Genomic DNA, 57671 nt, shown 5'->3' with positions numbered 1-57671 from the left:
ACACCAGTTACTCAGTCGGTGCCAACTATCAAATCAATCCTAGCCGAGCCGTGTTTGCTCGTATCAGTGAAGGGGCTCGTGCCAATGCGGACCGCCTACTATTTGGTAAAGTTGCCACAGATGGCAGCGTTGCAAAAGAAGATGCTATTGATGAGGTCACGCAAATTGAATTAGGCCTTAAGCAACGCTTTGAACACGGTAGTGTGTTTGCCACCGCCTTTTACGCACAAACTGAAGAACAAAATTTTGAGGCCACTAGCCAACGATTTTTTGACCGACAATACGAGGCACAAGGAATTGAGCTAGAAGGGGTCTATTTTGTCGGCTCATTTGACTTTAGAGGCAACCTAACTTGGACCGATGCTGAGATTGCCAAAAATGCCTTATCACCTGATCTGATAGGCCATACACCGCGTCGTCAGGCTGACTTTATTTACTCGCTCATGGGCCGTTACAACATGGAACAAGGAGCAATTGGAATGAGCTTAATCGGCACCAGCGATGCCTATGCGCAAGACAATAATGATTTAAAGCTAGATGGATACACGCAAGTTAATGCTTTTGCCAGTTATGATGTAACACCAAATCTTTCAGTGTCTTTGAATGTTAACAACCTATTCAATACCGTTGGCATCACAGAAGCTGAAGAAGGCAGCATACCAAGCAACGGGATTATTCGTGCCCGCAGTATCAATGGCCGAACAACGTCATTTACACTCAAGTATCAATTCTAGAGGGCTCTACATGTCACACTGTGCTGCGATGAAATTAACCTGCTTTGGCGAGGCATTAATAGATTTACTGCCTAACCAAGAAGGGGCGCTATTGCCCATTGTTGGGGGAGCACCAGCCAATGCTGCCGTGGGCTTTGCGAAGCTCGGTGGTACAGCCGAGTTTTTAGGCGGGCTAGCAAGCGATGCTTTTGGGCAAAAGATCCGCAGCACATTAGAATATTATGGCGTAACAACAAACTACTGCCCTACTTTCGATAATACCAACACGGCGCTCGCAGTCGTTGTACTGGATGAACATAACGAGCGTCAGTTTAGTTTTTATCGTAATCAAACCGCCGACCTACTGGTGAGCGAGGCGAACTTTGCCAAGTTTCGTTGGCCTGAAATAGGCGCGTTTCATTTTTGCTCTAATACGCTCACCACGAGTCACATTAGCAACACCCATATGGCGCTGCTTAAGCAAGCTGCTGCGCATCAACAACTTATTTGTTTTGATGTAAATCTTAGACTCAATTTATGGCATGACCTATCGCAACTCAGTAATCGAATTGAAGCCTGTTATGCTTACTGCGACATACTCAAATTTAGTCTAGAGGAGCTGGAATACTTGAGCCAAGCAGCTAATTCAACTACCCAGCAATATTGTCATTGGTTATTTTCTTTAGGTGTTAAAGTTGTACTGCTATCCGATGGTAAGCACCCAGTAAAACTCATTACCCAATCGCAATGTATTGAGGTGACTACTCCTGGTATTCAGGTAGTTGATACCACTGGCGCAGGCGACAGCCTGATCAGCGGTTTTTTATTCTATCTCGCACAATTAGGTGTACACAAAGCAAATTTAGCTAATGCGACTCATAAGCTAGAATTAGCCGCTCAGTTTGCGGTTAAATGCGGTGCGCATACCTGCGCCCAACTTGGCGTAATGCAGGCGTTACCAACGCTTGAGCAAATATCTTAATATCCCTTTGCACAATTAAAAAAGCTGGCCTAGTGCCAGCTTATTTTTTGCTATTATTTACATCAATGTTATCAAATTGGTGAGCCCGGAGGCATTTTCACTGCTTTAAATCCTTCAGGCCATTTCCCTGTTTCTAGGAAGACATTAACTTGTCTTGCCAATTCGTGACGATAGGCTGTTTCTTCGCTCACATTACTGAACAATGATTGCTGATCAAACTGTTTTGCAACACGCATCAGCTGGAATCTAAGCTGTGCTTGTACTTCGGGTTCGACTTTATCAGAGCTGGCAAGCTGCGCCATGCGTGCTGCGGTTAAATACTGTACACGCTGACTCAATTTTAATGCCATTGCACCACTTGTTTGCGCGTCAAATACTTTTCTATACACCGCATTTAGCATTTGCACTAAACCAAAATGTTTGGCATCACGGGCATGGTGCTGTGACAAACGGTTTAAACGCTCGGCATTGAACAGCAGATTTAAGCTATGATTCGCAGCCACTTCAGGTAGCGCCATGGCATCAAGTACTAAACCTGTTCTGCCATAAATGCTTTCACGCGTTTTACTCTCACCATAGGCTTTGGGCGGAATGAGCGCTAATACTCGCTCAGGGATACGTAACTGCTCTGCATCTAGGGTTTTTAATATTGCTTGTAACGCTTTTCTTTGCTGCGCATTATCAACAATTTTGGCACCTTTAACCGCTTGAGCACTGCGTACTTCATAGCTGTAATCTACGCCACCTATGAGTTTTACCGCAGACTCCACTTGATAACGATGGAATAAGTAAAGTGGCACCAGCTTTTCTTCTAACTGAGACAGCGCTACGCCTGCCTTGATATTGTTGATACCAAAGCTACTTAAGGCCTGCTTGCGTACTTCGAGCACACGCTGCAACTCAACAACAGGATCATTACCGTTGTCCCACAAGTGTGCAGTCGGGTGCGCGCCACCTTGCGCTCTTGCATCACTATCAGAGATAAACTCTAAACCTAACTCACGGTTTTCATCCAAAATGGTTTGTAGTTCTGCTGCTTCGTCTGAATTGCTGAAATCACTGTAGCCATATTTAATCACCTGTGTATCCCAAGTGCCCATGCCTTTAGCATAACCCTGACTGATATCTAACTTGCCATTTTTATCAAAGCCAACCAGAGGGTGGGGATAGTCCATCACTGACGCCCTATCTTTGATAGAAGCAGAAAAGTTGTGGGCGATCCCTAACGTGTGTCCAATTTCATGGGCGCTGAGCTGGCGAATTCTGTCCAGTGCCATATCATGCAAACGGCTCACCACTTCATCGCCTTTGACAAAAGGTGCTGCTAGCGCTTCAGCAATTAGAATATCTTGGCGAACACGTAATGAGCCTAGCGTAACATGGCCTTTGATGATTTCACCTGTGCGAGGGTCTATCACCGATGCACCATAAGACCAACCGCGTGTTGCACGATGTACCCATTGGATAACGTTATAGCGAATATCCATTGGATCGGCACTATCAGGCAAGATTTTTATTTGAAAGGCGTTTTTGTAGCCCGCTGCCGCAAATGCACTATCCCACCATTTGGCCCCGTCTAGCAACGCAGTTTTTACAGGCTCCGGTACACCAGGGTCAAGATAATAAATGATTGGTTCAACAGGTTCGCTCACTTTAGCTGTAGGGTCTTTTTTCGCTAAGCGATGGCGTGGAATGTAACGCACCAGCATAGATTCGCCCAACGGCGCTGAGTAATCTTTGTGCTCTATGCTCCAATAACCCGATTGAGGGTGGAATGTACGAGGTTGGTAATTATCGTCTGGCAACTTAACCAATGAGTGATGTTGGTGCACAGTAATCGCATATGGGTCGGCGACCGCTTGGCGAACAAATTCGCCTGGCTTGGAGCCCGTAAATGTGAGCACTGCTTCTAGTTCAGTATTCTCAACAAACGCTTTACTGCGCTCCATAAATACGGCGCTGCGGCTTTTATCTAAATTGAAGTTGCCTTGCTCACGTTGCGCTAAAGTGCGGCTTACAGCGTGCACGTCTGACAGCAAATAAGGCGTATAATCAATTAATACGCTATCGGAATCTTCTGCAACAACGTTAAACCCTTGCAAGATACTGGATGCAAACGCTTCGTTGACACTTTGCTGCTCAGCAGGATTTGTGGAGCTTGCGCGATAGTAGCTGTTCAACGCGCGCAACATCACTTTATCGCCAAACCGTTCAAATTGAACAAGGTAAGTACCGCCTAACTGCCCTCTATCTAAGCCGATGTCATTGGAACCAACCCCATAAGGTAGGCTATGCTGTAATAAAAATGGCTGCTTGAGCTTGTCGACATCCAGATAAATTTTGCCGCTGGAAGTGTCTGCATAAAAGGAATAATATCCCGGAAAACGATTTAACTTGTCAGTAAACTCGTCAATAGACTTAATTGCTGCGACAGCTTGAGTTATCATAGCGCCTAGCAAAGTACAGAATATGACGGATAGCTTGGCTATTTTTCGCATGATCTTACCTTGTTATTAGTGGTTTTAATGGCTGATTCAAACCCAGTATATAAAATTGTATACAAAGTTCAGCTATTTTAAGACGAAATTAATTGCGGCCTGAGCTCTCCTCTCACATTTTATAGACTCAAGCCACAACGTTATCAGGATCAAAAACTATGCGTAGACTCCCTCCAGTGCTTATCGATGATGGTTGCTCAAGAGAGTTATTATCTCTTATCCGTACCATTCTAGCGGCTTGTAAAGAGATTTCATTCCGCGTTGGTCAAGGCGCGCTTTCTGGCGTACTAGGCTCAACCCTTGATGAAAACATTCAAGGTGAAACCCAGAAAAAGCTAGACGTTTTATCTAACCAACTTTTAAAAGACATCCTACTTGAGTCTGGCTACGTTAAAGCCATTGCATCTGAAGAAGAAGACTACACTGTAGCAGGCAACCCTGATGCTGAATATATCGTGGCCTTCGACCCACTAGATGGTTCATCAAACACAGATATTAACTCACTTGTAGGTACTATCTTTTCAATTATGAAAGCGCCGCATGGTTCAGACCCTGCTGACCAAACTATTTTCATGCAACCTGGCCACCAGCAAGTTGCTGCAGGTTATGTGCTTTATGGCCCATGTACCACATTAGCACTGACCATTGGTAAAGGCACACGTATTTTCACCTTGGATAAAACTCACGGCAGCTTTATGCTCACTGAAGAGTTTGCAAAAATTCCTGAAGACACCAAAGAGTTTGCTATCAATGCCTCTAACCAGCGCCACTGGCAACCAGCGATGCAAAACTACGTAAATGACCTTTTAGCAGGTGACACAGGCCCACGTGGTAAAAACTTCAACATGCGTTGGATTGCGGCCATGGTGGGTGATGTACACCGCGTACTGTGCCGCGGTGGTTTATTTACCTACCCTGCAGACACCAAAGATCCTAACAAGCCATTTAAGCTACGTTTACTCTACGAAGCCAACCCAATGGCGATGTTAGTTGAACAAGCTGGCGGTATTGCCCATACGGGTGAGCAACGTATTTTGGATATCGATCCACAAGAGATCCACCAGCGCGTACCAGTGATCTTAGGCTCAAAAAACGAAGTTGAGGCGTGCTTGGGGTATCATAAATAGACTAAATATAAAGTGAAAGGCGAGCATCAGCTCGCTTTTTTCATATTTTGCCACTGTGCCAGTGGTATTTCTCGCGCCACTAAGGCTGGGTTGTCAAATCCCCATTTGTCTTTAAGCCATGTCAGCATGCGCTCTTTAAGCACAGCTTCTAACGCTATTAAAGACTCATCAAGCCAGTAGTGTAGCTCGCAGTCGTAGCCGTCGACTTCACTGGCATCGATGTACACTGTACCGATACATTCTTTGTTATCTGCATCAAAAACACAAAATCCGTAGGCTATATTTTCGTTAAACTCTCGTAAGTGGTGTTCCATAGCAGCGGTGTTATCTGCCACTGTCATATCAGGCTTTGGCCACTCGGTTTGACCTGCAAATAACTGACGCAGCCTTACTTGATTACGCATCACTAGCTCATAGTCTATTTCACTAAATTTTGGATGCATAACGTGTAGGGTAAAATTGGCATCTTGATAATATTGGTGGATTGCCTTTGGCGTAAGCGGCATTAATAGATTCCTTTGTTATTTTAATAGGATCATGATTTGACTAATTTTATCGAAGGTTAATTCACCCATTTGTTCTGGGTTAGATAGCGCATAGAGCACTCCCTCAACTTGGCTGTGATCGATGTCCCCGCGCATTTCTAATAAACTTGCCCACATTTCTACATCATCCATATCCACATGCCCTTGCAGTACTTGTTCCAAAGCGGCGCATATATCTAGGTTACTAACAATGTAGCAGACTTGATCCTGTGGGTAATTTATCAGGCGCGCGTATACATTCTGATATCCTGACGCAAAACGTACCAGAGTTGCTAAATCTTGGTAGTGGGCTGTGGTATTATCCATGTTGTTATTCATTTATGTTGAAAATTCATGTCATGTTCTAATTGTGGAATTCAAATAAAATGCAGCGCCAACCATCAATGCTGGTGTACCGAATTACCTAACATTTTACCTTTATCAGATGCCAATGGCTGTCTATGCCGAGCGTGTCTGATAACCAAGCTACGCACGTATATTGACAGTCTAAATGAAATGCCCATAGCAGAACAACTAGCATTGGCACGCCCGTTCAAGCATTCTGCAGCCATTGAAGGACTAGACTACAGTATTGAAGATGGCTTATTCGTTATGAGCCGCTGGGCTCACCTAAAACGCGGTAACTGCTGTGGCAATGGCTGTAAGCATTGCCCTTTTAGCTAAGCGCCGGTTGCCACGGGTAAGTTACTCGGTTGTCCCCACTCACTCCAAGAACCATCATATACTGCCAATTTGGTATAACCACATTCATCAGCTGCCATTGCTAAAATACAGGCTGTCACGCCCGAGCCACAACTAAATTGCAAGGCTTGATCGGTCACGCCTAACTGCACAAACAGCGCTTTTAGCTCACTCGTAGACTTTACCAGACCTTGTTCATTAAGTATTTGCTGATACGGCAGGCTTTTACTATTTGGAATATGCCCGCTTCGCATGTTATCTCGCGGCTCGGGGTCTTCGCCAGTAAAGCGCTTGGCACTTCGTGCATCGAGTAACAAAACCGATTCATCCTCGATAGCATTAAGCACCTGCTGGCTATCGATAAAGTAATTGGCTTGCGGTTTTGCAACAAAATCGCCCACGGCTTGGCAAATCACATACGCTTGCGCGCAGGGTAAACCTAACTCTAACCAGCGCGGCAACCCACCATCAAGCACATACACCTGCTCAAAGCCCATACTTTTAAACATCCACCATGCTCGGGCGGCACTGAACAACCCCATGTCGTCATACACAATCACAGTGTCATGCTGATTTATGCCCAGTTGACGCATACTGGCTTGAAACTGTGCTTTATCACACATCGTGTTCGGCAAACTCGCCGTTGGATCTGACAAGGCACCACTGATATCAAAACGCTTTGCGCCGTATATGATTGCACTCGGTACATAGGGGTTATTGACTCCAGGTTTCACAATTCCCGCATCCAATACATGTACCTTTTCTAGTTGCTCAGCAAGCCACTCACAACTTTTTAAATTCTTCATTTCTTCTCCTTTGTACACTGTAACAGATGAAGTTTTGCTAATTATCACGTTATACTAGCGTTATATTAAGGTGCAACACAGCTACAATATTATTTTGAAACCACTGCAAACTACCCAAGTTACAGGCGCAATTCTGGTCGTATTACCTAAGTTTATTGGCGATGCTATTAATACCTTACCTGCAATCGATATGCTGCGCGAACTCTATCCTAACAATGATATCTATTTGTTAGCGCGTCCATTTATGTGTGAAATTTTTGCAAGAAACACAAGTGAAAAACTACATGTGATTGCAGATAAACGATACGAAAGCGGTAATACACACTCGGTGTTTGCAAAAGCGAAGTATCTCAAGCAATACCAATTCGCTATGGCGATACTGTTTCGGGGGTCATTAAGCGAAGCGCTATTATGCACATTTGCAGGCATTAAATATATTTTAGGTTATCGCCAAAATGGCCGTACACCGCTGCTTAGCCATGGCTTAAAGCTAAACCCCAACCACCATTATATTCACCGCTATTGCCAACTAGTAAATGATTGTCATGGTCAGCCATTCAAGCGCTACTCATTGCCTAAACTCAGCTATCAAACGACAGACATGATAGTAAAGCATGAAACGCATACCCCTGTAGCTGTTTACTTTGGAGGCAAAAACAAAGGGCCTCGCCATTACCCTAACGAACTTGCCTTACAAACTTTGCAACGCCTTGCCAAACAAAAAGAAGTACATTTTTATTTGCTTGGCGACCCTTCTGAAAAGGAAGAAAGCCAGCAACTTGCTAGTCAATTAGCTGCTGATGATATTTCCGCTACAGTACTCACGGGTACCACTAGCCTATCGGAATTAGTGGATTGTATTGCAGCATGTCAATTGATGATCAGTATCGATTCAGGTCCTATGCATATGGCAGTAGCAGTTAATACTCCCTGTGTCGCAATTGTCGGTTTTGGCACCTCTGCGTGGTCGGTTGTCGCACCAAAAAACAAGCAATTTACTGCGCTTATAAGCCAAAGCTGTAGTCTTAATGAATATGAAATTATAACGGCAATTAGCCCACAACAAATTACTCAAGCGGCGCTTGAGTTGCTTGCGCCTGATTAAATTTTAATGATCTGCGCACGCAATGGAGCCAAACGCGCTAAAATTTTGTTCTGCAAGCTGTGGCTCAATCTAACTTCATTCATTGCAGCAATTAAGAGGTCCACTGTGTGATTAAAATCATGTTCATTGATTTTCATTCCGGTGTGGATCTGCACCATATTGTCACCTTCATACGTACAAGGGCCATCCAGTACATCACACATATGCGTAATAAATCCGGCGCGAAAATGGCTCACATTAGTTTGCTTAAAGTACGGAAAAACCACTTCATCTTGACCAATTTGCTTGATAAAAGCATCCACTAGCCGCTCTAGTCCTGCTTGTTCGCCGACTTGCTGATACAAGGTGGTTGGTGTACTTTGACATGCCGATAGCGCAACCATCATAGTAATTGCAAGCAATAATCTCTTGTAGCTGTTACTCAGACTCATTAAAAATACCCCGTGATTGACACGTACCAACCTGTTTGCTGATCAACACCAGCAATGGAGCCCAAATCCAACCAAGCAGCGGTGACATTCAATGATTTATTGGGAAACCAAGCAATAAAGATATCTCGCCAATGACTCTCCCCTAATCCCAAATTGTTTGGCTTTTCGCGAAATTCAACACCAAGTGCAACCTCTCTAGATAAAAACACTGCGCTGCTGGCTTCTAATAACCAACTTTTATCTGCATGTTTGGCACCAAATCCTAACAAGCCCGTTTGATTTGCCTCACTGTATCTGGCCGTTATATTCCAAAACCAGTTATATCCATTGAGTGCGCCTAAGTGCAACTTACTTGCCGCTAAATAAATATCGTCACCACGGGTACTACCCGCGCCAAGCAACTTGGCAACTTTGCCATCTTTTAACGATTTATGCTGTATACCCACGCTGAGCTGGGGCCAATCACTATACACAATATCGCCATATAATCGGACTTTTACACCACTTACTTTTTGCTCTATACGGGTGTTAAGTGCAGGAACTTCAAACTCTTGCTCAGCATAGCTAAGCTCTATGCGATTAAATAAATTACCTTGAACGCCACAGACATCTAACCGATAGTTTTTAACATTGCCACGACTACAAAAAGCCCCGATAGACCATTCATCTTCGCTTGCGTACCCTGCTAGCTGCGCCCAAGGCACAATACCACCACCCGCGCTGCCTTCGATTTGTGACACACCAGGTGTTGCTAACAGTTTGCCACCTGCAAGTGCAGTGTTGCAAAACAGTAATGTTGCTAAAAAACTAACCCACTTCATTGTAATTACCTAGCCAATTAAGAAATTCGTGCGCTGGCAGAGGGCGACTTAAGTGATAACCTTGTGCGTAATCACACCGCATTTGCTTGAGTAAATTTAAAGACTCTAGATTCTCAACCCCTTCAGAGACTACCGAAAAACCAAGTTGATGCCCCAAAGAAATGGTCGACTGCACAATACACTGATCTTGGTGAGATTCATTGAGTTTTAAAATAAATACTTTATCCAGTTTTAACTCATCGATTGGCAACATTTTTAACCTACCTAACGACGTTTGACCAACCCCATAGTCATCTAGAGAAATCATAACCCCCAGTGACTTGAGCGCCTTGAGTGTGTTTATGCCCTGCTCCTCATTTTCGATCATGTCACGCTCTGTCAACTCAATGGTAATGAGCTTTGCTGGCACTGAATACTTGGTGAGTTGACTGTCTAAATGAGCAAGGAAATCTCCATGTGCAATATCTTGCGCTGAAACATTAATGGCCGCCTTCATAGTCAGCCCTTCTTTAAGCCAGCTGCCAACTTGCGCTACCACAGTGCATACCACCCATTGGGTGAGCTCTACAATCAAGCCTGATTGTTCAGCCAAATCAATAAACAACTCGGGAGACACCCACTCACCGTTACTGCGCTGCCAACGTATTAGCGCCTCTACCTTGTCTATTTGCCCACTGTTAATATTAAGTTTGGGCTGATATGCCATAAACAATTGACCGTCATCGTTTTGCAATGCTTGTTTGAGCTCGTCAATGATCTGCAAACGCTCCAAATGTGCCTCATCTTCACCATTTTGGTAAAAGTAAACTTCATGCCTATCTTGGGCTGCGGTATCAACCGCAATCAAAGCGCGACGAATCATATCTTCTGGAGTTTGCGCTTGTTCTGGATATTGCACAACACCAATACTAAAACGTAGCGTGATCTCTAAATTCTGAATCTCATAGTGTTTATTGAGTGCCTCTTGTAACTGAGTAACGCATTGCTGCTTTGATATATGAGGAGCTGCTTCTACCACACTTAAAAATTCATCCCCCCCCAACCGAGCGTTAAAGCCAATAGCACCTTGTGTAGACTCTTTGATGCGTTGCGCTACGGCTTGGATACAACTATCTCCGACCCTTGGACCAAGCTTGTCATTGATATGCCGAAGACCTTTAATATCTAGCGCTATCAAATAACACGCACTTTCCTTTTCAGTATGTTGAGATAAAAGGTCAAGTGCAGCAGTGCGGTTGTAAAACCCAGTTAATGAGTCATGACGAGCCTGAAACCGTATTTGTTTCTCACGTGTTTGAATGTCTTCACCCATTTCCTGAAAAGCATCGACCAGTTCACACACCTCTTTGCTAGGGCGAGACTCAGAGATTTTTGCCCGATAATTACCCTGAGCAAACTGTTTTGCCATGACCGTAAGCTGCTGCAGTGGCGTTGCTAAATTACTCGCTAAAATCCCGCTAGTAATAAAGCCTAAAATAATGGTACCAAATGATAATAAAATCACGGTGAGAACTAACTTATCAAACTCTTGGTAGTGCTCACTCAAATCTGCACTGAGCACAACACGTATCGGGTTATCTTCAAGTCCTGGCAGTTGCAATTTAGCACTGAGGTACACTGGGTCTTCGCTAAACCAGCGCTCTACAATTTGGCTATCTATATACTCAAGTAATGTAAGGTGTGACGGATGCCCAACCAATGTTGTGGCTTTGAGCCCGGTGTGTGTGGCAACAAAGCTTATTTCCATCCCCGTTAATTCTTTTAGCTCTTTGGCCACACTGGTATCGATTACAAACCCAACCATGCTGTAAGCAATCGTTCTAGGTGCTTTAACTGGTAAAACGATAACTTGGTACAATGCTTCGTTAATCACCATAAATGTAGAGCTATTACCTTGTGCAAGCAACTGCTTGAGTAGTGTTGAAGTATCAGCTGGCAGCGCAATATCGCGTTTGTCTGCTGATATCAACTTTCCTTGCGTGTCAAATAACAACATCAAGTCAGCGTCAATGCGTTGGCTATGGTTATAAAGTACACTGCTAATGGTATCCGCATCACGTGTGGCAACAGCTTGCTTAAAACCAAAGTCTGCAGTTAGCACCGTTGCAGCGGTAACCAGCAAACGTTCTTTTGCTTTTAGATATTGCTGATACACATTTTTTGCAACTTGCATATCTTGCTGCACTTGGCTTTCGTTAAAGTGACTTGTTGACCACCAAAAGCTAACCAAGCTCGACACAGCGGTCAGTAACACTAGGCCAACACATAACATGATAATGCGATGTTTTAAGCTAGTTCCCATGATGTTCCTTAAACATTTCACCAAATGTATTACGCGGCTCTGGCTTTGTCAGTTTAATTTCGACTTTACTATTACTGTGTCCTGCTGGCCAATCATGTTCAGTACGCTCTATGATCTCTTGTGCTTGTTCTGGATGCCATAACCAATAAGAGGTTGTTGTATCTGGTAGAGTCACGTTCCCTTGCTCATCAGAAACAAAATGGGCGCTTGATTGGGCAATATAAATATAGCCAACCATCGAGTCGTGAATATTGCACCCCAGCACCACCACCCCAGGTTGTTCAAATGTAATTGGCGCTTTTGGCGTTCCCGCATACAGCTTTAGCTCAAAAGGCTTTGCAGGTGAAAATGAATACACATGATGGCGTATATCATCACTATTTGGAAAAGACACTTGCTGCCCTTTTACAATCGTCAGCAGCTTAGGTGCAAATTGCTTTTGCACCTGATCCATAATTGCAGGCGTTTTTGTGACCGGCTGCTGCGCTGTGGATTGCAATAACTCAACCACGGCATGCTCTACAGGATTACCAAATTGATCCACTATGGTGAGTGTTTTTGCCTTTAGAGCAATGCTAACACAGCTCAATACCGACAAACTCAGTATCATGCCGACGCGTTTTTTTAGAGTGTAACGAGGCATAGCTTGCCTTTATTTGCTCAACATAACTGTAAGTAAAATTGACAAGGCAAACAATTGCAAGGCATTTGAGAGATAAGCGCCAATAAACCCCCTAAACAGGTGTTTATTGGCTAAGTCTTTGGCTGGTTAGCTATTTTCTATTAAGCCATATTGGCTATCTAAAATCGCTATTACTTCGGCGCGAGGGTCAGCTGGAATATCCAAAGTCTTACCAACAATCTTGCTGGCAATACCCACGTAAGTTTCTGAAACTGACATCATAACATCAACAGGTAATTGATAGTTCTGTGCCAAGGCTTCACGTTCAGCCATGCGATCTTTATTTAATAACACATCTGAATCAGGCACATTATTGATCAACAGTTGGCGGAAGCCTTCTTTTGAGTTTTCAATAATTTTACCATCGCGATATGCAGGACCATCCCAAATACGTGACGAATCTGGAGTGCCCACTTCGTCAATGTAAATCAGCTTCTCTTGTCCATCTGTATCTTGGATGTAGCCAAATTCAAACTTGGTATCAACAAATATTTGATCCAACTTTGCAAGCTCAGCACTGATCAACTCAAAACCTTGCGCTAGTAGCTGTTCATACTTGGCAACGTCATCTTCTGATTTAAAGTTAAACGCCTCCAAATTATCCGTGATATTTTTTCTGCTGATGTTTACATCATCAACTGCAGGTACATCATCAAGGCCAGTAATAATTCCCTTGGTTGAAGGAGTAATTAACAGCTCTGGTAACTTTTGATTCGCTTGCAGACCTTCAGGTAGTTCTATTGCGCAGAAGTTACGAATACCTTTAGCGTAGTCACGCCACATACTGCCCGTAATATACTGACGAGCAATTGCTTCGACTCTGACTGTACTTGCTTTGCGTACAATCCATACATATGGATGAGGAATATCAACTATATGGTTGCCAGCAAGACCTGCTTCATCAAACAGCGTAAACCAATGTGCCGCCACACTGTTAAGAGCGATACCTTTACCTGGTACACCATTGAGGCCATTTTCACCTTGCCAGATACAGTCAAACGCTGAGATGCGGTCAGAAATAACCATAATTGCCAGCTCAGTACCTGCTGGTACGTTATATCCCTTTTCAGCTATTAGGCGGGCACTGTCTTCATCGGTGAGCCAGTAAACTGAACGAACTTTACCGCTGTGAACCGCACCTTTAGTGCGAATTGGTAGATCGTCATTGACGTCTAAAACTTTGTAGCTACTCATTATTTCTCCAAGGCCGGATGCACCTTGCTAAAGGGTGCAAAAAAATGAGGGGGTTAGGAGGCGTTATAATAATCGTTCAGCAGCAAAATCACAATCAACAACGTGGTTTGCCGCACAAAGTTTAAGTTTTAACGACACAAGGTTCAGTCGAGCGTTAATCTGATATACCATCTTCAGCTCAATAGCATTGGTAGCGTATAAATGATTGAAATAAACGATTTGCTCTACGCATGGCAAAAAAAGGCTCCACCCACTTTGGCGATAAAACACCTGCGAATAAACCAAGGAGAGAGAGTGTTTTTACATGGGCCAAGTGGCAGTGGTAAATCCACATTGCTGGGATTACTTGCTGGTATAAATCCTGTACAACAGGGCGATATTGTTACTCTTGGACAATCTCTTGCCAAGCTGTCTCATGCAAAAAAAGACCGCTTTAGAGCCGATCACATTGGGACTATTTTCCAAAACTTTAATTTATTACCCTATTTAAGTCCGCTTGAAAATGTCATTCTTGGGTGTGAATTTTCACCTGCTCGCGCTAAAAAAGCCCAGCAAGATGGCGGTAGTATTCCAGATCAGGCGAGCAATTTACTCACCGCACTTGGCATAGAAACGCATCAATTACACTGTAATGTAGCCACGCTCAGTATTGGTCAGCAGCAACGCGTTGCTGCTGCCAGAGCTTTTATCGGTCGACCTGAAATCATTATTGCCGATGAGCCTACCTCTGCACTTGACGCAGATACCCGAGAAGCCTTTATTACCACGCTTTTTTCACAAGCTAAAAAGTATCAAGCGACTATTATCTTTGTAAGTCACGACAATAATTTAGCAAAGTTATTTGACCGAGAAATTAGTTTACCCAGTATTAATGGAGCAAGCCAATGACACTGTTAAAATTGGCTTTAAAGAGCTGTTACAACCGCCGTGCTAGCGTCATACTCACCCTATTCACCATTGCAATAAGTGTCATGCTATTGTTAAGTATTGAGCGTGTACGCATAGACGCGAAAAGTAGTTTCAGTAACACGATTTCAAGTACAGATTTAATTGTCGGCGCTCGCACGGGCGACATTCAGTTACTACTGGTAAGCGTGTTTCGCATTGGCCATAGCAATAATGCCGTAAGCTGGCAAAGCTACCAAGACATCAAACAGCGCCGCGGCGTTGCTTGGACCATTCCTATTAGCTTGGGCGACAGCCATAAGGGCTACTCGGTATTAGGCACTGATAGTCATTACTTTACCCACTACCGTTTTGGAAAAAAGCAGCCATTAAAATTTAGCGCCGGGCGAGCATTTCACAATGCACAAGAAGTTGTACTTGGTAGTGAGGTGGCTAAAAAACTACATTATCACTTAGGCCAAAAAATTGTGATTTCACATGGCATGGGTAATACCAGCTTCCATCATCATGATGATAACCCGATGACCATTGTTGGTATTTTAGAGCCAACGGGAACACCTGTAGATAAAACAGTACATGTGCCATTAATTGCCATTGAGACCATACATAGCAGTACCAGTACGCCACGCTCTATAAAGCAAAAAAGCCGAGATGTTGACACTCAGACTACGCATAGTGATGAGCATGAGCATGGTCCATTAGAAAGCGAACCAGGTGATTTAATTGGCACACCTAAACAAATAACAGCTTTTCTAATGGGGTTTGATTCACCTTTATATACATTACAAGTACGCCGTAATATCAATCAGTATAAAGCGGAGCCTTTGTTGGCAATCATGCCTACAGTGACATTAAAAGAACTGTGGGAAATGCTAGATATTGTTGAGAAAATTCTATTGCTTTTTTCTATGGTGGTAGTCGTTATTAGTCTGCTAGGTATGCTAACAACATTATTGGCTACCTTGAATCAACGGCGCAGAGAGCTAGCAATTTTGCGCTCGGTCGGGGCTAGGCCTTGGCATATTTTTAGCCTAATGAGTTTTGAAGCAATTCTTATAACCCTAACAGGCTGTGTGTTTGGTACGCTTGGGTTCTATGGTGCGCTGTTTACAATTGAGCCGCTGTTGCAAAGTCAATTTGGTATCAGCTTAAGTATTAACACATTATCTTCCTATGAACTGACCTTGTTAAGCGTTATCATGGTCGCAGGCACCGTGATGGGTCTTATTCCTGCTGCTCGCGCCTATTTTTATTCGTTGAATGATGGCATGAGTATCAAAATTTAAGAGAGTATTTATATGCGATTTATTTCCCTATTTTTAATAGGTTTGCTCAGCTATGCAGTGCAAGCTACTCCACCTAAAGAAATTTTTTGGGAGGATCTCATCCCAAAAGGTCATGTGCAAATAAATAATCAAGATGCTGCCAGCCATGAAGGTTCAGACCAAAACTGGGTGCAGCCTAATTTAGATGCACCTGTGGTAAAAAGCCTAGATGGCCAATCAGTGAGCTTACCAGGCTTTGTGGTACCGCTTGAAGGTGATAACCAGTTGATCAGTGAGTTTTTATTGGTGCCCTATTTTGGTGCCTGTATTCATGTACCACCACCACCTCCCAATCAAATTGTTCACGTAAAAATTAAAGGTGGCGTACCCATCGAAAGTTTATATGATGCCATCACTGTAACAGGCGTTATTAAAGTTGAAACTTGGCAAGGGGAATTGGCACAAACTGGTTATACCATGCAAGCTGTGGGTGTTTCACCATTTGAGCTATAGCCCAAAACTCACAATGTGAATGTGCCACTTCCTTGCACATTCACAAACAATACCTTCCACTTCATTTATACATTCGTTTACATATTCTAAATAAAACAAAGTGTTATTTATAGACAATAAAAAATTGCCTCAGCTATAGTGTTCCTAAAATAACAACCAAAAAATAGAACCTATGAAAAACGAACTGCTTAAGTTATCCATACTAAGTGTGGCATTAACCCACCTCAGTGGCTGTGACCTTTTTGACAATAAAAATAACAATGTCGAACCCTACATTAGCGCAGATCTTGCAAAAAATATTGATGAACGCAGCCAAGTAACGGGTTACTTACATATCATTGATCGAGATGGTCGTATTAAGACAAGAAATGTACTACAAACCGATGGGCCAGAAGTTATTGACCTTAAAATAACCGACAACCAAATTAGCTTTATCGCCCCTGAAGTCGTTGCGGATACAGATATCAAATTTACGATTGAAGCGACTGACGATGACGGAGCCTATAGCGAACTCGTATTAACTAGCACCATAAAACAGGTCAATCAAGCCCCACAAGCTATCCCGCAAACAATTTCTGTGCAATTCAATGACAGTGTCGATTTTAGCCTCGCAGCACAAGATCCTGATAATGATTTACTCTTTTTCTCATTGCAATCCCCTGAAGTTGGAGAATTGCAACTGGTGAATGAAGAAAAGCAAACTTACCGTTATACCCCAAGCAAAAACGCGATCATAGATCAAGTAATAACCCTTGAGGTCAGTGATGGAGAATTATCTGATACAGCCGCGATTACCTTAGACATTGTCGATACCAGTACGCCACTATTGCTTGAAAGCTATCCAAAACATCAAACCCCTATTTTCAAAGTAGATGCCCCCATTCAACTGGCGTTTTCAGATAATATGAGTGCCACTTGGCTTACAGTCCAGTCAGGCTCGCAATGCAATGGCCCAATCCAACTAAGTGCCAATGATTTTAGTACTTGCTTGGCATATGACCTTTCTGCCGAGCCGCAAGATGAACAGTTTTTAGTAACCGTCAAACCTACTAGCACCTTGGAAAATGAAGCTGTTTATCAGTTAAAAATCACAGATCAAGTGACTAATTTTCATGGTACGCCATTTGAACAAGAGCAAATCATTGTTTTTAGAACAGGCTCAAAAGGATTACTAATTAGTGAAGTGTCAGCGTCACAGTATCCAGAAGATAACCGCTGGATAGAAATATACAACGGCACCGCCAATACTGTGGATTTAGGGCAGTACAGTATCGTTGCCAACAGCCTGAAATTAGATGATTACTCAGAGCAAGGTGAACGTACTTTCCCACTGCGCCCTCATACGCTCGGATCTGGTGAATTTATTGTGGTGCAAAGTCAGGCTGGCCCGCAAATTTGGCAAAATGGAACAACCAATTCAGCTCAACTGATGCTTATTGGCGATGGTGAATATGCACCAGCTTGGAATAGTTCTGGCTTTGTTGAGCTTAAAAGTAATGACACCACCGTAGATTTTGTGCGGTTTGGAAAGTCAACTAAAGAACCAAGCTCGGCAGAGCAGTGGCACGACACAACACGCCTCGAGTCACCATCCATAGCGTTAGGACAAAGCATAGTGCGCTCTCAATTACTCACAGATACAAATTCAGCAGCTGATTGGCAAGTAGCAACCTTCATGACTCCTGCTGGGCCTAATGACATTAACTGTAGTGATGATAAAGATTTAGATGGTATTCCTGATTGTGCTGAGCAACCAAATTCAACTTTTGCAGGCCTACCATTGTATGACTGGGGTGCCAGAGTAGAGCAACGAGACATATTTATTGAAGTAGACTATATGCAAAGCGAAGACGCTGGCGTCAGGCCACATAAAGCATCATTAGATAAAGTCAAAGCAGCATTTGCTCAGCAAAGTGTCGCTGTACATTTTGACGCAGGTTCACTTTTTCACCCTGATGAGGGCACCTCACCTGAGCTGCATGACCTCAGTGGTGGTAACGAAGTGGCATTTTCAGCTAGCACTTCATTTGCGACGCAACAAGATGCACCGAGTATTTTAGACTATAAGGCAAAACACTTTGATTTACGTCGCCGTCCTATATTTCATTATATGCTGATGGCCAATAGCCAACAACCCGATGGCAGCCCAGGCTCTTCGGGCGTTGCTGAGTTATACGGTAACGATCTAATCATCTCAATGGGCGGCTGGGGGTTAACTACCGCCACACCAGCAATGGAAAATTTAACCTATAACCTGCAAGCAGGTACCATCATGCATGAGCTAGGTCATAACCTTGGCTTGCTCCATGGTGGTAACGACAACGCAAACTTTAAACCAAATCATGTCAGCGTAATGAATTACATGTATCAACTAGATGGCTTACCAACAATCGGTAATAATGAAGGTGATCGATACTTCAGAAGATTTTATCAAGGTAATGCTAACTGCTTCCCTGAAGGGTCTGAGATTCTAAATGGTCCATTTGGCCCTGTAGAAAACTTTACCATTAGCTACTCTCATGGCACCAATACCGCCATTGATGAAGCACTCATTGACGAAAGTAAAGGCCTTCATAATGCAAGTTCTAGCAGCGTCGATTTTGACTGCAACGGGAATCAAACCGATATTTTGAAAAACTTTGATATCAACGGCGATCAAGATACCGCCAGTGTATTAACTGATTTTGATGAATGGTCTAACTTGGTACTTAATTTTGCCACTTATTGGAGCGGTGCAAATAGCGGCCTTAGTCAAACTCGAGCGACTAAAGTGTCACGTTCAATTATGCATTCCGATAAGCAAACTATACAAAAAGAGCAAATGCCGCCAACATATCTTCTAATGTTAATAAAACAAGTGGCTAATTATGAAAAGAACTAGCATTTTGCTAGGCGTTTCTCTAGTAGCTGGGTGTAACCACCTAGCTACTAGCCAAGCGGCTTGGACAATGACAAAGCAAGGACTCACTTATCAAGGAAAGCTCATTGACCAACACAGTGCCAAAGAGCTTACCTGCTCAGAATGCGTAGTAACACAACAAACAATGTTAACGCCATTTGGTCCCAGTTATTACACTAAACTACACATTGGTGGCCAACTAAAAGCTATTTGGGGACAAAGCCCTCGGGCAGAGTTATTTATTCCCAATAACACAGGCCGCACACTCATTACGCTTAAAAAAGGGCAACAGCCTGATAGTTGGCAAGCACTTTTCAATGGCAAAAGGCACCTCATATATAGTGCGCAATCTCAGCAACTCACCATTGGCGCTGTCGACTATACGCTATTAGTTACCCCTTCCAAGCAAGCACAAAATTTTACCTATAACCTCTTGGTCAACCGACCCTAGATCACAACATAGCCGTTATAATTTTAATTTTGAGTGCTTGTTTTTATTGCAGAGCAAAAGCTCTGTGGTACATAATAATAAAAAAGTTTATTTAGCTGTTGCAATAATGGACAAAAAGATACACTCTGGTAACACTAAAAGAAACTTTTTTATATTCAGAGTGATCCTCTAATGTAATTTAGCATATTGCACTAAGCATTCTCCACACATTACTATGGCCGCACTTGCGGCCATAGTTTTGTCTAGTTCTACCCATTTCCTCTTCCGGGGTAATGAATAACAGTAGGTTGTGAATAGTTCGGTACGTGATCATAACTAAATACCGCGTAGTATTTTTCTATATCTGCATTACCAAAATTATCAAATGTATACTGGTCTGGTCCGCCGTAAAGCTTGACGCCATCAAAAGGAGAACGTGGAGGATGAAAGCGATTTCTAACCACAAAACTACCCACAAGATCAGCATTATCTGGGTTCAACCAAGTTAGTTTTACTACACCATTATCAACTTGCGTCTGTAAATGCGTAGGTGCAGGTAATGCCTCAACTCGTCGTTCAATATATTCGACATGTAATTTCGCAGGTTGTGCATCATTACAATCTTGCCAATTGACCAATGCATCACATGCTTGAGATTCAGCCGTTGCTCTAATAATAAAATACAAGGGCGCCTGAGCTTTATGTAATCGAGCCAGCTCTTTCAAACTGTAACTATCAAAAATAAAGTTATGAGCGGTACGCTCTTTTAGCTGTTCATTGCTGACTTCATAGCCAATGTATTCAATTTTTTGTCTTTGTTTAACATGTTTAAAATCCACATCTTTAAGCTCAACAAGCTCTACCGTAAAGCGCACATCTTTGGCAGATGCTAGACAATTTGTGCTATATAAAGTTAAGCAGGCTTGCGTAAACACGGTTCGATCAGGTGCCAAACATTCATTTAGCTCAAATGCCAATTGACCATAAACAATCTCGCCATCTGCATCAAACCCAGAGGCAAGCTTATCTGTTACCACTTTATCTTTGTATATGGTATTGCAACTGCTCGCTATCACAGTATCAGAACGCTCAGGCAATTGGTAAATCAACTCTAAATTAGGACGATAATGTAATCCTCCTCCAAAAGAGCCATAACCAATATCAAACTGCATCACTTGAGAGTCATTACCCACTGGCAAGCTTTGCGGGCCTTGAATACGTAGCAGCAATGTTTGCTGAGTTAACAACGACTCTAGTAGGCTACGCTCTACGCCATTAAATGACCAACGTAGCCAAATACCTTGAGTCATTTTGTCCGACTCTATTGTCTGCCCAAGCGTATGGAGCGGCTTTGCTTCTTGGATTATCGAAAAGTCATAAATATCATCAACCAAGCTCGCATCAATAATCGAAATCGACCATTCACCATATTTTTCAATTTTTGCTGCAACACGATTCATCGGATATAAGAACAGCTGCGCAGTGGCAATATGAGACCCCTCTGGAATCGTACTTAAATCAAAAGCAACCACCCCAATACTTATTCCTCGCTTCTTATCGATACCAATAAACATTGAGTTGTAACCAAAATGCTCTTTATTTTTACTCAGGTAATTTTGTGATAGATAACCAACCTGCTCACGAGCAGGAAACAAAGTTCGCCCGCATTCGTTATCAGCTAAAGTCGTTTTTAAGCGCAGTTCAGGGCTAAATGGCGACTTAATCTTTGTGACCTTATCCACGGCTCGGATATTATAAAAATAAAAGTGTCCACTTTTTAGCTGAGTGTCTAAAAAAGACAGCGACTTAGTGATAGCAACTAGGTTTTCTTCGGAACAAGGACTTTTATTGTGCTCACTACGATATACCTCAAAGTAAATATCATCACGTTCTTGATATTGCCACTCTAACTCTACAGTATCACGACCCACATCCTTGATGGTAAACTCCTCCACACGCGATGGCGCTAATGGAGAGTAATTGATCGCTTCACCTAATGCATAGGCAACTGCGGGAATATTCTCAGCCACACTTTGCGCCATATTTTTCATGTAGTCAGGAATATTGCGCGTCCCTACTTCAACAACTGTGGCAATGATCCCTCGACGGTAATAATACTCTCGGCCGCTCCCATGGATCAATTGAGCTGGCGGTTTCCCCCTATGAATACCATACTGGCGACCCGTCACCTTTTTTATCTCATTATTCATGTTGGCACACAAAACATTAAGATCAGTCCCCTCAATCTCAACTTCATGATTAAATTTATGAGCCGGGAAAAACACATTCCCTTGCGAATGATAATCAAGCGCAATACGGATGTTTTCATGACTTTCTACAAAATCGCGAATAGCGGATGTTTCTGGTTCGGAAAACGCGTGTGGTCCACCATAAGTATTCGATTGCGTGTTTTGGTTACGCATAAATTTAGCATCGAAGTTGCGATTTAAATCCACCCCAAAAGTGCCATCACCATTATTGCGGCGATTTTTACGCCAAAAAGAGAAATGGTTACGAGAGTACTCAAAGCCATCAGGATTCAAACATGGCACCATATATAAGGTATTGCGGGTTAATGCCGTTTGCAGCTTAGGATTAAATCTATAGTTATCAACTATATACTGTATAAACTTAATAGCCAGTTCATTGCCTATCCACTCTCTGGCATGAATCGAACCGGTATAAAGTAAAGCGGGCTTGTCATCTGCATAGGTAACGTCTAATGACACAGTCACTAGCATAATAGGCCGCCCTTCCCATGTTTCACCGATACTCTGCAAACGAATTAAGTGAGGGTGCGCACTCATGCTTTGTTGCAAAAAATCAATGGTATCTTGATACGATGCATATTGGATTTTCATAGTATTTCCATACAACTAGAATATTGAGTTACCTTTTCGCAAGCCCTATCCTTTTGAGGACTGCGCTTGCGAGACAGGTATAGATTCGTAACTGATAAAACCAGATTTAGTGGCACGGTTTTGCTACTTGCTGCCAATGATTGACTATTTTTTCTAACTTTTTGTCTTTAAGGTTTTTCACTACACACAGTTGTTCAGGTTTGGTATTCAATGCTTCAACAACGCCATGGGCACCAAAAGTAGCCATGATTTCCTCGATCATTTTGGCACCAACCCCTTTCACTTGAGATAAAATCTCGCGGATCTGTGCTTCATCGAACTGCACATCTTGATAGCTATTTAGCTGCACACCGACTTCATCACTTCCCGGCACGGTGCGAACAACCTTTGCAGGAACCACAATCCCTTTTAATTTAAAGTTATCTTGAAAGTTCCAAACTTCACTGGGCCACTCTTCATCAGGGCGTAATGCCGTATCTAAAATAGGATAGTTATGTTCGTCAAGTTGAGAGAATTGCTCACCGCAGTCTTGACTTGGTGTATAGCGTGAGAAACCGATATGGCGCATAGTGCGTAAAAAGCGTGAATCGATTTTTCCTAACTCTTCCCAGTTATATAACGGAACATGGGGTTTAGAGAACCTTCCATCACTGAGTAGCCACATCAAGTATTGGCCGATCCAATCACGTATGTAAGGGAATGCTGCAAAAGCAGTAGCACACTCCAAAATACGTAGCTTACCATCTTTACCCAATGCTATATCGCACGCCCAATATTCAGCGTTAGCAGCCTTAGATGCTCGTGTCGCTAACTCTAAAACGCCTTTGGGCACATTTTGATAGTCCATGCTGCCACCTTGACTGGTATTGGTTAACCACTCTCCTTCGGGAGGACGGCGCCAAAACGCGCAAACAGGTTTATGACCAATGAGCATTACTCGAATATCCGCTTCCATTGGCACAAAATCTTGTACGTACACAGGGTAGTAACGTTTTTGCGATAGCAAACTAATTGCTTCTTCATAGTTATCTACCTTATGAACGAAATAGCCCCCATAATTAGAAGGTCCATATGAGCGCTTTATTATTTTAGGGTACTGAGCATGGGCCAAATAGTTATTGGCTTTTTCAGGGATATAGAAAATCTCAGTGTGGGGGGTTGGTAAGTTATATTTGCGACAGAAATGGGTCACATTTTCTTTTGATTTATTTGAAAATTGACTATCAAGTGAAGGTAAAAAGCGAACATTTGGCAGCGCTCTCGCTATTTCCCGAAAGGTTTCATAAGCCGTTGCAGGAATATTACCTATTAATACATCTATTTTCTTACGTTTTACCTCTTCAATAAAACGCACCTTGTCATTTCCCCAATGATAAGTCACTTGCTCAATTTTGTTTGGCCACCCTTTAAAATTTGATTTATCAAAAAAGCGCAACACGTAATCTAAATATAAAAGTCCAATTTTTGGTAAAGAGGTTTTTGCAGTCATTGCTTTAAGCCACCTTGAATGTATGAAGTGCTTGTTTTTGCTGTACGGTTTTTTCGATTAAATCCACCATGGCATCTAGCTTTGCCTGGTTAAAGTTGATCCCTAGTTGCTCTTGTTCAGGAGTTGCAAATGCAGGAATGGTATTCACTTCTAGCACCACAAAACGCTCATGCTCACGGTCGTAAATGAGATCCACACCTGCAATCTCTAAACCCAGCAGTTTGGTCGCTTTGATAGCAAGCTCAATCACTTCCTCGTTTGGCTCTCTGACAAAAACCGATCCGCCACTGGTGATGTTTGTTTTCCAATCATCTTTGGGCGCTTTTCGCCCATAGCAACCAACACACTTACCGTCGACTACATCAATGCGATAGTCGGTGTTGTCATAGTTAATGAATCGCTCAACATAGAAATAGCGCAAATCTGTGCGGCTTAAAAATGGCAACAACATATCTAGCGCATGTTCGCCTTCAATTTTGACCACACCCACCCCACCCCAGCCGTCAGTCGGTTTGTAGACCAGCTTGCCACCAAAGTCTCTGATAGCCGCTTTTAAACCTGCAATATCATTTTTATGACAAAGACGGTAATCGGCAGTAGCAACACCATGACTGTTTAACAGGTGAGAAGTACGGAATTTATCTTCTGCCAACGAAAATGCATGAAAATTGTTGAGTGTTGGAATAGATTCACTCAAAGCTTGATATAGATACAACTGATATTGAGTTTGCTGTCCCGCGTTATAGCTCAAAAAAGCATCGAGATGTTCCATAACCGTGCCATTACAATATATTTGTCCATCTTGCGCTCTGGCATCTCTTAGGTTTAGCCCCGTCGTGGTCTCGATACCACGCTCAGCTAATGCGTGAACTAACTTTTGCTCAATGGCTTTTCCGCCACCGTTTTCGTACATCCAAATGCCAACATGAGGTGCTGTCACTGTGTTCTCCTTGGTCCTAAAATAGGGGGTGTGATTACGTACACTGCCATTGTAAAAGGATCTATGTGACACATTTTTGACCAAATTGAGCGGACAAAATTTGTTCATAAAAGCTTCACCTAATTGCAACCGCATATCGCCACGATGAGCGCCAACGCAACCAAGGAAAGCAGTGATGGCAACATTAAATTTTGACGAATTAGCTGCACTGATAGAGTGCAATTCACACAGTAAAAATAAACTAGGCGTAGATCAGCATGGCGAACAAATGATCGAGTTGTTGGCACCGCTAGGCTTTTCCCTCACCCGCTATCAAAGAGAGCATATTGGAGACCATTTACTATTTCATACCCCTACGAAAAAAGGTCAAAAGATTCTGTTACTTGGTCATTTAGATACCGTATTTCCAAAAGAGACCTTTACGGAATTTAGTCAAGATGAACAATGGGTTTATGGGCCGGGTGTATGTGATATGAAAGGAGGAAACTTTGTTGCTTTGAATGCATTGCGCCACCTACGTGCACAATTTGGTCCGTTACACAATATTGATTTTTTATTGGTGAGTGACGAAGAAACCGGCAGTGATGATAGTAAACACCTAACCGCAGAGTTAGCCAAAAACTATGATGCTTGCTTAGTTTTTGAGGCGGCAGGAGAAAATCACGAAGTGGTGAATGGTCGCAAAGGCATTGCCACCTTTGAAATTGAAATTACAGGTAAAGCGGCTCACGCAGGTAATCACTACAGCGAAGGGGTTGATGCAAACTTTGCCCTAGCTAATATGCTGTTAGAAATGACTAGCCTCACTAATTTAAAACGAGGCAGCACTGTGAATGTGGGCAAAGTTCGAGGTGGGATAGGTGCAAACACCATTTCTCCACATGCAAACATGGTTGTTGAAGCGCGTTTTTCTTCTTTAGAAGAGCAAAACCGCCTGCTGCAAGGCATTGAAAATATTTGCTTTGCCATAGAAATAACAGGTGTTGATATTAGCATCAATGGCGGGCTACAGCGCGGCGTTATGACCCCTACCAAAGCGCAGCAATTATTGCTCGATGATATTGCCCAAATACTCGGCGCCCCGCTACCGACTGAGCAGCGTGGCGGCGTATCAGATGCCAATGTGGTTGCTTCTATGGGCGTGCCAACATTGGATGGCTTTGGTCCATTTGGTGATGGCGACCACACTCGTCATGAACGAGCACTCAAATCTAGTTTTGAGTTACGCGTTGACCAAGTATCCAAAATCTTAGCCGCTTGGTGCTTTGATGCACACACACAAACGCAACCTTCTTCTGTCATAGATGATGCATTTGCACAATAACGACTATTTTTGACACTGAGGGCAGTAAACGGTACTTCGCTGCCCCAATCTGATTTCTTTGAGTTCAGACTCGCAACTTACACATGGCTTTCCCTTACGCCCGTACACCAGCAACTGCTGGGCAAAATAGCCAGGCTTTCCATCACTTTGCGCAAAGTCTTTTAATGTGGTTCCACCTTGGGTGATAGCCGCAGCGAGAGTTTCTTTAATGATTGGCGTCAGAACTTGATAACGTTTTAAAGACACTTTCCCCGCCTCTCGCTTGGGGTGAATACCCGCTTTAAATAGCGATTCATTGGCATAGATATTGCCAACCCCCACCACCACATGGTTATCCATAATAAATTGTTTTACTGGAATTTTTTTATTACGAGAGTACTCAAATAAGCGCTCTGCAGTAAACTCATCGGTTAAAGGTTCGGGACCAAGCTTGGCAAAAAGTGTGTGGCTTTGTTCAGGCTCCTGCCACAAACATGCCCCAAAGCGGCGCGCATCATTGAGTCTCAATGCTTTACCATTGCTAAAATGAAATTCGATATGATCATGTTTTTTAAGTACTTCACCTTGTTCTACCACGCGTAGATGCCCCGACATCCCCAAATGTAAAATCACACTGCCTTTGTCAGTATCCAGTAACAAGTATTTGGCTCGCCTGCGCACCGAGTTGATAGTTAGCCCTTCAATGCTTTTCACCTCGTCTGGCACAGGCCAACGCAAACTTCCATTATGGATCAAAACTTTATCAACAGTTTGTTGTTCAATATGGGGCGTAATGCCTAATCGGCTCACTTCAACTTCGGGTAGTTCCGGCATATGTTACTCAATAAAATAATTAGCTTTACGAATCAGACAATGACAAAGGCGCAAACAATTGCTGTGCTTGCTCAGTGCTTAACAATAGCCAATGTTGTTGCTGCTTATCAAACAAGTAGTAGTGCTGGTTGTCATAGTACAGCTGATAACTTAACGGTAGCTCCTCTGAGGCAAGCCAAAAGCGCGCTACACTCAGCGCTTTATCAGCACTTAACGACACATTGCTCACCTCAAGCTCTGCACTTTGCCACAGCGTTACCAGAGCTTGAAGTTGCTCAGCATTCGCTTGCCAAGGCCCATCTATACGCCAAGATGTACCGATACGTTCAATTTTATAGCCAGGAAATGCCAAAGTTAATACAAAACTCTGCTCTGGCAATAAACGCTGTAGTCCAATCGGCGCTTCTTCTGGGTTTAATTTATGATGTATCCCGTTTAAAAAAAATATCATCAGCAACATAGAAAAAATAACTACGTTGTTCCAAGCTTTGCGCGTTAAGCCCATTACCCACTCCTTAATCATCTTTTATGAGTGTAACGGAAATTTTCTTTAAGCAGAATACGCATCAAATTTTGGCAAAAACATTTTTAATATTCATAGATATAGCACTTATGTCTAAAATCCATGCAATTAGTATTTTATTAGCGACATTCTTTGCTAAAATAGCGGGCAAAATTTAAGGAGTTCCGTCAAATGGCAATGTATGTAGTGGGTCATAAGATCCCAGATTCAGATTCGATTTGTGGTGCAATTGCACTGGCATATTTAAAAAACAAAATTGGTGAAGCAGCAATCCCTACTCGTTTAGGCGAAGTATCACCTGAGACACAGTTTATTCTTGACCGTTTTGGTTTTGACGCACCTGAATTAAAAATGAGCTACGCAGGTGAAGAAGTTTATATTGTTGACCACACTGAAAAAACTCAAGCACCAGATGATATCGATCAAGCAACGGTAGTGGGTGTTGTTGATCACCACAAGTTAGGCGACTTAACGACTTCTACACCACTTGAATGCTGGATCCGCCCAGTAGGTTGTAGCAACACTATTATTAAGATGATGTATGATTTCTATGGTGTTGAAATTCCAAAAGATATCGCGGGCATCATGATGTGCGCTATCCTAAGTGACACGGTTATCTTTAAATCGCCCACATGCACCACTGCCGATATCAAGTGTGTTGAAGCATTAGCTGAGATCGCTGGTGTTGAAGATTTCAAAGAACTTGGCATGGACATGTTCAAAGTAAAGTCTGCAGTTGAAGGTACACCTGCTCGCGACCTTGTTATGCGTGACTTTAAAGATTTCAACATGAACGGCAAGCTGGTTGGTATCGGCCAGCTAGAGGTGATTGACCTTTCTGTATTTGATGAGATCAAAGCCGATCTTGAAGCTGACATCGCCAAGCTTAAAGAAGAAGGCAGTCGTCATTCAGTATTATTACTGTTAACCGACATCATGAAAGAAGGCTCTCAAATGCTTATCGCTTCTGACGATGAAAGTATTATTGAAACAGCCTATGGCGTTAAACCTGAGCAAAGCCGTGTATGGTTAGACGGTGTACTGAGCCGTAAAAAGCAAGTTGTGCCCCCTCTACAAGACGCTTTTGCTTAATCACGCAAGCAAAAACGCGCTTTAAAAAAAACCGAAGCACCTGCTTCGGTTTTTTGTTATGGTCAAAATATGAAAACGCTATTTTTAGAACCCGGACTATTTGCCATTCGTACTCAGGTGCTAGACACTCAAATGCACCAGCATGCGCTCATACAACTTACTTTACCCGATCAGCAAAGCAGTTTGGCCGTTGTAAACCAAGCACCAGTTCATAATATGATTAGTCTCCTAAAAGCGAATATTCCTCACCAGCTAACCATGCAACAAGGTTGGGTCATACTTATCGAACCAAGTAGCCAGCTTGGCATACAGGCAAGTAACCTGTTAGCAAACAATGATGTAGTAACTTGGCCGCTTAACGCGCAAGACAATAATTCGAATAACCTCACCGACTTGCTGGCGCGCGTTAAACTCACCTATACCACCAACACAGAACTGTACGATGCACATTTAGACCCACGTATTACCGCTTTGTTAAAGCAGCTCAATCGGTGCTTTAATCAAGACTGCCTCAAGCCCGAACATTGGCTTGCAAAAGATATTGCACAGTCATTAGGTTTATCCAAATCTCGCTTTTTGCATGTTTTTAAAGACAATATGCAGCTACCATGGCGACCGTATTTGTTGTGGCGTCGACTTATGTGTGCGATTCAATCACTCAGTCGCGGCGAAACCGCAACGCAAGCTGCATATATCGCAGGTTTTGCCGACAGCGCACACCTTAGCAGAACTTTCAAAAAGCAATTTGGTATCACTTTACGAAGCGCTATAGCCTGTGTAAAAAAATCAACCTCATAGCCAGTTTATTCAAGTTTTTCTCCACATTGGCTGACATACTGCTCAAAAAACCGAGGAGTAAAACGATGCAAGAATACCTATCAGACACACATTTACTTGATTTTAAGCATCCAACTATCCAAGCCCTGATAAATGAGCAAGGATGGCTTGATATAGAGCGCTATAACGCACTGCAAGATATCTATCACTTTGTTAAAGATGACGTTGTATTTGGCTATAGTGCCCACGATATCCTAAAGGCGTCTGATGTATTAAAAGATGGCTATGGGCAATGCAATACCAAAGGCACATTACTAATGGCGCTTCTACGAGCTGTCGGTATCCCCTGTCGCTTACAAGGCTTTACCATTAGTAATAACCTCAAATCAGGGGTTATGCCAAAGTGGATCCTCCTGTTTGCGCCCAAAGAAATTATCCATAGTTGGGTCGAGGTGTTTATTGAAGGGCAATGGCTCGAGTTAGAAGGCTATATCATTGATAGACAATACTTGAGCGCCATTCAACAACGCTTCAAACACCACCACGGCACATTTATTGGTTATGGTATCGCAACACCTTGTTTGCAAAATCCCGACAATGAATTTAACGGTGAAAGTACCTATATTCAAAAAGAAAGCATCATTAAATCTCTTGGCCATTTTAATGAGCCAGACTCATTTTATTGTAAATTTAGTAACTTAGCAGGGATTAAAAAATGGCTTTACCAGCTTGTTTTTCGGCACATTATAAATCTAAATATTAAGCATTTGAGACAGACTTGTGACGTTACCAATAGTGGCAAAACGGCATGAATTATTACATTCAATATTTAGCAACTAAACTTACGATATTGAGCATTCAATCACGCACTTTATGAAATATTCACAGCGGTCTTATTTGAGATTCAAACACTTACTTGGCAGCCTATTATTAAGTTCGACTTTATTAGCAGCTCAGCCGTTGGTTTTAGTAAGTAGCGAGGGCCCACCTCATACCATTAATAACGATACACATAGTGGTATCGATCTTGATGTTACTAAGGCAGTCCTCAAGCGTATGGGCTATGAAGTAAAGCTGTTGTTTGTACCCTTAGGCCGTGCACAGATGATGGTAAAAACAGCTGATGCCGACTTAATGGCACCCATTTTTCAAACCAAAGACAGTGAGAACTTTTATATCAGTGACACTATCGTGACCTACAAACCCATGGTTTTTTCATTGAAAAGTGCACACCTATCGCCAACAAGTATTACCGACCTGAGAGATTATGCCGTTATTACCTTCCAAGGTGCGCCTGGCTATTTTGGAGAGGAGTTTAAAGCGATGTCTAAACAGGCAGACTACGTAGAGTCTGCTCAAATGGCAGTGATCCCCAACCTGCTGAGTAAAGGGCGCTTTGATTTTGCCGTGCTAGATAAATATATTTTTTACTACTTTTACCGCTTAAATAATAAAGAACGCTCAGTTGAAGGCTTTAAGGAACATTCACTGATCCCCCCAGTTAACGCCAGCGTAGCCTTTAAAAGTGCCACTTTACGAGATGCCTTTAATCATGAATTAATACGTTTCAAAGAAGAAAAACACTATCAAAGTATCGTAAAGCATTACTTAGGCTATATTCCTTTTTAACGCATAATAGTAGCAGGAGAAATTGCAGTACAAATATTTTTTCAAAAAAAAAAGCGCACGATTGGCATCGCTCAACCAATCCAAACTCTGTTTTTATCTGCATTTGAAATAGGTACAACCTCCTGAGCAGCTGCTTTATAATGCTCAGGCTAATACCGATTTTTCCATTTAAATAGCACGTTATTATACATGCTATTGATGTTAACAACTTTTACATAGCGACTTAAAGTCAATAACTCGAGATAACCAATATGAAATTAAAAACAATTAGCTTGTGCGGCTTATTTGCGAGCTTTAACTCTCTGGCTGGCGCACTTATATGCACAGGAACTGTTGATGAACTTGCTTTTCACAGCAATGATCGGTTCATGGTAAAACTGAGCAGCATGAATGCACCTGTTTTTTTTTGTAATTCTGAGAAAGCATGGACTGTGGATGGAGCTCCAGATATCACAAGCCCAGAAACGTGCAAAATGTTGTATTCCTCTTTTTTGGCAGCAAAAGCAGCGAAAACTCACATTCCGCGTTTGCACATAGAAGGAGTACAAGTGCCAAGTGATTGTAATCGTTTTGCACCATGGAGTGGAGTCAGTATTCGATATGTAAAGTTTGAGTAGTCAATATTGTCATAGTAGTTGAATTCCTGCCAAAGAATTATCAAGAGGCGAAAAAAGCCGCTTTTGCGGCTTTAACACTGGGGAAATAGTCACATACTGCCTGTGAACTTATCTAAACCATGCTTTGAACTACTCTCTAGCAAGCATCTTAGTTAATGCTTCGATTACTGTTTCAGGATGTTCAAATAAAACTTGATGACTGGCATTTTCTAACGCGAAGTAATCACCTTGTGTTTGTTGCGTAATATCTTTACTCCACTGCGTTCCTTCTGTTTGCCACTTTATTAAGCCTTGTTTTGTTTCTTCTTCCTCTGCACTGGCGATATCTAAGCGCTCAAAGTCACTATCAATAATACTAACGGGTACCGTTAAGTTATTGGCAAGGTAACGTGATGCTTCTAAATCATCGTAATAGTTCATCATTTCTTTGATACGAGTTATTTGTTTAGAAATTTCTGCGCGCTGCGTCGTTACTGCATCATAATAATCCCAGTCCATCATAGGCATATTGTTTGGTGAAATAAGTCCTTCTATTTCTTCACGCTCAAGCGCAACCCGTTCAACCGTTCGCTCAGTCCAAGGTCCCTCTGATACATGCTCTATAAACTCTTGTTTATATTCGCGCATGTAAGAAACATATCCAGACTGATACTGAGCAATGGAGTGCGGAAGTAAAATATCTGGATCAACCCAAATCATCCCCTTGGTCGTTACCGACTCATTAGGAAGGTTTTGATACATAAGTGTTGCTAAATTACTATTTGCAAAGGCGATAAAAATGACTGACTCAACCTTTAATGCTTCTAGTAGCTTGGGAAGGTCTTGAGCAAACGATGCAAATGATGGCTCTTCTACTTCACTGCTCCAGGCATTATTAAGCCTATCGACCACATGCACTTTACCGTGCTCTGCTAGCATTGGTTGAATTAGCGCAGTCCACGCAGAATCACTGTGAAAGAACTTATTAGCACCTGATAACACTACAATATCGCTTTTACCGTTACTTTGCCCCATAGTTCTCACATGATAATCACCAGTGTCTAATCTATATAATGCAGAATGCTCGGGTAACTGAATATCACTGCTATTATCAAAAAATGTCAGTACTTCTCTAGAGGTATTAAAGTTCTTAAATGTCCAAGTGTGTGTACCGCCTAAAATAGTTATAAGTTTGTTCGTTATAGGCAACTCATTACGATAAACTCGCTCAATCACATTGTGAACCAAAGCTTTCTCAGCATATTCACCGTCTATTAGATTTTGCTTTGCAATGTAGTCGATTGCACTTGGCGCAGAGATCAAACCAAAATTGCTATGCTTAAGCCCTCCATAAGGCAACGTTTTATCTTGCTGTCCCATGACCATCATATAATTGGTTGGCTCAGCAATGTTACACATCAAAGACAGCTGCTCAGACATTGGAGAAGCCACACTCGCAACCCCTTTAAACAACTCACTATGTTTACACATCATATTTTGGCTAAATAACCCACCCTGAGAAAAGCCCACTGCATAGTTTTCGCCTTCAAGTAAGTTGTACTCGGTATGCATTTCATTCACGATATCCACGACAAACTCAACATCCTTAGCGTCCAGTCGATGCGCAACGTTGCATAGGCAGCCATCATCCCATTCTACCTCCTTAGATTTAGGGTAAACCACAATGTAGTCATCACTGAGTTTTTCAAAACGTGCCATGTTCTGCATGCTCAAAGCACTGCCGCCAGAACCATGAAATGCGAGCAGCAGTTTGTATGCTTTTTTTTCATTAAATCCAGACTCAGGAAAAGCAATGCGATAATGTCGGCCATCTCGTGACACAATTTTCGTATTTTCACTCGGCTGGATAACACCGCCTTGCCCTGTCTGTGCTGAACTGTCATTATTGTCGTGAGCTACTTTGCTGCCACCACACGCGGTTAAACAAACGGCCAAAACGACACTAGGTAATAGTCTTAACATGTTATTCTCCTCAAGTTTTGCCATTACCCTAGTGCACTTGCTACAGTGATACTTAACGATTTATCGATTTAATCGTTACCATTTCATTACCTAAAATAAAAATAATTTAATCATAAGCTTACTGATGAACTACCAAATAAATGACATAGTATTTGACACTGCACAGCGTACGCTCAGTTATCAAAATAAGACGATTCAGTTAGAAGCAAAGTCGTATGAATTGCTTGTGGTGTTCATCACCCACACCCAAGAAGTACTTTCGAGAGATAAATTAATAGCGCTTGCATGGCAAGGCAGTGTTGTGTCGGATGGTGCAGTGAATAAAGCCATTTCTAAGCTCAGACAACATTTTGAGCAACTACAACCAAATACCGAATTTATTATCACCAAACCAAAGTTTGGCTATCAATTGGGTTTTGACGCTCAACAAATTGCCAAGGACGCCGAGTATCAACAGCGTCATATCAGCCATAGGACTTATTTAAGTCGCTACCTTGTGCTTTTGCTATTGGGTATCCTGAGTATCGTTATTTTGGCATTCGCTTTAGTAAATAAGGAGGAAGCTGCGCAGCTTAGTGTGCAACTTGAACGTATTACGGCGCATGATGGCTTTGAGCAGAACTTGAGTGCCAGTAATTACTCCCAAGTATTATTCTTATCGTCACCCACGAATAATCAACCTAGGCGAGTCGTTTTACAGTCACTCAAAGATAACTCACAGCACGTGCTTCCTATTAATATGGAAGATTTCACCTTTGCAAGTCTCAGCCCTTCAGGTGCGTCTATGATGTGGGTCGCACAAAATGAGCAAACCTGTAAGATAATGCGCTACAACTTTGCCACAGGTAGTCAGCAAACGGTGTTTAACTGTTCAGACATGCAAAATGTTAGACTCAGCTGGCAAGCAAATGAGCTGGCTATATTCATTCGCGCACGAAAAAATAATGCTTCACCTTATATTATTCATAAATTGATGTTAGCGACAAACAGCCTACAGCAATTATCTTTGCCACTGCAGCATGCTCAGATGAAAGGTGATTTTTTACTGGCTGCTCACCCCAGACACCCTCTTCTTGCCTACGCTCGATACGTTGAATCAAGCCTGAGTGAAATTCACATCGTAAATAGCAATACTTTAGAAACTGTTGCAATTCACCCGCTAAAACACATGGTGAATACGATAACTTGGAGCAGTCAGAGTGATCACCTTTTTATTGCCGATAAAAAAATCCTATATCGTTTAAACGCTAATACAGGAGAAATAGAACACATTAAACAATTGAGCTACCCGATTGAGTCCATTGCTGCAACCACGCGTGATGCAAAAGAGCTGATACTAGTGAGTCAGTATCATGCCAGCTCATCAATCCAAAGCTACAATATCAAGACCAAACATGTGACCAATGTTTTTAGCAACGCAGCCTTAAACCGCTTACCAAGACATGACCAAAATGGCCTTTTATTTATATCTGATATGGGTAAAGAGCATGCCCTTTGGCGCTACCAAGATAAAAAATTAACCCGCTTAAACATCCCTTTTGAGTTTGGCTTCAATCGATATCATGTTGCCTATAATGCACATAGTATGGTGTTTGAGAAACTCGGCGCTGTCTATGAGTATGATTTCACTCATAACACACTTACAAACCTCATTAGTGCTGAGCATCAAGCCTATGCACCAAACTATGGTATGAGCGAGCAAGACATTCTTTATAGCAGTAATAAAACAGGTCAATGGCAACTTTGGCAATACAACAAAGGTAGCGCATCACATCAGCAGTTAACAAAAAATGGTGGATATAGTGGCTATTTTTATAATGGCCAGTTGTACTTTAGTAAGCGTAATCAAGCTGGCATGTGGACTTTAGAGTCTGGGGCGGAAAAACTGTTAATTAAAGATTTTAGCAATATCAATTGGCTGAACTGGCAAGTCATCAACGGCAATGTGTATTTTTATAAAAGAGGCTCAGGCATTTGGCAATATAATATAGACAGCCAAGTAGAGCAGTTGCTCATGAGTGAACCAGAAGGCTTTATTCATCAATACGATGTAAGCGATGATGAAAAGTATATTGTGTATGCACAGCTGCAACCCATGCAGGGAGATATACAAGCAGTGATACTAAACTGGTAATAATCGAATATTTTTAATAGAAAAACAAAAACCCAGCCGAGGCTGGGTTTTTAGTATTCTGTAAAAAGCAAAATTACTTGATTTTTGCTTCTTTGAAAACCACGTGCTTACGAACCTTAGGATCGTATTTTTTGATTTCCATTTTTTCAGGCATGTTACGCTTGTTCTTGTCGGTAGTGTAGAAATAACCAGTACCAGCAGTTGAAACTAAACGGATCTTATCACGCATGATTCAAGCTCCTTAAACTTTTTCGCCGCGAGCACGGATATCTACTAATACCGCGTCGATGCCTTTCTTATCGATAATACGCATACCTTTAGTAGTAGTACGTAATGTAACGAAACGTTTTTCGCTTTCAACCCAGAAACGGTGTGTTTGTAGGTTAGGTAGGAAGCGACGCTTAGTAGCGTTGCGCGCGTGTGAACGGTGGTTACCTACCACTGGGCGCTTACCTGTAACTTGACAGACTTTAGACATGTCTATGTATCTCCAATAACTTCGCTCGAGCTTAATTTTCCCTTGGACCTTAACTGCGTAGGCCCCGGGGTAAATCAGAGGGCGCTCTTTATACAGCATCTACAGGCAGAGATCAAGGATCTGATCCTATCTAATCAGCTCATGTGTAAATTTGATAGCGGCCAATTATAATGATCGAATGCCCCTTAGGAAAGCAAAAACTGCATTTAAATTAAACTAATTTGTAAAAAGCCACGCAAAGTGATGTTTTTTACAACTTTGTTGACAAAAACAAGCTAGATTAAGCCCCGTTGCGCAAAAGAAATACACTGTTCTCCTGCAACAATGAGATGATCAAGTACATTTATGTCTACCAAAGCCAGTGCATTTTGCAGTTTTTTAGTAATTAATTTGTCAGCTTGGCTTGGTTCTGCCACCCCTGAAGGGTGATTATGCGCAAAAATAAGCGACGCTGCGTTGTATTTTAGAGCCGCTTTGACCACTTCTCTTGGATAAACACTCGCAGCATTGATAGTCCCTCTAAATAATACTTCGTCTTTTATTAAGCGATTTTGATTATCTACATACAGCGCCATAAACACTTCATGATCTAAGCCTCGAAGCTGAATTGACAAATAATCAGTCACTGCGTCAGGAGAACTGAATAGAGTGTCTCTTTGACAGCGCTCTTTTAAATAACGCTTGCTCAGCTCCAATACAGCTTGTAACTGCACATACTTTGCTTCACCTAACCCTTTATGTGTACAAAAATCGCTTAAGCTCGCGTTAAATAAATTACTTAAAGTGTGGTTTTGTTTAAGCAGAGATTGCGCTAGTTCAACAGCATTCATCCCACTTACACCTGTACGCAGAAAAATAGCTAATAGCTCTGCATCTGACAGCGCATCTGGTCCTAGGTTGAGGAGTTTCTCGCGGGGGCGCGCATGCGCGGGTATTGTATGTAATTGCATCTCTAGTCCTTAGAGTTGGGTGTCCTTAGAGCATAAAGTGTAGTTTGCTTCAATGAATATTCAATCTTCCATTAGTGCCATCAATATTGAGGCTGTGTTATCTTTACCACTTAGACAAATTACTCTGGATTTAGGACATGAGCCAACAACGTAAAAATATTGTGCTAGGGATCAGTGGCGGTATTGCAGCCTATAAATGTGCAGAACTGGTGAGACGCTTAAAAGAGCAAAATTGCGTTGTAAAAGTCGTCATGACCGACTCCGCAAAACACTTCATCACGCCATTGACAATGCAAGCAGTGTCTGGCGAGCCCGTCGCCGACTCACTCCTAGATCCAAATGCAGAAGCTGCTATGGGCCATATTGAGCTGGCCAAATGGGCTGACCTTATTTTAGTCGCGCCCGCCAGTTGCAACATCATTGCTAAAATGGCCCATGGTCTTGCCGATGATTTGTTAACCACTTTATTATTGGCAACGCCCGCACAGGTAGCAATTGCACCGGCGATGAATCAGCAAATGTATGCGCACGCTGCGACTCAGGCTAATATACAAACGCTCACCTCTCGCGGTGTAAAAATATGGGGCCCTGGTAAGGGTGAACAGGCTTGTGGTGATGTGGGTTCTGGTCGTATGTTAGAGCCTCATGAGTTGGTTGATTTATGTATAGCCCCTGAACCTGCCACGGTACTGGCAGATGTCACTGTCACAATTACGGCAGGCCCCACTCGAGAAGCACTTGATCCTGTACGTTTTATCAGTAATCACAGCTCTGGAAAAATGGGCTACGCTTTGGCTCAAGCAGCCTTATTTCTCGGCGCTAAAGTTAACTTGATTTCTGGCCCTGTTGCTATTGCTCCCCCCAGCGGTGCAGAGGTTTTTGCCGTCGAAAGCGCAATACAGATGCGAGATACTGCACTAAAGCTGGCTAGTGAATCAGATATTTTTATTGGCTGTGCTGCAGTTGCTGATTATCGAGTAGCGCAGGTGGCCGAGCAAAAAATCAAAAAGCAAGGCGATGAAATGAATATCACTATGGTTAAAAACCCAGATATTATCGCTGAAGTCGCGGCATTAACTAAACATAGACCATACACTGTTGGCTTTGCAGCCGAAACACAAAATGTTGATCAATATGCTCAAGGCAAACTAAAAAACAAAAACTTAGATATGATCTGTGCCAACGATGTATCACGCCAAGGGCTCGGCTTTAACGCAGACAACAACGCGCTAACACTATTCTGGCCTGATGAAAGCTTAGAGTTACCAGTGGCAGATAAGCAAGCGCTCGCTATGAGTGTATTAATGGAAATTATAAAAAGGCTTGATTATTAAGTACATAAAAGCAACTTTTTAAAATACTGGCACCAAGCTGAATAAAGCATTAACATAAGGCCCCGAGCAATAGGTGTGAGCTGCTTGGGGTTTGCACTGACCATAATAACGATAACGAAAGGAAAGTTCATGCCAGCGACTAAACGCAGTAATCGCAAAGAGCAAATACTACAATCTCTCGCACAAATGCTTGAAACTAGCCCAGGTCAACGCATCACGACAGCTAAACTAGCTGCTGAAGTGGGTGTATCCGAAGCCGCACTTTACCGTCATTTCCCGAGTAAAGCACGTATGTTTGAAGGATTAATAGAGTTCATTGAAGATACCCTTTTGTCACGTATCAACCTCATTTTAGAAAATGAAAAAGAAACCCAAGGACGTATTTATAATATCTTAATGCTGCTACTCGCTTTTGCAGAAAAGAACCCTGGTATCACCCGTATTTTAACTGGTGATGCATTGCAGGGTGAACAAGAGCGACTCAGAGAGCGCGTTCAGAGCCTATTTGAAAAACTCGAAACACAATTCAAACAAGTGCTACGTGAAAGAAAGCTGCGAGAAGGCAAAGCGTTTACCACAGAGGAAGGCGCATTAGCTAACTTATTTTTGGCTTATGTTGAAGGTAAGATGAACCAATTTGTACGTAGCGATTTTAAATCTCTTCCAAGCAGTCAATTTGAAAAACAATGGATAGAGCTGCAAAAGATCTGGCTTGCCTGATCTGGCTGTCCTAATTACGACCAGTCAAACGTGTAAGAGATAATCACGCTCAAGTCGCCTCTTTATCTCTTACAATGCAACATTTGCCGCAACTGCCTTTAGAGACCAGGCTGACTTGTGTTAAAACAAAGTATGGTTAACTACAAGTCCAAACAAATGAAGTTTATACATTCTTTGCTCAGCGCCAGCATTATGTTCGCCAGCACCGTCTCTGCAACCGAAAAGTCATTACAATTTGAAGATGTTTTTGACTTTCGCTATGCCCACAACACCGTATTGTCTGACGATGGTCACTATCTGTCGTTTTCTGCCCAGCCATACAGAGGCGATAACGAAGGCCAAGTATATGATTTAAAAATCAATCAACTGATTGCAAGCGTGCCTCGTGGTTCAAAGCCACATATAAATAAATCAGCCACTTGGGTTGCATTTACACAAACCCCATCTTTGCTAGACCAAGAGACAGCATCAAAAAAAGAAAAGAAAAAGCTGCCAAAAAACCTCGTATTGGTAAACACCCAAACAAAACAACAACAAATGTTTGCAAACATAGTTGATTATCAACTCTCTGACGATGGCAACTGGCTAGTTTATCGAGAAAAAGTTTCCGACGCCGAAAAAAAATCGGACGCTAAAGACAATGCACAACCGAGTATCAAGGCTGATAAAAAAGACCAACTTCACACTTTGGTCATTGTAAACTTAAGCAATGAAAATACGCTTCGCATTGAGCACATCGGCAATTATGGTCTCAGCCCAACAAATAAGGGCGTGCTATTTAATCAACGCTCTGAAGATGGCAGTAAAAACCGCATTAGCTTCATTGAACTGAGTAACTCAAAGCAGAATGTGTTATTTGATGAACCGGGGATCACGTTGAGCCAAGTTGCTTGGCATCCAAAAGGGCAGCTTGTCGCATTTTATCAAGGCAACTATGTGAATAATGACCCACTGCGTCGTCACTATCAGCTGATGCTTTGGGATGCGGATAATAATGAAACACGTACTATAGCCAGTGACGAAGACTGGTTTAATGGTAAATCAGCGACTCTCGAATGGTCACAAGATGGCTCGCGTTTGTATTTTGAAAATCGTCCTGAACTTGAGAGTAAACCTAAAGAACTAAAGTATCACGACCAAGCCTCATTAACAGACTTTGACACGATTCGAGCACAAAAAGGCTTAAAAATTTGGCACAACAAAGACCCAGAAATAAAACCTCGCGAGATAAACACCTGGGAGAAGACGAACAAAAAGCGTCATTATCAAGCGGTTTACCACATAAATGGCCAACGCGTTGCCCAACTAACCGACGAGCAAGTGCCTAATTTAACGCTCAACACCGAAGCGCAATTTTTATTGGCAAGTAACGATATCCCCTATTTAAAACAAACTATGTATAAGGGGTTTTATGAAGATTACTATGCAGTACAAGTTGCAACGGGTGCCAAACATTTTATTGTAAAAGAGTCACCATTTCAGCCAAGCTTATCACCCACAGGTACGCATGCGGTGTATTTTGAAGATGCTCAAGTATGGCTTAAAGACTTACATGAACAAAAAGTAGCGCCTTTAACAGCGTCGGTGCGAGACGCTATTTTTGCTGATGATAGACACGATTACCCACAACCACAACCAGGTTATGGGTTCGCTGGTTGGCAACTTGATGGCGGCATCGTGTATGTATATTCCAAATATGATATTTGGGCATTCGATGTTAATACACGTCAAGCCAAACGACTCACACAAGGCCGAGAAACAAACACGCAATACCGTGTAGTGCAGCTAGATGACAAAAAAGTAGGTTTTAATAAAAACGAGACCTTAATACTTGCAGCGCACAACCTTGATAATAAACAAACCCATGTCGCTACTTTATCGCTCACTAATGGCGCTTTAACTACGGTTCTTGCCGATAAGGCACGCTTTGATGTTGTTAAAAAGGCTAAAAACGCTGACCAAGTCGTTTTTACCAAACAAACCTATCATCAGTTTCCTGACTTCTGGCACAGTAATCTTAACTTTGACAAGCCGCAAAAAATTACCGACCTAAATCCTCAGGTGAGTAACTTTGCATGGGGGCAAAAACCTGAGTTGGTGAAATACAAAGGCTATGATGGCGAAGACTTACAAGGCGTATTGATTAAGCCTGCTGGCTATAAAAAAGGTGATAAAGTCCCTGTGGTGATCTACTTCTATCGCTACATGAGTCAACGCATGTATGACTTCCCAAAAATGGAGCTAAATCATAGACCTAACTTCCCTATGTTTACTTCTAATGGTTACGCAATCTTTTTACCAGATATCCGCTTTGAAATCGGCCATCCTGGGCGTTCGTCAACACAAACGATGATCAATGCAGCGCAAAAGCTTATTGATATTGGCGTGGCCCACCCTGATAAAATTGGTTTGCAAGGCCACTCTTGGGCAGGCTACCAAAGTGCATTTATGGTTACCCAAACAGACATGTTTAAAGCGGTTGTATCTGGTGCGCCTGTTTCTAACATGACCTCAGCATACAGTGGCATTCGTTTAAAATCAGGACTTGCACGTCAATTCCAATATGAAACGGGGCAAAGTCGAATTGGTAAAACCTTAGTAGAAGCACCAGAATTATATATCGAGAATTCGCCAGTCTTCTTTGCTGATAAAGTGAACACTCCAATATTAATCATGTTTGGTGATGAAGATGGTGCCGTACCATGGCAAGAAGGTATTCAGTACTATCTTGCACTGCGCCGCTACGATAAAGATGCAATATTCCTGCAATATGAAGGTGAACCGCATCATTTAAAGCAGTTCCCAAACCAGTTAGATTTTTCTATTCGTATGATGGAATATTTTGACCATTATCTAAAAGGCGTACCAGCTGCGAGCTGGATAACGCAAGGCGAAGCCTACAAAGCTGAGTAACCTAAAAGGCCCAACTAACACTTGGGTCTTCTTAATGTTCTATCCGCCACTTTTCGTTAGGCACTAGCTTATATGGCACGTAACGTTTAAAATGCGCGTTTAGTTTAAATATTGGCTACGGTAAAGCTTCGCTTTGCCACTTCATTTAAGAGCAATATCCTATGACAACGACAACGCGTGGTAATCTCTTTATTTTGTCAGCGCCATCAGGTGCAGGAAAATCAAGTTTAATCAAAGCTCTGCTAGAAAAGCATCAAGATATAAAGGTGTCTGTATCTCACACCACGCGTGCTCCGCGTCCGGGAGAAAATAACGCTGAGCATTATCATTTTGTTTCGGTTGAACAATTCGAAGCCCTTATTGAACAAGGCGATTTCTTCGAGTGGGCAAAGGTGTTTGACAACTATTACGGCACGTCTAAAGCCGCAATCGAAGAACAACTAAATAGTGGCATTGATGTATTTTTGGATATCGACTGGCAAGGTGCCCAACAAGTTCGCAAGCTTGTACCCGAAGTTAAAACTATCTTTATCTTGCCGCCGTCTCAGCAAGAGCTTGAAAACAGATTAAATGGTCGTGGGCAGGATTCACAAGAAGTGATCGCAGCACGCATGGCACAGGCTAAATCAGAGAGTTCTCACTACAATGAGTTTGACTATGTATTAATCAATGATGATTTTGACACCACTCTTGGTCAGCTTGAGCATATCGTTATGGCTGCTCGCATGGAGCTAAAAGCTCAGCAAACACGTTATGCAGCACTTATTAGCGATCTTTTACGCTAAATTAGTGATAAATTTTAACCATCCACTTGGCGTAGCGGCTCCCTTGCAGTAAACTAGCCTTTTGGAAATGAATTAACTTTGGAGTGCTTCGATGGCTCGCGTAACTGTAGAAGATGCAGTAGATGCAATTGGTAACCGTTTTGATTTAATCTTGGTAGCAGCGCGTCGCGCTCGTCAAATCGCTGTAGGTGGTAAAGATCCTATGGTTGATCCTGAAAACGATAAGCCAACGGTTATCGCTTTGCGTGAAATTGAAAAAGGTCTTGTGAACAACTCTTCATTAGACGTAATTGACCGTGAAGAACAGCAAAACCAAGAAGCTGCAGAACTTGCAGCGGTTGCAGCTATTGTCGGCGGCAACAACTAAAACAGTTTTAGTTTTATGACAATGCCAGCATTTTTGCTGGCATTGTTGTTTTATAGCCCAATAAAAGCCGTACCTAAAAATAAAGTCTGGCCTAGTCGTTGGTTTATCTTTCATTTCATCGTATATTCGTTACATATCGATAACTTCACCGGAACACTGGAGCGTGAATGTATCTTTTTGAAGGCCTAAAAAAGAAAATCTCTGAGTATTTATCACCCGGCGACATAGAGCTTGTACAAAAAGCCTATGTAGTTGCTCGTGAAGCCCACGAGGGGCAAACTCGCTCAAGTGGCGAGCCCTATATCACCCATCCAGTTGAGGTGACGCAAATACTTGCCGGTATGCGCTTAGACCATGAAACACTGATGGCTGCATTGATGCATGATGTCATTGAAGATACTGATTTTAGCCAGCAAGACTTAGCGGAAATATTTGGTGATACCGTTGCTGAGCTTGTTGAAGGCGTCAGTAAGCTGGATAAGCTGAGCTTTAAAGACAAAAAACAGTTTCAGGCTGAGAACTACCGAAAAATGATCATGGCGATGACGCAAGATATCCGCGTTATCCTGATTAAACTTGCTGATAGAACTCACAATATGCGAACGCTCGGTGCATTAAGACCAGATAAGCGCCGTCGCATTGCCCGTGAAACGCTAGAAATTTTTGCCCCTATTGCGAACCGCTTGGGTATCCATGATATTAAGAATGAACTTGAGGATTTAGGCTTTCAAGCACTTTATCCTATGCGTCATCGTGCACTTAAGTCAGAAGTCGCCAAAGCGCGTGGTAACCGCAAAGAAGTGATCAGTAATATTCAAACTGAAATTGAATCGCGATTACAAGAATCAGGGATCCAAGCATCTGTTAGCGGACGTGAAAAGCACTTGTACAGTATTTATAAGAAAATGCTTAATAAAGAGCTCATGTTCAATGAAGTAATGGACATCTATGCGTTTAGAATAAATGTTGATAACCTAGATACCTGTTATCGCGTATTGGGTGTAGTACATAACTTATATAAGCCAATCGAAACACGCTTTAAAGACTATATTGCGGTGCCTAAAACTAATGGCTATCAATCGTTACATACCTCTTTAGTTGGCCCACATGGTATTCCAGTTGAAATCCAAATTCGTACCCACGATATGGATCATATGGCCGACAAAGGGGTCGCAGCGCATTGGATGTATAAGAAAGCCGGAGACAACGCCGGTCATACGGCCCAGCAACGCGCACGTCAATGGATGCAAAGCTTGCTTGAGTTGCAACAAAGCGCGGGCTCATCGTTTGAGTTTGTGGAAAACGTTAAAACTGAGCTCTTCCCAGAAGAAATCTACGTCTTTACGCCAGATGGTCGTATTGTTGAGCTACCAATGGGCGCAACCGCCGTTGACTTTGCCTATGCAGTACACACAGATGTAGGTAACACATGTGTTGGCGCTCGCGTTAATCGCAAACCTTACCCTTTGAGTAAAGCGCTTGATACAGGCCAGACTGTTGAGGTTATCACTAGCTCCGGGGCGCACCCAAATGCAACTTGGTTAAACTTTATCGTGACCGGTAAAGCCCGTTTAGGTGTACGTAATTATCTGAAAAGCCAACACCAAGAAGAAGCAATCCAGCTAGGAAGACGTCTGTTAGACTCAGCGTTAGGAGAGAGCAAGCTTGACGATATTCCACAAGAGAATATCGACCGTGTGCTTGAAGAGCATAAACTTGCAACTTTACTGGAGCTTTTGGTAGAAATTGGCACCGGTAATATTATGAGTGTGCTAATAGCAAAACGCCTGCTGCAAACTGATGACGGCATAGAAAATGTTGCAAAACGAGCCAAAGCCGCCATTATAGGTACAGAAGGTATGTTAGTAAATTACTCTAAGTGCTGCCGACCCGTACCAGGTGATGCGATTACAGCTTACGTAAGCCAAGGTAAAGGCTTAAACGTACACCGTCAAGAATGTAAAAACATCAAAGGCTGGGAGAACGAACGCTCTAAATACTTTGTTGTAAAATGGGAAGATAACCCAGAAAAAGAATACATTGCAGCACTGAGAGTAGAAATAATCAACCATCAAGGTGCATTAGCAAAACTCACTAATGTGGTAGCCAGTACGCAAGCTAATATCGTTGAAATAGCTACCGATGAAAAAGAAAGTAACTTATACGTGATAGATTTAGGCATAACCGTAAAAGACCGTATTCACGTCGCTAACATTATGCGCCGTATTCGCGTGATGCCAGATGTTCAACGCGTATATCGTAAGAAATAGGATTAACAATGAATAAAGCAATTATCTCTACCGATCAAGCACCTGCAGCAATCGGTACGTACAACCAAGCAGTTAAAGTGGGTACTGCAGTTTACTTATCAGGACAAATTCCTTTGGTTCCTGAAACCATGGAAATGGTGTCTGATGACTTTAAAGAGCAAGCCCAGCAAGTGTTTAAAAACCTAACAGCTGTATGTGAAGCTGCAGGTGGTAAACTGCAAGATATGGTAAAGGTCAATATTTTCTTAACTGATTTAAGCAACTTTGCGACAGTGAATGAAATTATGAGCCAACACTTTAAAACCCCTTACCCTGCACGCGCTGCTATCGGCGTTAAGGAATTGCCTAAGGGGTCACAAATTGAGATTGATGGCATCATGGAGTTACCATCAACAAATTAATACAACTAATGCATTAGTATGAAAAAGCTGCGCTCACGCAGCTTTTTTATATCTGTTCTTTGATCTTAAGCACTTGACTCTATACTCTTTATTAAGCACTCTGTAACTAATACTTTTGTTTTCTGTCATGATTTAATTGGTCGGCCTGAAAGGTAAAGGGTGATAAACGTGTTCAAACTGGCGCACAACGGTAATATTTTATTAGAAGTTGCTCAACTTAACCCACCAAATGCAGCCTTCATTGTTGAAGCGCTGGAAAAGTCACCTTATGCCGATTGCGAAGTAGACCATGAATCAATTGAGGCATTTTTTAAAAGTGACCACCCAGAAAAACACCTAGTTGTTGCTAAAAAAGTAGATGCCCAACTATCCATTGAAGTATCTGACGATAAAATGATTGCAACAGCCCACCTAGTAACGGCCAAAGGTGGCGCCAAAATTAGCCTTGAACAGGCCAAAAAAGTGATCATAAAAGCTGGTGTCAGCCGCGGTTACAAACAAGCCTATTTAGAGCAAGTATTGCAAAAACAATTTGAGCTCCCACCAGGTGCAAATACGAAGGGCATCATCGCCAAAGGACGCCCACCAGTTGATGGGCAAGCAGCCAAACTCATACCTCATGTAACTACACTCAGAGAGCGTTTAAAACAACCTAAGCTTCGAGAAGATGGCTCGGTAGATATGCGCGACTTTGGTAAACTCGCAAGCGTTGCACCGGGTACTTTGTTAATCTCGAAACAACCTGCCACACCAGGAAAAGAGGGCTTCACCGTAACAGGAGATAGCATACCAGCCAAAGATGGTGACACGTTTGAGTTAACTGCTGGTGATGGCGCAGAGATCTCTGCAAGTAACCCTTTAGAACTTATAGCGACCATTGCTGGTTGTCCATCAGATATCCAAAATGGGATGCGTGTGGATGATGTATTTACCATTGGCGATGTCGATGTGCGCAGTGGCCATGTAGATTTTAACGGTAGCGTTATTGTTACCCACAATGTAGCCCCTGGTATGAAAGTAAAAGCAAAAGGCGATATTACAGTGATGGGCTCGGTGGAGTCTGGCGAACTTATCAGTGGTGGCCACATTGACGTAAAACAAGCAGCAATTGGCCATGTTGACCATCAAAATAACGATCAAGGTCTGACTTGTCGACTCGTAGCGGCTGGTGACATTCACGTAGCACACGGCCAGTATAGTCACTTAGAGGCAAACAATGTATTTATTGCCAAGCAAAGCAACCATTGCGCCATTAAAGCAACATCACTCGTTCAAGTCGGTGCAGACGATGCACCAAAGGGTAAACTTATTGGTGGAGAAATACTCGATGCGCAAATGGTCATTGCTGGGGAAATTGGCAGTGAATCAGGTGCCAAAATGACCGTACGCTTAGCGCATCGCGGTATCGAAATCACCTCAGAAACCGATGAGTGCCTAAAAGCGTTAACCAAAACCAGTGAACAACTAAATACCTTACAAAGCGCGATTGAAAAGGCCGATCAAGTTAAAGACGCCGAAAAGAAAAAACAACTCATGGCTAAAATTGGTGCAACACAAATGCACTATTGTGAAGAAGCCGAAGTTCTTGAAAAGAAAATGTCAGAGCTAGAGCTAAATCTCAATGGCTTATTAGAAAACACCAAGCTGGTTGCTAATCAAGCACTTCATCCAGGTGTCGAAATTCATATTTTTGATCGCGTATATAAAACGACCCGAAGCTACCCACCTTGTAGTGCAAGCCTTGTAGAGAACAAAATTGAGATAGAATTTAAAACCAGCTGATTAAGGTGTCTTTCTGATATCTAAAAATAGGTGGTTATACCCACCTCCTACGCACAAAAAAGCGGCACCACGAACACGTGATACCGCTTTGCGCTACTCATTATAAAACAACACAATTAACCTAATACATCTAAAACTTGTTCTTTTAATTCATCACTCCACACACTCACTTGTACTTGCGCGATATGTGCTTTTTGCAATAACAGCATTACTAAACGAGATTGGCCGATACCGCCGCCAATGGTTTGTGGCATCTCACCGGCAAGTAATTGCTGATGCCAATCATGGGCTAAACGCGCTTCATCTTCAGTGATTTTAAGCTGTCTTTGCAAGGACTCAGGACACACCCTAATACCCATTGAAGAAATTTCAAACGCATCTTCTAGTACAGGGTTCCATACTAAGATATCACCGTTTAAACCTTGGTATTTGTCGCAAGTAGCAGTTGACCAGTCGTCGTAGTCAGGTGCGCGAACATCATGGATTTCTCCATCACCTAGCTCGCCACCAATGCCTATTAAAAATACCGCACCATACTCTTGTGCAATCGCTTTCTCTCGCTGCTTAGCACTAAAGTCCGGATACATTTGACGCAATTGTTCACTATGAACAAAGGTGATTGTCTTAGGCAAAAATGGCGTTAAACCAAACTCTTGCGCAACCACTTGCTCAGTGGCTCTAATACCACGATAAAGCGCCTCTACAGTTTGTTTTAGTGTGGCTAAAGAGCGCTCTGATTCTGCGCAGATTATTTTTTCCCAGTCCCACTGATCAACATACACTGAGTGAACGGGTGATAGTTTTTCTTCATCAGGGCGAAGGGCTTTCATGTGCGTATACAGACCTTCCCCCACACAAAAGCCGTAGTCACCCAATGTTTTTCGTTTCCACTTAGCTAAGGAGTGAACCACTTCAAATTGCGCATCAGGTAACGCCTTCACCTTCACTGCTACCGCTTTTTCGGTGCCACTTAGATTATCTTGAATGCCATCTCCCACTTTAGCCAATATTGGGGCTTGGACTTCTATTAAACCCAATTCAGTTTCTAATTGTTGTGAAAATACTTGCTTAACTCGGCTTATTTGCTGCTGTGTTTGACGATATGTGCTTTGCATAATTAGGACCTCACTCCCAGTAAATTCTTAAATTTAATTGCCAGCGCTTCGTGGCTTAAAGCTATCGTCAACAAAAAACGGATAAATTACAATAAACATCAACAAAAATAACAAAAAGCCCTACATATCGTAAAAAAATCACGTTATATTTTATTAAATCAAAAATTAAAGCGGTAAATTTGCATGGAAAATTATCAAATCGATAATCTCGATAAATCGATTCTGCACGCATTAATGGACAATGCCCGTACACCTTATGCAGAATTAGCAAAAAGATTTGCTGTCAGTGCAGGCACAATTCATGTTCGTGTCGAAAAAATGAAACAGGCGGGGATCATTCAAGGCACAAAAGTGACGATTAGTGCCAAACGGCTCGGCTATGATGTGTGTTGTTTTATAGGTGTAAACTTAAAACATGCGCGAGACTATCCGAGCACCATTGAGCAGCTACAAGGTTTTGAAGAAGTGGTCGAAGCATATTACACAACAGGTAACTACAGTATCTTTATTAAAGTAATGGCGCGCACAATCGACCATCTACAAGATGTATTAATCAATAAAATTCAAACCATTGAAGCAATTCAATCCACCGAAACCTTGATCTCATTGCAAAACCCCATTGCCCGTGAGGTGATCCCCTAACGATTAGCGGGTATAATCGGCGCAATTTTGATTAAATGAGCAGTAATGGATGAAAGAAACGCGTTTTCATCGTGTCAAACAGGTGTTAGATAGACGCCAAACCGACCTGACCGTCTGTTTAGACGAAGTGCATAAGCACCATAATTTATCAGCCATCGTGCGTACCGCAGATGCAGTAGGTTGTCATCATGTACATGCTGTCTGGCCACAAGAGCAAAGACGTTTAACCAACAACACCTCCGGTGGGAGTAAAAATTGGGTTGAAACGCATATGCATGATGACATTGACGCAGCAGTTGCTGCCATTCGTGCTCAAAATCCAGGCATTCAACTACTTGCAACCAACTTAAGCGATGAAGCAGTTGATTTTCGCGACATTGACTATACCAAACCGACAGCCATTATTGTGGGTCAAGAGCGTTTAGGAATTTCAGATAGAGCCTTAGCTCATGCCGATAAGCATATCGTGATCCCCATGCAAGGTATGGTGCAATCACTGAATGTATCAGTGGCTGCTGCACTGATTTTGTATGAGGCACAACGTCAAAGAGATGCAGCTGGACTGTACGAGCGCAACGATATGCTAGACGCAGATACCAAACATACTTTATTGTTTGAGGGTTGCCACCCTATCATTGCTAATCGTTGTGTAGAAAAGGGGTTACCCTATCCAGCCTTAGATGAAGAGGGTGAAATCGTGGCCGACGAAGCCTTTTGGAATACTCTGAAATATAAAAAAGTGAAATAACAAGGAATAGCATGACGACGCCAAACCTCTCTAACTACCCTATCACCGAGCTTAAAGGCGTTGGACCTAAGGTAGCAGAACGTTTGGCTAAGCTGGGTATTTTTACCATCCAAGATATGCTATTTCACTTACCGCTGCGTTATGAAGATAGAGCCCGTACTTATGCGATTGCCCAATTAACGCCACATAGTCACGTTAGCATCGAAGCTCAAATTGAGCATAGCCAAATTACCTTCGGAAAAAGGCGCATGCTTATTTGTCACGTCAATGATGGCACAGGTAGGCTTACGCTGCGGTTTTTTAACTTTAATGCCACTCAAAAAAATGCCATGGAGAGTGGCAAAATCATTCGCTGTTTTGGTGAGGTGCGTCGCGGCCAAGCCGGTCTTGAAATGGCGCATCCAGAATACAGCATTAGAGACTGCCACAGCACTGCCCCTGATCCAAGTTTGGCCACGCTGACTGCTGTCTACCCAACAACAGAAGGCTTAAAACAGCTCAGCATTCGTGCTATCGCAGACAAAGCAGTTGCTCTGTTGGAAAAATATCAATTAGATGAGTACTTACCACTGCCATATCGCCCAGCAGGATTAAGCCTCAAAGAAGCGATATTAACGCTGCATAAGCCACCACAAGATGTGGATTTATCATTACTTGAACTAGGCCAACACCCAGCACAGCAGCGCTTAGCTTTTGAAGAATTGCTGGCACAAAATTTAAGCTTATTACAGCTTCGCAATCGCGCTCAATCGGTAAAGGCTGTGCCATTACCACCCTACAATACCTTAGAGCCAGAGTTTTTAGCTAATCTGCCCTTTGCGCCTACCAACGCGCAGAGTCGAGTGGTCGCTGAAATTAAACAAGATTTGCAACAACCTTTCCCGATGATGCGACTGGTACAAGGGGATGTGGGATCGGGGAAAACGCTCGTTGCGGCTTTAGCTGCTTTAAGCGCCATCGCCAAAGGGTTCCAAGTGGCCCTAATGGCCCCTACAGAAATATTATCCGAGCAACATGGTATAAACTTCACCAATTGGTTCAAACACTTAGGCATTGAAGTGGCTTGGCTTGGCGGGAAAACAAAAGGGAAAGAAAGAACACGTATTTTGGAAACTATCGCCAATGGTAAGGCGCAGATGGTGGTTGGCACTCACGCGTTGTTCCAGCAGCAAGTCGAGTTTTATAATCTTGCTCTTATCATTATTGATGAGCAACATCGCTTTGGTGTGCACCAACGCCTTGCATTGCGCGAGAAAGGCCAATTTAACAACTGCTATCCACATCAATTAGTTATGACTGCCACTCCAATCCCCAGAACACTCGCCATGACCGCATATGCTGATTTAGAAACATCGGTAATTGATGAGCTACCGCCCGGTCGAACGCCAATAACAACGGTTGCAGTGCCTGATACGCGCCGAGGCCAAGTGATTGATAGAGTAAGAACCGCCTGTTTGGATGATAAACGCCAAGTTTATTGGGTATGCACTTTGATAGATGAATCAGAAGTATTGCAATGCCAAGCCGCAGAAGATGCCGCAACATTACTGCGTGAACAACTGCCAGAGCTAACAGTTGGATTAGTACACGGTAGAATGAAAGCACAAGAAAAACAAGATATTATGATGGCTTTCAAAAATGGCGACATTGATGTGCTCGTAGCAACAACCGTGATCGAAGTCGGTGTAGATGTGCCCAATGCCAGTTTAATCATCATCGAAAACCCTGAACGCTTGGGCCTTGCACAGCTCCACCAACTGCGAGGACGTGTTGGCCGTGGTACTATCGCTTCACATTGCTTGTTGTTGTATCACGCACCATTATCAATCACGGCGCAAAAGCGTTTGGGTGTTTTACGTGATAGTAATGATGGTTTTGTCATTGCGGAGAAAGATTTGGAAATTCGTGGCCCCGGTGAAGTGTTAGGCACTAAACAAACAGGGCTGGCTGAGTTTAAAATCGCAGACTTAAACCGAGATAAAGCACTGTTAAATCAAGTGAGGCCGCTGGCATTTAAACTAATGCAAGCTCACCCGGAAGTGGTAGAGCCGTTAATCACACGTTGGCTTGGAACTAAAAGCGAACTGGCTATGGCCTAGCGTGGCGTGCAGATAAGCAACCAGTGCTTATCTGCCATAACAGTCCTTAGTCTTTGTAACCATTTGGATTGTTACTTTGCCAGCGCCAAGTATCTTGCATCATAGCATCAATACCACGCTGGGCGCGCCAACCTAACTCTTGCTGGGCTTTTTCAGGTGCAGCATAGCAAGCTGCAATATCCCCATCGCGGCGAGGTAAGATTTTATATGGCACGGCTTTGCTTGAAGCCTTTTCAAATGCATCAACCATTTGTAGTACCGAATAGCCATTACCTGTGCCTAGGTTATAGATATGTGTACCTACATGGTCATTGAGTTTATCTAACGCTTTAAGATGACCTACCGCCAGATCAACAACATGAATGTAGTCACGCACACCTGTACCATCTACAGTGCCGTAGTCATTACCAAATACCCCTAACTGCTCTAACTTGCCCACAGCAACTTGCGCGATATAAGGCAGTAAATTGTTTGGAATACCGTTAGGGTCTTCGCCTATAAGCCCTGACTCATGTGCACCTACAGGATTAAAATAGCGTAAAATTGCAAAAGCCCAACGTGCGTCAGACTTGGCGACATCTTGTAAAACCATCTCAACCATCAGTTTTGACGTACCATATGGATTAGTAGTGCCTCCAACAGGAAAGTCTTCTCTAATTGGTAAACTTTGAGGATCTCCGTACACAGTTGCAGAAGAGCTAAACACCAGTTTAAATACCCCCGCATCGCGCATTGCATCGAGTAGGGTCAACGTGCCTTGAACATTTACTTGGTAATACTCTATTGGCTTTCGTACTGACTCGCCAACCGCTTTTAGGCCTGCAAAATGGACAACTTCACTTATATCGTAACGAGAAAATACACCATCAAGAAACGCTTTATCTAAAACATCACCTTGGTGAAAAGCAACTTCTTTACCCGTGATTTGTGTGACGCGTGCCAAAGACTCCCTAGAGGCATTACTTAAATTATCAACAACAACAACGTCTTCACCTCGTTGCAGTAGTTCAAGTACCGTGTGTGAGCCAATGTATCCAGCACCGCCCGTGACCAATATACTCATTTCGCGTCCTTTAGCTAAAATATCCCGCTATTTTACTGTAGTTTTACGTCAATTTGCACTGGCAGTTATGATTTATCACACACAAACGCTAAACGTCCGTTGTGATAGCTCAACCTAGAAATATGGGTATCACAATACTGACTTAAGTTGTGCCACTGCGACACCGCCTTTGGACTTTCAAAGTTGCGAGTATAAATACGATTACCAATCGCATAAGCAACCTGCGTGTCGTCTAACCAAGTGTAATCTTGCACACCAGCTGGCATAACAAAATGATCCTTTACTTGTTGTGTTTTAGCGGAAAAACTCGCAAACCAATGCTGACCATTTTTATTGTAGGTAAATGAATAAATCTGCTTTTTATCATTAAACGCTAAAGTGCGCCCAATATCTTTTGCTACTTTAGATGGTAAGTGCCCTGCGGTATCTGTGTACTGCAATGTGTGTGGCTCACCTAATATAAACATCACCAGATCATCTTTAGCGCCCCATGCGTGATAACCCACAGGTTCAATGTGTTCAAATATCCGAGTCGCGCTTTGCTTTGTATCAAATGGATAAAACCATAGTTTTTGTTTGCCATCAGGCTCTACCACTACGCTCGACAGACCCTCGCCATGGGGATACAAAGTAGGTGAAAATTCAGAAACTGGCGTATTGGTTAAGTTTCGGCTCTGTTTACTCGCAAAATCGTAGAAAAACAAATCTGTTTGCGCTTGCTCACCATCAAGCACTTCTTGGGTGAAATACACCCCTTTCTCTGTAACCAAAGGTTGGTTGTGATAACTATCCGATGATGTTAATGACACGACTTTAATCGAGTCAGCCACTTCACTGGCAAGTAGAATTTGACTTTTAGGCATCGCGGCTTGCGCTGTATAAGTTGCTACAGCAAATAAACATGTAGCCAGTGGGATAAGTGCTTTCATGATGGTCCTTATTGTTTTTATTTGATCATACTCAGTTGTGTATTAAACCACAAAACTTGCTATTCGCGTCGCTTCGAGTAACAATCGATTTTAACTATTTTGTTAAAATTTTGAGTTTATCGAGGCCAACTATGTCCCAAAAGCACCCAATCATTGCTATTACTGGTAGCTCAGGGGCTGGCACCACCACCACCACTAACGCTATCAAGCATATCTTTCGTAGTTTAAGTGCCAATGCCGCTTTTATTGAAGGCGATAGCTTTCATCGCTATACACGCCCTGAAATGGATAAACTAAAAAGAGATGCGCTGCAAGAAGGCAAACATATTAGTTACTTTGGCCAAGAAGCCAATGATTTTGCCGCGTTAGAAGAGCTGTTTAGCCGCTATGGTGAACATGGTGATGGTAAGATCAGGCGCTATTTACACACCTTTGATGATGCCGTTCCCTACAATCAACTGCCGGGGACATTTACACCATACCAAGATTTAGAACCCAACACTGATGTGTTGTTTTATGAGGGCTTGCATGGCGGTGTTGTCACGCAAGAGCATGATGTTGCAAAACATGTCGATTTATTGATTGGTATGGTGCCGATTATCAACCTTGAGTGGATCCAAAAGCTTATTCGCGACACCAATGAACGAGGTCATTCTAGAGAAGCCGTTATGACCTCTATCGTGCGTAGCATGGATGATTATATTAATCACATTACGCCGCAATTTTCTCGTACCCACATTAACTTCCAACGCGTACCCACTGTTGATACTTCAAATCCTTTTAGCGCCAAAGACATTCCTTCGCTTGATGAAAGTTTTGTAGTGATCCGCTTCCGTGGGATTGATGATGTGGATTTTCCGTACTATTTACAAATGATTGACGGCAGTTTCATGTCTCGCATGAACACGCTCGTGGTACCGGGCGGTAAAATGGGATTAGCAATGGAGTTAGTACTTACTCCTCTTATTAAAGATCTGCTCGTAAAAAAGCGCGCACTTGAAAACATGGCGCCAGTAGACTTACCGATTTAGACTGCGCGTTAAAACGCTAACTAAAGACTTGGCAATAAAAAAAACAGCAATAAATGGCCACCAACTGCTGAAGTTATTTAACTTGCGAGCACAGACACTGCACATTAAACTAACGTTCCTCTTTTTGCCGTAGTTGGAGGCGAACAATGGCATCATCAAAAGTCATAAAGGTACTCGTGGGTTCACAAAACCCTGTCAAGATTAACGCAGCCAAAAGCGTGATTGAGCGCTACTTCCCAGATAGTCAAATTGACTGCCAAGGGTTACATGCACCAAGTGGCGTTCCCGAACAGCCGCTAGGTGAAGACCAAACCCGTATTGGTGCGCAAAATCGTGTAGCGTATCTGCAAGCCCACCACCAAGCCGATTTTTACTGTGCAATGGAAGGGGGGGCGTACCAATTTAGCTATGGCCCAGCAACATTTGCTTATGTGGTGATTGCCAATAGCCAACACACTAGTGTCAACCGCAGTAGCAATTTACCCTTGCCACAGTCTATTTATGATGCCCTTGTTGCAGGTGAAGAGTTAGGCCCTGTGATGGATAACGTGTTTAATACCAACAATATCAAGCAAAAAGGTGGCGCTATCGGATTGCTTACCAATCACGTCGCAACGCGAGAAAGCACTTACACCCAAGCGCTCACATTAGCCATGGCACCGTTTTTACACCCACATTTATACAGCAACTAAAGGCCAATGATGAAGTACAGCCATATCCTGTTTGATGCAGATGAAACCCTGTTTAGCTTTAATGCCTTTTTAGGGCTGAAAAAATTATTTGCTCAATATGGCGTTGATTTTACGCAGCAAGATCACGATGAATACCAAAAAGTAAACGCCCCACTGTGGCTTGACTATCAAGCAGGACGCATCGACGCGCAAACGTTACAAGTGACACGTTTTTCAAAATGGGCCGAGCGACTCACGGTTCCCGCGCATGAGTTAAACGCCGGTTTTTTAGAGTCGATGGCAAGTATTTGCGAACCGTTACCGGGGGCACGCAGTTTGTTAGCTCACCTAAAAGGTAAAGCGCATTTGGGCATTATCACTAATGGATTTGCCGCCTTACAAGAAAAAAGACTTGCCCACACTGGTTTAAGCGATTGTTTTGATTGTGTTGTTATTTCTGAATTAGTGGGCACTGCCAAACCCGATCCATATATTTTTGCTCATACATTGTCTTTGCTTGGCAACCCTGATAAAAGCAAAGTGTTAATGGTGGGCGATACCCCTAGCAGTGATATTTTAGGTGCTAATAACTTTGGTATTGATAGCTGTTGGTTACAGCATCCGGGTAAAACTTGCCCTGAGGGAATTGAGCCAACATACACAGTGCAATCACTCCAAGAGTTAGAAGCTATTTTGGGCATAGATCATTAAGCAACCTCAAAAGTAGCCACAAACACTGAGTCCATTTAGTTAGGAGTTAATACAGTGGCTATTTTTAAGAATTTACATGCCTGTAAGGGGCGTATTCTCGTACGAGTAACCCGTCAGCTTATCCTCAGCAAATAGCCCCACACACAGCGTAAAACACTATGATTTAAGTCATTGATTCCCTTAAATCATTAATTATCTTAATCAATGACTCTGACCCCATTGATTCCTTTTAATTTAGCGTAAAACACAATGATAATAACGGGTATCTGACAAACTGATTTGACACTTCCTTGCTAATCCCATCGTTCACTCCTTGAACTGAGAATTGAAATGATTTTGAAGAACTCAAAGCATAGAAAAGTCACTCAAACTTTCAAATTCGAGTGACAGTCCTTTTTAATTTTTGTTGAAATGATTTTGAAGAATCTAAAGCTTGGGCAAAGCACTCAAGGTTTCAAACTTGAGTGCCTGTCCATTTAGTTACTCTGCCAGCCAAGTTCTATGAGCTTCCCAAAAAGGTTCCTTTCTTTTACATACAGATTCTATACCATCCAAATAAATAGGTTTAGAGCTGCTAAAGTAAGTTACTCTGTAATACTTC

The 57671-nt window shown here is 42.6% G+C and carries 52 protein-coding genes (1 of these 52 running past the window's edge); 31 read left to right on the top strand and 21 right to left on the bottom strand.

The genetic code is table 11. The features are described 5' to 3' along the window. Both HG263_RS19460 and HG263_RS19455 read left to right on the top strand, forming a co-directional pair. A protein-coding gene (locus HG263_RS19460) for a TonB-dependent receptor domain-containing protein (protein WP_171627743.1) crosses the window boundary here: on the top strand, positions 1-734 show its final stretch. It extends 1663 nt beyond the left edge of the window; only the last 734 of its 2397 coding nucleotides appear in the window; the start codon falls outside the window, past its left edge; its stop codon occupies positions 732-734. Next, positions 679-1695, top strand: coding sequence for a carbohydrate kinase family protein (locus HG263_RS19455; protein WP_343044021.1), 1017 nt, complete (start codon positions 679-681; stop codon positions 1693-1695). The genes HG263_RS19460 and HG263_RS19455 overlap by 56 nt, the downstream gene beginning before the upstream one ends. 71 nt (positions 1696-1766) lie before the next feature. Here HG263_RS19455 and HG263_RS19450 read toward each other — a convergent pair whose 3' ends face one another. Then, on the bottom strand, positions 1767-4193 hold the full coding sequence (locus tag HG263_RS19450) for a zinc-dependent metalloprotease (RefSeq protein ID WP_171627741.1): 2427 nt from the start codon (positions 4191-4193) through the stop codon (positions 1767-1769). A 158-nt stretch (positions 4194-4351) separates the two neighbouring features. Between HG263_RS19450 and HG263_RS19445 the strand changes: the two genes are divergently transcribed. Next, the gene (locus HG263_RS19445; protein WP_171627740.1) at positions 4352-5320 is read left to right on the top strand and encodes a class 1 fructose-bisphosphatase; all 969 of its coding nucleotides are present in this window, start codon (positions 4352-4354) and stop codon (positions 5318-5320) included. Between the two features lie 26 nt (positions 5321-5346). On the opposite strand, the gene HG263_RS19440 is transcribed toward HG263_RS19445, so the two are convergent. Then, positions 5347-5826, bottom strand: a complete 480-nt coding sequence (locus HG263_RS19440) for a GNAT family N-acetyltransferase (protein ID WP_171627739.1) — start codon at positions 5824-5826, stop codon at positions 5347-5349. Between the two features lie 15 nt (positions 5827-5841). Next, a complete protein-coding gene (locus HG263_RS19435) occupies positions 5842-6171 on the bottom strand; it encodes a hypothetical protein (RefSeq protein ID WP_171627738.1) in 330 nt (109 codons plus the stop codon). Positions 6172-6198: 27 nt separating this feature from the next. On the opposite strand from HG263_RS19435, the gene HG263_RS19430 reads away from it, so the two are divergent. Then, complete coding sequence (locus HG263_RS19430) at positions 6199-6528, top strand: DUF5522 domain-containing protein (protein ID WP_171627737.1); 330 nt, start codon at positions 6199-6201, stop codon at positions 6526-6528. On the opposite strand, the gene HG263_RS19425 is transcribed toward HG263_RS19430, so the two are convergent. Next, a complete protein-coding gene (locus tag HG263_RS19425) occupies positions 6525-7352 on the bottom strand; it encodes a sulfurtransferase (protein WP_171627736.1) in 828 nt (275 codons plus the stop codon). The two genes, HG263_RS19430 and HG263_RS19425, sit on opposite strands and share 4 nt — an antisense overlap. Positions 7353-7446: 94 nt before the next feature. Here HG263_RS19425 and HG263_RS19420 point away from each other — a divergent pair, with 94 nt between their 5' ends. Next, complete coding sequence (locus HG263_RS19420; protein WP_246240037.1) at positions 7447-8457, top strand: glycosyltransferase family 9 protein; 1011 nt, start codon at positions 7447-7449, stop codon at positions 8455-8457. Here HG263_RS19420 and HG263_RS19415 read toward each other — a convergent pair. The 5 genes from HG263_RS19415 to HG263_RS19395 all read right to left on the bottom strand — a co-directional run bounded on the left by HG263_RS19415 (position 8454) and on the right by HG263_RS19395 (position 13887). After that, a complete protein-coding gene (locus HG263_RS19415; RefSeq protein ID WP_171627838.1) occupies positions 8454-8843 on the bottom strand; it encodes a group I truncated hemoglobin in 390 nt (129 codons plus the stop codon). The genes HG263_RS19420 and HG263_RS19415 overlap by 4 nt on opposite strands. A gap of 44 nt (positions 8844-8887) precedes the next feature. Next, the gene (locus HG263_RS19410) at positions 8888-9709 is read right to left on the bottom strand and encodes a DUF3034 family protein (protein ID WP_171627735.1); all 822 of its coding nucleotides are present in this window, start codon (positions 9707-9709) and stop codon (positions 8888-8890) included. Next, positions 9696-12011, bottom strand: a complete 2316-nt coding sequence (locus tag HG263_RS19405) for a bifunctional diguanylate cyclase/phosphodiesterase (protein ID WP_171627734.1) — start codon at positions 12009-12011, stop codon at positions 9696-9698. The genes HG263_RS19410 and HG263_RS19405 overlap by 14 nt, the downstream gene beginning before the upstream one ends. After that, the gene (locus HG263_RS19400) at positions 12001-12654 is read right to left on the bottom strand and encodes a methylamine utilization protein (protein ID WP_246240036.1); all 654 of its coding nucleotides are present in this window, start codon (positions 12652-12654) and stop codon (positions 12001-12003) included. Before HG263_RS19400 ends, HG263_RS19405 begins: the two co-directional genes overlap by 11 nt. Before the next feature lie 126 nt (positions 12655-12780). Continuing rightward, on the bottom strand, positions 12781-13887 hold the full coding sequence (locus tag HG263_RS19395; RefSeq protein WP_171627733.1) for a phosphoribosylaminoimidazolesuccinocarboxamide synthase: 1107 nt from the start codon (positions 13885-13887) through the stop codon (positions 12781-12783). A gap of 201 nt (positions 13888-14088) precedes the next feature. On the opposite strand from HG263_RS19395, the gene HG263_RS19390 reads away from it, so the two are divergent. The 5 genes from HG263_RS19390 (at position 14089) to HG263_RS19370 (ending at position 19921) form a co-directional block, all read left to right on the top strand. Beyond that, positions 14089-14775 carry an ABC transporter ATP-binding protein gene (locus tag HG263_RS19390; RefSeq protein ID WP_171627732.1) on the top strand — a complete coding sequence of 229 codons (687 nt, stop codon included), beginning with the start codon at positions 14089-14091 and terminating at the stop codon, positions 14773-14775. Then, positions 14772-16079: an ABC transporter permease gene (locus HG263_RS19385; protein WP_171627731.1), complete on the top strand. Its 1308-nt coding sequence runs from the start codon at positions 14772-14774 to the stop codon at positions 16077-16079. Before HG263_RS19390 ends, HG263_RS19385 begins: the two co-directional genes overlap by 4 nt. Positions 16080-16091: 12 nt before the next feature. After that, positions 16092-16571, top strand: a complete 480-nt coding sequence (locus tag HG263_RS19380; RefSeq protein WP_171627730.1) for a DUF3299 domain-containing protein — start codon at positions 16092-16094, stop codon at positions 16569-16571. A gap of 172 nt (positions 16572-16743) precedes the next feature. Next, positions 16744-19452: a lamin tail domain-containing protein gene (locus tag HG263_RS19375; RefSeq protein ID WP_171627729.1), complete on the top strand. Its 2709-nt coding sequence runs from the start codon at positions 16744-16746 to the stop codon at positions 19450-19452. Further along, on the top strand, positions 19439-19921 hold the full coding sequence (locus HG263_RS19370) for a hypothetical protein (protein ID WP_171627728.1): 483 nt from the start codon (positions 19439-19441) through the stop codon (positions 19919-19921). The genes HG263_RS19375 and HG263_RS19370 overlap by 14 nt, the downstream gene beginning before the upstream one ends. 248 nt (positions 19922-20169) lie before the next feature. On the opposite strand, the gene HG263_RS19365 is transcribed toward HG263_RS19370, so the two are convergent. From HG263_RS19365 to HG263_RS19355, 3 genes are all read right to left on the bottom strand, one after another. After that, positions 20170-22761 carry a M14 family zinc carboxypeptidase gene (locus HG263_RS19365; RefSeq protein WP_171627727.1) on the bottom strand — a complete coding sequence of 864 codons (2592 nt, stop codon included), beginning with the start codon at positions 22759-22761 and terminating at the stop codon, positions 20170-20172. Positions 22762-22867: 106 nt separating this feature from the next. Beyond that, positions 22868-24250 carry an ATP-grasp domain-containing protein gene (locus HG263_RS19360; RefSeq protein ID WP_171627726.1) on the bottom strand — a complete coding sequence of 461 codons (1383 nt, stop codon included), beginning with the start codon at positions 24248-24250 and terminating at the stop codon, positions 22868-22870. 4 nt (positions 24251-24254) lie between these two features. Continuing rightward, the gene (locus tag HG263_RS19355) at positions 24255-25190 is read right to left on the bottom strand and encodes an ATP-grasp domain-containing protein (RefSeq protein WP_343044020.1); all 936 of its coding nucleotides are present in this window, start codon (positions 25188-25190) and stop codon (positions 24255-24257) included. A gap of 175 nt (positions 25191-25365) precedes the next feature. Here HG263_RS19355 and HG263_RS19350 point away from each other — a divergent pair, with 175 nt between their 5' ends. Then, positions 25366-26514 (top strand): M20 family metallopeptidase, encoded by a 1149-nt coding sequence (locus tag HG263_RS19350; RefSeq protein WP_171627725.1) that lies wholly within the window; start codon positions 25366-25368, stop codon positions 26512-26514. 3 nt (positions 26515-26517) lie between these two features. Here the strand turns inward: HG263_RS19350 and mutM are convergent, their stop codons facing one another. Together mutM and HG263_RS19340 are read right to left on the bottom strand one after the other, a co-directional pair. After that, positions 26518-27327 (bottom strand): bifunctional DNA-formamidopyrimidine glycosylase/DNA-(apurinic or apyrimidinic site) lyase, encoded by an 810-nt coding sequence (mutM, locus tag HG263_RS19345; protein ID WP_171627724.1) that lies wholly within the window; start codon positions 27325-27327, stop codon positions 26518-26520. Between the two features lie 25 nt (positions 27328-27352). Beyond that, positions 27353-27832 carry a hypothetical protein gene (locus tag HG263_RS19340; protein WP_171627723.1) on the bottom strand — a complete coding sequence of 160 codons (480 nt, stop codon included), beginning with the start codon at positions 27830-27832 and terminating at the stop codon, positions 27353-27355. Positions 27833-28021: 189 nt separating this feature from the next. Here HG263_RS19340 and HG263_RS19335 point away from each other — a divergent pair, with 189 nt between their 5' ends. The 5 genes from HG263_RS19335 to HG263_RS19315 all read left to right on the top strand — a co-directional run bounded on the left by HG263_RS19335 (position 28022) and on the right by HG263_RS19315 (position 31965). Continuing rightward, positions 28022-28942, top strand: coding sequence for a manganese-dependent inorganic pyrophosphatase (locus HG263_RS19335; RefSeq protein ID WP_171627722.1), 921 nt, complete (start codon positions 28022-28024; stop codon positions 28940-28942). A 69-nt stretch (positions 28943-29011) separates the two neighbouring features. Further along, positions 29012-29740, top strand: coding sequence for a helix-turn-helix domain-containing protein (locus tag HG263_RS19330; protein WP_171627721.1), 729 nt, complete (start codon positions 29012-29014; stop codon positions 29738-29740). 65 nt (positions 29741-29805) lie between these two features. Further along, positions 29806-30531, top strand: coding sequence for a transglutaminase-like domain-containing protein (locus HG263_RS19325; protein WP_171627720.1), 726 nt, complete (start codon positions 29806-29808; stop codon positions 30529-30531). Between the two features lie 85 nt (positions 30532-30616). Continuing rightward, positions 30617-31348 (top strand): substrate-binding periplasmic protein, encoded by a 732-nt coding sequence (locus HG263_RS19320; protein ID WP_246240035.1) that lies wholly within the window; start codon positions 30617-30619, stop codon positions 31346-31348. A 251-nt stretch (positions 31349-31599) separates the two neighbouring features. Then, positions 31600-31965 (top strand): hypothetical protein, encoded by a 366-nt coding sequence (locus tag HG263_RS19315; protein WP_171627718.1) that lies wholly within the window; start codon positions 31600-31602, stop codon positions 31963-31965. A gap of 129 nt (positions 31966-32094) precedes the next feature. On the opposite strand, the gene HG263_RS19310 is transcribed toward HG263_RS19315, so the two are convergent. Next, positions 32095-33927, bottom strand: a complete 1833-nt coding sequence (locus HG263_RS19310; protein WP_171627717.1) for an alpha/beta hydrolase — start codon at positions 33925-33927, stop codon at positions 32095-32097. A gap of 124 nt (positions 33928-34051) precedes the next feature. On the opposite strand from HG263_RS19310, the gene HG263_RS19305 reads away from it, so the two are divergent. After that, the gene (locus tag HG263_RS19305) at positions 34052-36061 is read left to right on the top strand and encodes a winged helix-turn-helix domain-containing protein (protein WP_171627716.1); all 2010 of its coding nucleotides are present in this window, start codon (positions 34052-34054) and stop codon (positions 36059-36061) included. A 73-nt stretch (positions 36062-36134) separates the two neighbouring features. Here HG263_RS19305 and rpmG read toward each other — a convergent pair whose 3' ends face one another. From rpmG to radC, 3 genes are all read right to left on the bottom strand, one after another. Continuing rightward, the gene (gene rpmG / locus HG263_RS19300) at positions 36135-36290 is read right to left on the bottom strand and encodes a 50S ribosomal protein L33 (RefSeq protein ID WP_152087164.1); all 156 of its coding nucleotides are present in this window, start codon (positions 36288-36290) and stop codon (positions 36135-36137) included. A gap of 12 nt (positions 36291-36302) precedes the next feature. Continuing rightward, on the bottom strand, positions 36303-36539 hold the full coding sequence (gene rpmB / locus HG263_RS19295) for a 50S ribosomal protein L28 (protein ID WP_058028557.1): 237 nt from the start codon (positions 36537-36539) through the stop codon (positions 36303-36305). 275 nt (positions 36540-36814) lie between these two features. Further along, complete coding sequence (radC, locus tag HG263_RS19290) at positions 36815-37489, bottom strand: RadC family protein (RefSeq protein WP_171627715.1); 675 nt, start codon at positions 37487-37489, stop codon at positions 36815-36817. Positions 37490-37626: 137 nt separating this feature from the next. On the opposite strand from radC, the gene coaBC reads away from it, so the two are divergent. From coaBC to HG263_RS19250, 8 genes are all read left to right on the top strand, one after another. Beyond that, entirely contained in the window at positions 37627-38823 is a 1197-nt protein-coding gene (coaBC, locus tag HG263_RS19285; RefSeq protein ID WP_171627714.1) for a bifunctional phosphopantothenoylcysteine decarboxylase/phosphopantothenate--cysteine ligase CoaBC, read from the top strand. Between the two features lie 129 nt (positions 38824-38952). Continuing rightward, on the top strand, positions 38953-39543 hold the full coding sequence (gene slmA / locus HG263_RS19280; protein ID WP_171627713.1) for a nucleoid occlusion factor SlmA: 591 nt from the start codon (positions 38953-38955) through the stop codon (positions 39541-39543). 156 nt (positions 39544-39699) lie between these two features. Continuing rightward, positions 39700-42456 (top strand): alpha/beta hydrolase family protein, encoded by a 2757-nt coding sequence (locus HG263_RS19275; RefSeq protein ID WP_171627712.1) that lies wholly within the window; start codon positions 39700-39702, stop codon positions 42454-42456. 161 nt (positions 42457-42617) lie between these two features. After that, the gene (gene gmk / locus HG263_RS19270; RefSeq protein ID WP_171627711.1) at positions 42618-43241 is read left to right on the top strand and encodes a guanylate kinase; all 624 of its coding nucleotides are present in this window, start codon (positions 42618-42620) and stop codon (positions 43239-43241) included. Positions 43242-43332: 91 nt separating this feature from the next. Beyond that, positions 43333-43608, top strand: coding sequence for a DNA-directed RNA polymerase subunit omega (gene rpoZ, locus HG263_RS19265; protein WP_171627710.1), 276 nt, complete (start codon positions 43333-43335; stop codon positions 43606-43608). Positions 43609-43775: 167 nt separating this feature from the next. Beyond that, complete coding sequence (gene spoT, locus HG263_RS19260) at positions 43776-45878, top strand: bifunctional GTP diphosphokinase/guanosine-3',5'-bis pyrophosphate 3'-pyrophosphohydrolase (RefSeq protein WP_171627709.1); 2103 nt, start codon at positions 43776-43778, stop codon at positions 45876-45878. 8 nt (positions 45879-45886) lie between these two features. Then, positions 45887-46279 (top strand): RidA family protein, encoded by a 393-nt coding sequence (locus HG263_RS19255; protein WP_171627708.1) that lies wholly within the window; start codon positions 45887-45889, stop codon positions 46277-46279. Between the two features lie 168 nt (positions 46280-46447). After that, entirely contained in the window at positions 46448-48061 is a 1614-nt protein-coding gene (locus tag HG263_RS19250) for a FapA family protein (protein WP_171627707.1), read from the top strand. A 116-nt stretch (positions 48062-48177) separates the two neighbouring features. On the opposite strand, the gene asnA is transcribed toward HG263_RS19250, so the two are convergent. Next, a complete protein-coding gene (asnA, locus tag HG263_RS19245) occupies positions 48178-49176 on the bottom strand; it encodes an aspartate--ammonia ligase (RefSeq protein ID WP_171627706.1) in 999 nt (332 codons plus the stop codon). Between the two features lie 183 nt (positions 49177-49359). On the opposite strand from asnA, the gene asnC reads away from it, so the two are divergent. Genes asnC through recG form a run of 3 tightly spaced genes read left to right on the top strand, consistent with a single transcriptional unit; the run spans position 49360 to position 52665 of the window. Next, positions 49360-49818: a transcriptional regulator AsnC gene (asnC, locus tag HG263_RS19240; RefSeq protein WP_171627705.1), complete on the top strand. Its 459-nt coding sequence runs from the start codon at positions 49360-49362 to the stop codon at positions 49816-49818. 49 nt (positions 49819-49867) lie between these two features. Further along, entirely contained in the window at positions 49868-50566 is a 699-nt protein-coding gene (gene trmH / locus HG263_RS19235) for a tRNA (guanosine(18)-2'-O)-methyltransferase TrmH (RefSeq protein ID WP_171627704.1), read from the top strand. 11 nt (positions 50567-50577) lie between these two features. Continuing rightward, complete coding sequence (gene recG, locus HG263_RS19230) at positions 50578-52665, top strand: ATP-dependent DNA helicase RecG (protein WP_171627703.1); 2088 nt, start codon at positions 50578-50580, stop codon at positions 52663-52665. Positions 52666-52711: 46 nt separating this feature from the next. Here recG and galE read toward each other — a convergent pair whose 3' ends face one another. Both galE and HG263_RS19220 read right to left on the bottom strand, forming a co-directional pair. Beyond that, on the bottom strand, positions 52712-53728 hold the full coding sequence (gene galE / locus HG263_RS19225; protein WP_171627702.1) for a UDP-glucose 4-epimerase GalE: 1017 nt from the start codon (positions 53726-53728) through the stop codon (positions 52712-52714). 65 nt (positions 53729-53793) lie between these two features. After that, on the bottom strand, positions 53794-54657 hold the full coding sequence (locus HG263_RS19220) for a hypothetical protein (RefSeq protein ID WP_171627701.1): 864 nt from the start codon (positions 54655-54657) through the stop codon (positions 53794-53796). Positions 54658-54788: 131 nt separating this feature from the next. On the opposite strand from HG263_RS19220, the gene HG263_RS19215 reads away from it, so the two are divergent. From HG263_RS19215 to yjjG, 3 genes are all read left to right on the top strand, one after another. Beyond that, positions 54789-55688, top strand: a complete 900-nt coding sequence (locus HG263_RS19215) for a phosphoribulokinase (RefSeq protein ID WP_171627700.1) — start codon at positions 54789-54791, stop codon at positions 55686-55688. A 146-nt stretch (positions 55689-55834) separates the two neighbouring features. Beyond that, the gene (gene yjjX / locus HG263_RS19210) at positions 55835-56380 is read left to right on the top strand and encodes an inosine/xanthosine triphosphatase (RefSeq protein ID WP_171627699.1); all 546 of its coding nucleotides are present in this window, start codon (positions 55835-55837) and stop codon (positions 56378-56380) included. Between the two features lie 9 nt (positions 56381-56389). After that, entirely contained in the window at positions 56390-57070 is a 681-nt protein-coding gene (gene yjjG / locus HG263_RS19205) for a pyrimidine 5'-nucleotidase (protein ID WP_171627835.1), read from the top strand. Positions 57071-57671 lie beyond the last annotated feature (601 nt).

Origin of the sequence: Pseudoalteromonas caenipelagi, assembly GCF_013140855.1 — a bacterium.
GTDB lineage: Bacteria > Pseudomonadota > Gammaproteobacteria > Enterobacterales > Alteromonadaceae > Pseudoalteromonas > Pseudoalteromonas caenipelagi.
Note: the sequence above shows the minus strand (reverse complement) of the source record. Positions and strands in the feature narration are given on the sequence as shown.

What these genes read in the sequence shown, in the direction of transcription:
- HG263_RS19440 (WP_171627739.1), bottom strand. Translation starts at nt 5,826, where the DNA reads ATGCCGCTTACGCCAAAGGCAATCCACCAATATTATCAAGATGCCAAT.
- rpmG (WP_152087164.1), bottom strand. Translation starts at nt 36,290, where the DNA reads ATGCGTGATAAGATCCGTTTAGTTTCAACTGCTGGTACTGGTTATTTC.
- HG263_RS19305 (WP_171627716.1), top strand. Translation starts at nt 34,052, where the DNA reads ATGAACTACCAAATAAATGACATAGTATTTGACACTGCACAGCGTACG.
- asnA (WP_171627706.1), bottom strand. Translation starts at nt 49,176, where the DNA reads ATGCAAAGCACATATCGTCAAACACAGCAGCAAATAAGCCGAGTTAAG.
- HG263_RS19360 (WP_171627726.1), bottom strand. Translation starts at nt 24,250, where the DNA reads ATGACTGCAAAAACCTCTTTACCAAAAATTGGACTTTTATATTTAGAT.
- rpmB (WP_058028557.1), bottom strand. Translation starts at nt 36,539, where the DNA reads ATGTCTAAAGTCTGTCAAGTTACAGGTAAGCGCCCAGTGGTAGGTAAC.
- HG263_RS19435 (WP_171627738.1), bottom strand. Translation starts at nt 6,171, where the DNA reads ATGGATAATACCACAGCCCACTACCAAGATTTAGCAACTCTGGTACGT.
- recG (WP_171627703.1), top strand. Translation starts at nt 50,578, where the DNA reads ATGACGACGCCAAACCTCTCTAACTACCCTATCACCGAGCTTAAAGGC.
- HG263_RS19390 (WP_171627732.1), top strand. Translation starts at nt 14,089, where the DNA reads ATGATTGAAATAAACGATTTGCTCTACGCATGGCAAAAAAAGGCTCCA.
- HG263_RS19215 (WP_171627700.1), top strand. Translation starts at nt 54,789, where the DNA reads ATGTCCCAAAAGCACCCAATCATTGCTATTACTGGTAGCTCAGGGGCT.
- HG263_RS19365 (WP_171627727.1), bottom strand. Translation starts at nt 22,761, where the DNA reads ATGAAAATCCAATATGCATCGTATCAAGATACCATTGATTTTTTGCAA.
- HG263_RS19385 (WP_171627731.1), top strand. Translation starts at nt 14,772, where the DNA reads ATGACACTGTTAAAATTGGCTTTAAAGAGCTGTTACAACCGCCGTGCT.
- asnC (WP_171627705.1), top strand. Translation starts at nt 49,360, where the DNA reads ATGGAAAATTATCAAATCGATAATCTCGATAAATCGATTCTGCACGCA.
- HG263_RS19350 (WP_171627725.1), top strand. Translation starts at nt 25,366, where the DNA reads ATGGCAACATTAAATTTTGACGAATTAGCTGCACTGATAGAGTGCAAT.
- HG263_RS19410 (WP_171627735.1), bottom strand. Translation starts at nt 9,709, where the DNA reads ATGAAGTGGGTTAGTTTTTTAGCAACATTACTGTTTTGCAACACTGCA.
- HG263_RS19450 (WP_171627741.1), bottom strand. Translation starts at nt 4,193, where the DNA reads ATGCGAAAAATAGCCAAGCTATCCGTCATATTCTGTACTTTGCTAGGC.
- gmk (WP_171627711.1), top strand. Translation starts at nt 42,618, where the DNA reads ATGACAACGACAACGCGTGGTAATCTCTTTATTTTGTCAGCGCCATCA.
- HG263_RS19340 (WP_171627723.1), bottom strand. Translation starts at nt 27,832, where the DNA reads ATGGGCTTAACGCGCAAAGCTTGGAACAACGTAGTTATTTTTTCTATG.
- spoT (WP_171627709.1), top strand. Translation starts at nt 43,776, where the DNA reads ATGTATCTTTTTGAAGGCCTAAAAAAGAAAATCTCTGAGTATTTATCA.
- HG263_RS19445 (WP_171627740.1), top strand. Translation starts at nt 4,352, where the DNA reads ATGCGTAGACTCCCTCCAGTGCTTATCGATGATGGTTGCTCAAGAGAG.
- yjjX (WP_171627699.1), top strand. Translation starts at nt 55,835, where the DNA reads ATGGCATCATCAAAAGTCATAAAGGTACTCGTGGGTTCACAAAACCCT.
- HG263_RS19425 (WP_171627736.1), bottom strand. Translation starts at nt 7,352, where the DNA reads ATGAAGAATTTAAAAAGTTGTGAGTGGCTTGCTGAGCAACTAGAAAAG.
- HG263_RS19400 (WP_246240036.1), bottom strand. Translation starts at nt 12,654, where the DNA reads ATGCCTCGTTACACTCTAAAAAAACGCGTCGGCATGATACTGAGTTTG.
- galE (WP_171627702.1), bottom strand. Translation starts at nt 53,728, where the DNA reads ATGAGTATATTGGTCACGGGCGGTGCTGGATACATTGGCTCACACACG.
- HG263_RS19325 (WP_171627720.1), top strand. Translation starts at nt 29,806, where the DNA reads ATGCAAGAATACCTATCAGACACACATTTACTTGATTTTAAGCATCCA.
- trmH (WP_171627704.1), top strand. Translation starts at nt 49,868, where the DNA reads ATGAAAGAAACGCGTTTTCATCGTGTCAAACAGGTGTTAGATAGACGC.
- slmA (WP_171627713.1), top strand. Translation starts at nt 38,953, where the DNA reads ATGCCAGCGACTAAACGCAGTAATCGCAAAGAGCAAATACTACAATCT.
- HG263_RS19370 (WP_171627728.1), top strand. Translation starts at nt 19,439, where the DNA reads ATGAAAAGAACTAGCATTTTGCTAGGCGTTTCTCTAGTAGCTGGGTGT.
- HG263_RS19415 (WP_171627838.1), bottom strand. Translation starts at nt 8,843, where the DNA reads ATGATGGTTGCGCTATCGGCATGTCAAAGTACACCAACCACCTTGTAT.
- HG263_RS19315 (WP_171627718.1), top strand. Translation starts at nt 31,600, where the DNA reads ATGAAATTAAAAACAATTAGCTTGTGCGGCTTATTTGCGAGCTTTAAC.
- HG263_RS19255 (WP_171627708.1), top strand. Translation starts at nt 45,887, where the DNA reads ATGAATAAAGCAATTATCTCTACCGATCAAGCACCTGCAGCAATCGGT.
- radC (WP_171627715.1), bottom strand. Translation starts at nt 37,489, where the DNA reads ATGCAATTACATACAATACCCGCGCATGCGCGCCCCCGCGAGAAACTC.
- HG263_RS19375 (WP_171627729.1), top strand. Translation starts at nt 16,744, where the DNA reads ATGAAAAACGAACTGCTTAAGTTATCCATACTAAGTGTGGCATTAACC.
- mutM (WP_171627724.1), bottom strand. Translation starts at nt 27,327, where the DNA reads ATGCCGGAACTACCCGAAGTTGAAGTGAGCCGATTAGGCATTACGCCC.
- HG263_RS19220 (WP_171627701.1), bottom strand. Translation starts at nt 54,657, where the DNA reads ATGAAAGCACTTATCCCACTGGCTACATGTTTATTTGCTGTAGCAACT.
- coaBC (WP_171627714.1), top strand. Translation starts at nt 37,627, where the DNA reads ATGAGCCAACAACGTAAAAATATTGTGCTAGGGATCAGTGGCGGTATT.
- HG263_RS19310 (WP_171627717.1), bottom strand. Translation starts at nt 33,927, where the DNA reads ATGTTAAGACTATTACCTAGTGTCGTTTTGGCCGTTTGTTTAACCGCG.
- rpoZ (WP_171627710.1), top strand. Translation starts at nt 43,333, where the DNA reads ATGGCTCGCGTAACTGTAGAAGATGCAGTAGATGCAATTGGTAACCGT.
- yjjG (WP_171627835.1), top strand. Translation starts at nt 56,390, where the DNA reads ATGAAGTACAGCCATATCCTGTTTGATGCAGATGAAACCCTGTTTAGC.
- HG263_RS19405 (WP_171627734.1), bottom strand. Translation starts at nt 12,011, where the DNA reads ATGGGAACTAGCTTAAAACATCGCATTATCATGTTATGTGTTGGCCTA.
- HG263_RS19430 (WP_171627737.1), top strand. Translation starts at nt 6,199, where the DNA reads ATGTCATGTTCTAATTGTGGAATTCAAATAAAATGCAGCGCCAACCAT.
- HG263_RS19275 (WP_171627712.1), top strand. Translation starts at nt 39,700, where the DNA reads ATGAAGTTTATACATTCTTTGCTCAGCGCCAGCATTATGTTCGCCAGC.
- HG263_RS19330 (WP_171627721.1), top strand. Translation starts at nt 29,012, where the DNA reads ATGAAAACGCTATTTTTAGAACCCGGACTATTTGCCATTCGTACTCAG.
- HG263_RS19380 (WP_171627730.1), top strand. Translation starts at nt 16,092, where the DNA reads ATGCGATTTATTTCCCTATTTTTAATAGGTTTGCTCAGCTATGCAGTG.
- HG263_RS19335 (WP_171627722.1), top strand. Translation starts at nt 28,022, where the DNA reads ATGGCAATGTATGTAGTGGGTCATAAGATCCCAGATTCAGATTCGATT.
- HG263_RS19395 (WP_171627733.1), bottom strand. Translation starts at nt 13,887, where the DNA reads ATGAGTAGCTACAAAGTTTTAGACGTCAATGACGATCTACCAATTCGC.